This is a genomic window from Phytoactinopolyspora halotolerans (assembly GCF_010550675.1).
Classification (GTDB): Bacteria; Actinomycetota; Actinomycetes; order Jiangellales; family Jiangellaceae; genus Phytoactinopolyspora; species Phytoactinopolyspora halotolerans.
Map to the genome: position 1 here is coordinate 1 of NZ_JAAGOA010000015.1, position 57671 is coordinate 57671.

Annotated in this window: 39 protein-coding genes (1 of these 39 running past the window's edge); 14 read left to right on the forward strand and 25 right to left on the reverse strand. The window is 68.5% G+C overall.

What is annotated here, in order from left to right; genetic code table 11:
* Positions 1–941: 941 nt before the first annotated feature.
* Positions 942–3830, reverse strand: a complete 2889-nt coding sequence (locus tag G1H10_RS19980) for a helix-turn-helix transcriptional regulator (protein WP_163741051.1) — start codon at positions 3828–3830, stop codon at positions 942–944.
* A 1096-nt stretch (positions 3831–4926) separates the two neighbouring features.
* On the opposite strand from G1H10_RS19980, the gene G1H10_RS19985 reads away from it, so the two are divergent.
* Positions 4927–5313 carry a DUF234 domain-containing protein gene (locus G1H10_RS19985; protein WP_312856613.1) on the forward strand — a complete coding sequence of 129 codons (387 nt, stop codon included), beginning with the start codon at positions 4927–4929 and terminating at the stop codon, positions 5311–5313.
* Between the two features lie 382 nt (positions 5314–5695).
* On the opposite strand, the gene G1H10_RS19990 is transcribed toward G1H10_RS19985, so the two are convergent.
* Positions 5696–6148, reverse strand: coding sequence for an Hsp20/alpha crystallin family protein (locus G1H10_RS19990; RefSeq protein WP_163741053.1), 453 nt, complete (start codon positions 6146–6148; stop codon positions 5696–5698).
* Between the two features lie 178 nt (positions 6149–6326).
* Positions 6327–11207: an NAD-glutamate dehydrogenase gene (locus tag G1H10_RS19995; protein WP_163741055.1), complete on the reverse strand. Its 4881-nt coding sequence runs from the start codon at positions 11205–11207 to the stop codon at positions 6327–6329.
* 240 nt (positions 11208–11447) lie between these two features.
* Here G1H10_RS19995 and G1H10_RS20000 point away from each other — a divergent pair, with 240 nt between their 5' ends.
* Positions 11448–11942, forward strand: a complete 495-nt coding sequence (locus G1H10_RS20000) for a DUF2505 domain-containing protein (RefSeq protein WP_163741056.1) — start codon at positions 11448–11450, stop codon at positions 11940–11942.
* A gap of 74 nt (positions 11943–12016) precedes the next feature.
* Here the strand turns inward: G1H10_RS20000 and G1H10_RS20005 are convergent, their stop codons facing one another.
* The 6 genes from G1H10_RS20005 to G1H10_RS20030 all read right to left on the reverse strand — a co-directional run bounded on the left by G1H10_RS20005 (position 12017) and on the right by G1H10_RS20030 (position 18236).
* On the reverse strand, positions 12017–12616 hold the full coding sequence (locus G1H10_RS20005; protein WP_163741058.1) for a hypothetical protein: 600 nt from the start codon (positions 12614–12616) through the stop codon (positions 12017–12019).
* Between the two features lie 39 nt (positions 12617–12655).
* The gene (pruA, locus tag G1H10_RS20010) at positions 12656–14284 is read right to left on the reverse strand and encodes an L-glutamate gamma-semialdehyde dehydrogenase (protein ID WP_163741307.1); all 1629 of its coding nucleotides are present in this window, start codon (positions 14282–14284) and stop codon (positions 12656–12658) included.
* 165 nt (positions 14285–14449) lie between these two features.
* Positions 14450–15430 (reverse strand): patatin-like phospholipase family protein, encoded by a 981-nt coding sequence (locus G1H10_RS20015; RefSeq protein ID WP_163741060.1) that lies wholly within the window; start codon positions 15428–15430, stop codon positions 14450–14452.
* Positions 15431–15515: 85 nt separating this feature from the next.
* Positions 15516–16880 carry a CpaE/TadZ family protein gene (locus G1H10_RS20020; RefSeq protein WP_163741062.1) on the reverse strand — a complete coding sequence of 455 codons (1365 nt, stop codon included), beginning with the start codon at positions 16878–16880 and terminating at the stop codon, positions 15516–15518.
* A 31-nt stretch (positions 16881–16911) separates the two neighbouring features.
* Entirely contained in the window at positions 16912–17631 is a 720-nt protein-coding gene (locus G1H10_RS20025) for an SAF domain-containing protein (protein ID WP_163741064.1), read from the reverse strand.
* A gap of 59 nt (positions 17632–17690) precedes the next feature.
* Positions 17691–18236, reverse strand: coding sequence for a hypothetical protein (locus G1H10_RS20030; RefSeq protein ID WP_163741066.1), 546 nt, complete (start codon positions 18234–18236; stop codon positions 17691–17693).
* A 186-nt stretch (positions 18237–18422) separates the two neighbouring features.
* Between G1H10_RS20030 and G1H10_RS34630 the strand changes: the two genes are divergently transcribed.
* Positions 18423–19295 (forward strand): LysM peptidoglycan-binding domain-containing protein, encoded by an 873-nt coding sequence (locus G1H10_RS34630; protein ID WP_216853470.1) that lies wholly within the window; start codon positions 18423–18425, stop codon positions 19293–19295.
* A 35-nt stretch (positions 19296–19330) separates the two neighbouring features.
* Complete coding sequence (locus G1H10_RS20040) at positions 19331–19921, forward strand: Rv3235 family protein (protein WP_163741068.1); 591 nt, start codon at positions 19331–19333, stop codon at positions 19919–19921.
* A 39-nt stretch (positions 19922–19960) separates the two neighbouring features.
* Here G1H10_RS20040 and G1H10_RS20045 read toward each other — a convergent pair whose 3' ends face one another.
* Both G1H10_RS20045 and secA read right to left on the reverse strand, forming a co-directional pair.
* Positions 19961–20974 carry an SGNH/GDSL hydrolase family protein gene (locus G1H10_RS20045; RefSeq protein WP_163741069.1) on the reverse strand — a complete coding sequence of 338 codons (1014 nt, stop codon included), beginning with the start codon at positions 20972–20974 and terminating at the stop codon, positions 19961–19963.
* Between the two features lie 173 nt (positions 20975–21147).
* Positions 21148–23991: a preprotein translocase subunit SecA gene (secA, locus tag G1H10_RS20050; protein WP_163741071.1), complete on the reverse strand. Its 2844-nt coding sequence runs from the start codon at positions 23989–23991 to the stop codon at positions 21148–21150.
* A gap of 203 nt (positions 23992–24194) precedes the next feature.
* Here secA and G1H10_RS20055 point away from each other — a divergent pair, with 203 nt between their 5' ends.
* The gene (locus G1H10_RS20055) at positions 24195–25307 is read left to right on the forward strand and encodes a GNAT family N-acetyltransferase (protein ID WP_163741073.1); all 1113 of its coding nucleotides are present in this window, start codon (positions 24195–24197) and stop codon (positions 25305–25307) included.
* A gap of 64 nt (positions 25308–25371) precedes the next feature.
* Here the strand turns inward: G1H10_RS20055 and G1H10_RS20060 are convergent, their stop codons facing one another.
* The 6 genes from G1H10_RS20060 to mtrA all read right to left on the reverse strand — a co-directional run bounded on the left by G1H10_RS20060 (position 25372) and on the right by mtrA (position 33093).
* Positions 25372–26583, reverse strand: coding sequence for a winged helix-turn-helix domain-containing protein (locus G1H10_RS20060; protein ID WP_163741075.1), 1212 nt, complete (start codon positions 26581–26583; stop codon positions 25372–25374).
* A 547-nt stretch (positions 26584–27130) separates the two neighbouring features.
* Positions 27131–27811 (reverse strand): ribosome hibernation-promoting factor, HPF/YfiA family, encoded by a 681-nt coding sequence (gene hpf, locus G1H10_RS34635; protein ID WP_163741077.1) that lies wholly within the window; start codon positions 27809–27811, stop codon positions 27131–27133.
* A gap of 213 nt (positions 27812–28024) precedes the next feature.
* Positions 28025–28735, reverse strand: a complete 711-nt coding sequence (locus tag G1H10_RS20070) for a ComF family protein (RefSeq protein WP_163741079.1) — start codon at positions 28733–28735, stop codon at positions 28025–28027.
* A 123-nt stretch (positions 28736–28858) separates the two neighbouring features.
* On the reverse strand, positions 28859–30610 hold the full coding sequence (locus G1H10_RS33170; RefSeq protein WP_163741082.1) for an LpqB family beta-propeller domain-containing protein: 1752 nt from the start codon (positions 30608–30610) through the stop codon (positions 28859–28861).
* Entirely contained in the window at positions 30603–32411 is a 1809-nt protein-coding gene (gene mtrB / locus G1H10_RS20080; protein ID WP_163741084.1) for an MtrAB system histidine kinase MtrB, read from the reverse strand. The genes G1H10_RS33170 and mtrB overlap by 8 nt, the downstream gene beginning before the upstream one ends.
* A 4-nt stretch (positions 32412–32415) precedes the next feature.
* A complete protein-coding gene (mtrA, locus tag G1H10_RS20085) occupies positions 32416–33093 on the reverse strand; it encodes an MtrAB system response regulator MtrA (protein ID WP_163741085.1) in 678 nt (225 codons plus the stop codon).
* Between the two features lie 113 nt (positions 33094–33206).
* Between mtrA and G1H10_RS20090 the strand changes: the two genes are divergently transcribed.
* From G1H10_RS20090 to G1H10_RS20110, 5 genes are read left to right on the forward strand one after another with little or no spacing between them, the layout of a single operon-like run.
* Positions 33207–34628, forward strand: a complete 1422-nt coding sequence (locus G1H10_RS20090; RefSeq protein ID WP_163741086.1) for a hypothetical protein — start codon at positions 33207–33209, stop codon at positions 34626–34628.
* Positions 34625–35284 carry a DUF4129 domain-containing protein gene (locus G1H10_RS34640; protein ID WP_163741087.1) on the forward strand — a complete coding sequence of 220 codons (660 nt, stop codon included), beginning with the start codon at positions 34625–34627 and terminating at the stop codon, positions 35282–35284. The genes G1H10_RS20090 and G1H10_RS34640 overlap by 4 nt, the downstream gene beginning before the upstream one ends.
* Positions 35281–36522 carry a DUF4350 domain-containing protein gene (locus G1H10_RS20100; protein ID WP_163741088.1) on the forward strand — a complete coding sequence of 414 codons (1242 nt, stop codon included), beginning with the start codon at positions 35281–35283 and terminating at the stop codon, positions 36520–36522. Before G1H10_RS34640 ends, G1H10_RS20100 begins: the two co-directional genes overlap by 4 nt.
* The gene (locus G1H10_RS34645) at positions 36519–37511 is read left to right on the forward strand and encodes an AAA family ATPase (protein WP_163741089.1); all 993 of its coding nucleotides are present in this window, start codon (positions 36519–36521) and stop codon (positions 37509–37511) included. Before G1H10_RS20100 ends, G1H10_RS34645 begins: the two co-directional genes overlap by 4 nt.
* Before the next feature lie 58 nt (positions 37512–37569).
* Complete coding sequence (locus G1H10_RS20110; RefSeq protein WP_163741090.1) at positions 37570–38898, forward strand: DUF58 domain-containing protein; 1329 nt, start codon at positions 37570–37572, stop codon at positions 38896–38898.
* An 8-nt stretch (positions 38899–38906) separates the two neighbouring features.
* On the opposite strand, the gene G1H10_RS20115 is transcribed toward G1H10_RS20110, so the two are convergent.
* Positions 38907–39908: a stage II sporulation protein M gene (locus G1H10_RS20115; protein ID WP_163741091.1), complete on the reverse strand. Its 1002-nt coding sequence runs from the start codon at positions 39906–39908 to the stop codon at positions 38907–38909.
* A 291-nt stretch (positions 39909–40199) separates the two neighbouring features.
* On the opposite strand from G1H10_RS20115, the gene G1H10_RS20120 reads away from it, so the two are divergent.
* On the forward strand, positions 40200–41132 hold the full coding sequence (locus tag G1H10_RS20120) for an RDD family protein (protein ID WP_216853471.1): 933 nt from the start codon (positions 40200–40202) through the stop codon (positions 41130–41132).
* A gap of 55 nt (positions 41133–41187) precedes the next feature.
* Here G1H10_RS20120 and manA read toward each other — a convergent pair whose 3' ends face one another.
* Positions 41188–42384 carry a mannose-6-phosphate isomerase, class I gene (gene manA / locus G1H10_RS20125; RefSeq protein WP_163741093.1) on the reverse strand — a complete coding sequence of 399 codons (1197 nt, stop codon included), beginning with the start codon at positions 42382–42384 and terminating at the stop codon, positions 41188–41190.
* A gap of 271 nt (positions 42385–42655) precedes the next feature.
* Between manA and G1H10_RS20130 the strand changes: the two genes are divergently transcribed.
* From G1H10_RS20130 to G1H10_RS20140, 3 genes are read left to right on the forward strand one after another with little or no spacing between them, the layout of a single operon-like run.
* A complete protein-coding gene (locus G1H10_RS20130; RefSeq protein ID WP_163741094.1) occupies positions 42656–43081 on the forward strand; it encodes a YciI family protein in 426 nt (141 codons plus the stop codon).
* Between the two features lie 4 nt (positions 43082–43085).
* A complete protein-coding gene (locus G1H10_RS20135; protein WP_163741096.1) occupies positions 43086–44327 on the forward strand; it encodes an RNA polymerase sigma factor in 1242 nt (413 codons plus the stop codon).
* Positions 44328–44340: 13 nt separating this feature from the next.
* Positions 44341–47541, forward strand: a complete 3201-nt coding sequence (locus tag G1H10_RS20140) for an AfsR/SARP family transcriptional regulator (RefSeq protein ID WP_163741098.1) — start codon at positions 44341–44343, stop codon at positions 47539–47541.
* Between the two features lie 3 nt (positions 47542–47544).
* Here the strand turns inward: G1H10_RS20140 and G1H10_RS20145 are convergent, their stop codons facing one another.
* From G1H10_RS20145 to G1H10_RS20170, 6 genes are all read right to left on the reverse strand, one after another.
* On the reverse strand, positions 47545–48384 hold the full coding sequence (locus G1H10_RS20145; RefSeq protein ID WP_163741100.1) for a DUF4097 family beta strand repeat-containing protein: 840 nt from the start codon (positions 48382–48384) through the stop codon (positions 47545–47547).
* A gap of 69 nt (positions 48385–48453) precedes the next feature.
* Positions 48454–49203 (reverse strand): ABC transporter permease, encoded by a 750-nt coding sequence (locus G1H10_RS20150; protein WP_163741101.1) that lies wholly within the window; start codon positions 49201–49203, stop codon positions 48454–48456.
* A gap of 11 nt (positions 49204–49214) precedes the next feature.
* Positions 49215–50156, reverse strand: coding sequence for an ATP-binding cassette domain-containing protein (locus G1H10_RS20155; protein ID WP_163741103.1), 942 nt, complete (start codon positions 50154–50156; stop codon positions 49215–49217).
* Between the two features lie 179 nt (positions 50157–50335).
* Positions 50336–53236 (reverse strand): TIM-barrel domain-containing protein, encoded by a 2901-nt coding sequence (locus G1H10_RS20160; RefSeq protein ID WP_216853472.1) that lies wholly within the window; start codon positions 53234–53236, stop codon positions 50336–50338.
* 12 nt (positions 53237–53248) lie between these two features.
* Positions 53249–56575, reverse strand: a complete 3327-nt coding sequence (locus tag G1H10_RS20165; protein ID WP_163741105.1) for a TIM-barrel domain-containing protein — start codon at positions 56573–56575, stop codon at positions 53249–53251.
* Positions 56576–56665: 90 nt separating this feature from the next.
* Positions 56666–57671: the final stretch of a glycoside hydrolase family 31 protein gene (locus G1H10_RS20170; RefSeq protein WP_216853473.1), read on the reverse strand. It continues 1295 nt past the right edge of the window; the window shows 1006 of its 2301 coding nt (coding positions 1296–2301); its start codon lies off the right edge, out of view; the stop codon is at positions 56666–56668.

The following is a 57671-nucleotide window of genomic DNA, read 5'->3' on the forward strand; positions in this document are numbered from 1 at the left end:
GGTGACGTCGGCACGAGATGCCATCGACAACTCACTTCCCATGCCCCAGCAGCGTCGCCGTTACGCGGGCATTCCTACGTGAGGCACGGAGAGCGTGTCGCGGGCATTTTTCGTGAGTCTCGTCGTGCGGTGGACAGAACGAGCACCCACGTCATAACATGACAAGTGCCACGGACGATGGTTCGTGGAAGTGAGCCGGGCAGCTCTCCGGACGGTGAGTCGGCCCGGCTTTGCGCTGCTATTGGCGGCACTCGAGCACGGTTTTTGCCATAGGCTCTACGCGACGCTGCCACTCCCCACCCGCGCCATAGGCCCACGCAACCACATCAGCTGCCGATAGAAGCGGCTCACTGGTAGCGGGCACCATCGCGAACGTCACTCTATGCATCGCGCCAGCTTTGACCAAAGACTCACCGATCACTGCCCGGTCACGTCGATCCTGATCACAACTCTCCACCAGAATTCGCGTCACCCCTTCATCTACAAGTCTCGGCACTAGAGTGGCGAAGCAGTCATCGCGAGCTTGACGGTGACTCCGCGCGCCGACAACTGACTTGGCCAGATGCGTCACAAAGATTCCGGAATCCGCCATTCGAGAGACAATCAATCGGCGTCTCCGCGGGCTCTCCTTGGTCATGTGCACCCGCGAGCCTTCCGAGAGCTCGCGCATCAACCGCCGCCCACGATGTAAGTCCCCAGCCGCCGTTACCGCCGCCACCAAGACATAGTCACGGCGGCAAGACTCGTCAACGAACGCGTGTAGGGACATGATCACAGACTACGAACTTCCACCGTCAATGTCAGATCGCGAAAGCCTGCGAGATCGCCCGGATCGCTCCAACTTGGAATTCTATACAAATTGCGTGATCAGACTGATTAATGCGTTGCTGAATTTGCCCATATCACTGCCAGCGTTACGACGAGGGTCAATTCGGACTCTGTCACACACCGGCGGAGCCGTGGCCGCAGGGACCGGAACCGGCGCCGACCGCCATGCTCACCAGCTCCGAGCGTGACCGGACACCAAGCTTGCGGTAGATCTTCACCAGATGGCCTTCGATGGTGCGCACCGACAGGTACAGCTCACTCGCGATCTCACGGTTGCGCCGACCCAAAGCGACGAGGCCGGCGACCCGCTGCTCGGTCTCGGTGAGCCCACCGAAGCCACCGGCCGGCAGTTCCGTGATACCGGGGCCGGTGCGCACGCCCGAACCCGTGCGGACGCCCGAGGCCCCGCGGATGCCTGAGCCATTCTCCGACTCGGCCCGCTCGGCCAGACCCAAGGCGCCGCTCTCCCGGGCCAGCAACGCGGCGCGCTGCAACCACTCCGCGGCCTCGGTTCGCTGTCCCAGCCTGCGCAGCCGCTCGCCGTAACACAGCCGCGTGTGTGCCAGTTCCACCAGTGACACCGCATCGGAGCCCGGCTCCACGGCGGCGGCGAACAACTCCACGGACTCCTCTGCCTCCGCCACCAGCGCACGGCACCGGGCAAGCGCATGCCGTCCCCACACCGTCGGCACTCGCGCCACCCGCGACTCGAACGTCACCAGCGCCGAACGCGCCCGCTCGATCTCTCCGACCCGGACGCACGCCTCGATGAAGTCCGGCTCCGCCGCCAGCAGCGACGGATCGTCATACGCGAGGGCGTACGATTGCGCCCGTTCCAACGACGCCACCGCCTCCTCCGGCCGATTCAGGTACAGATGCATGGCGCCGCTCTCGGACTGCACCAGGGCCGTCGTCCACCAGTCACCGAACCGGTGCGCGATCTCCACCGCATCGGCACGCGACCGCTCGGCGGCCTCGACGTCGCCCATGAGGGTGTAAACTCTGATCATCAGAGCCGGGACCTCGCCACGCCGGGTCCTGGCCGCGCCGAGAACGCGGCGCCATGCCCGCGCCGCGTCGCGAGCGGCCAGCAGCCGTCCGGCCCGCATCTCCAAAGCGGTCGACACCGCATGGACGTGCCCGGCCACCACCGGGGAGGTGCCGAAACGACCTCTCTCGACGACCGCACGGAGCAGCTCACGTGCCTCGGTGAACCGCTCCACGCGTGTCAGCACCAACGCGTGCCGGATGGATCGCGCGGGATTCGCGAGGACGTCCACCATCCGCGAATCGACCTCGATCAATTCCCGGGCGCGGTCGAGCTCGCCGCACAACGATGCCACCCACGCCGCCGTTCGCCGATACAGGCCCTGGGTCTCCTCGGACAGCGCGGCCTCGTTCTGCTCCACCAGGTGCAGGTATCGCCGCGCCTGCAGCGGCTCGAACCGGTCCGCGAACCCGGCCGCACCGACCAGCCAGAACTGAGCCGCAGCGTCGGGATCCGTCCGCGCCAGCAGGTCCGCCTGGCTGTCCACCAGATCGGCGGGCACCTGCCGCTCACCCAGCACACGCGCCCGCGCCTCGAGCAGCGCCAGCCGTGCACTCTGCCGCGCCGGCATCTCCACCTGGACGCGTTCGCGGGCGATGGCAATCGCCTCGTCGGTGCGTCCGGTCTGCAAGGCCAGCGTCGCGCTCAGCACGAGCCGTTCGCATCGCCGTTCCGGGTCGGATGTGAGCCGGAACGCCTCCCGCGCGAAAGCCACCGACCGCTCGTACTCACCGCGCGACACCAAGTCGGCCGACCGTCGCTGCAGGTCGGCGGCGAGCACGTCGTCGTACTCCAGTTCCGCCAGCGCGCGATGCCACAGCACCTGGTCCGCGTCGCGCTCGTCGTACGCCTTCGCCAGGAGTTGATGTGCCCGGACCCGGTCCTGCATGCCGGAGGCGTGCCACACGATCGATGCCAGCGCGGGCTCGCGCAGCCGGAACGTGCCGTCTGACACGGTCAGATGCTCCCGAATCATCCAGTCCGTCGCCGCCTGCGACGCGCCGGCCAGAGCCGACAGCACCGGCGCGAGCCGCCCGTCGGCGCTGACCGCCGCCACCAGCAGGGCGAGACGACGCTCGTCGTCGATCTTGTCGAACTCCGGGCACACGATCTCCCGGACGACGGGCGACGACGGCAGGAACCGGTCGAGCATGGCCTGACCGGTCCGCTGCTCGGTCCGCAGCCGTCCCGCCACGTCGAGCAGCGCTCGCGGGTTGCCGCCCGTGCGCTCGTAGAGTACGGCGGCGACACTCTCCGCCATGTCGTCGTAGGCCGAGAGCAGCACGTCGATGGCGCTGTCCCGGGTCAGGCCGCCCAGATGGAGCGTCGGCAGGCCGTCGAGCAGCGAGACCGAACCCGTCCGGTGCGGGTCGGCCGCCAGCACCAGCGCGACCGGTACCGACCGCAGCCGCCTGGCCACAAAGCCCAGGGCTTCCTGCGACCCGGAGTCGAGCAGGTGCGCGTCGTCCACCGCGATCAGCACCGGCACCTGGATCGATCTCAGCAACGCCAGCAGCCCCATGGCAGCCTGATACGTGCTCGCCGCCTGGTCGTCGAGGCGCTCGAGGAATTGTGCCGCTTCGGACTCGAACGTCGTCCCGCCGTCGTCGGCACGCAGACGCTCGCCCGCCAAGGAGCCGAAGAGGCCGGACAGGATCAGGTGCAGGCCGGAGTACGGCCACCCGCGTTCCGCCTCGACCGCGGTGACGCGTGAGACCACAGGCTGAGCCGCGCCTCGGGATTTGTCTCCGGCACCGGGCGGATCGTGAACGCCGGGTGCGTCGCGAACCATGTCGGCGACGGCTCGCAGGAGCGCGGTTTTGCCGACGCCGGCAGGGCCGACGACGATGCTTGCGCCACCATGCCCGCTGTGTAGCCCGTCGACGACAACGCGCAGCTTATCGAGTTCCCGTTCTCGTCCGAGAACGATTCCAGCCGTGCTGTGACCCCTCATCAGCGTCCCCTCTGCCCACCATCCCGGGAACGAACCCGGTTTCTGAGGGTACCGGTTTCTAGTTGCAACGCAAAAGGCCCAGTTGTCGGGACATGTTCGGCAATCGACCCATGAATCGTGCATGTGACGCATATTGCGCTCTGGCGCAGGTTTGCTCACGCATTAGTGACGAACACGGTGGACGCTGCGCTGTTCCGGCAGTAGCCGATCAGCCACTCCCAGCGGCGTCCGCGTGTCTCCGCCGGCGGGACGGACGAATTCGTCGGCGACGGTTCGGCTGCGTCCGGTTGGACGTTTGCAGCAAGTCCGCAGCGTCATCGCGTTCGGGCTCGCCCAGCGTCAGAGCCGGCAGTGTATCCACGGCAAGCACCGGGCTCTGAGCCCTGCCGAACAATGACAGCAGATCGACGGCCACGTCCTGCGGCGGCGGTACAGCGTCGAGACCGCGGACCACGGCGCCGATCCGCATCTCCGTCTCCGGCCGGGCGGCTTGCGGCCGGGCGCCGGGAAACCGCCCGCGCCGACGGCCGGGCACATCGACAGGCGGGTATGTCCAGCCGGCACGACGATGTCAGCGAGGCCCAGGCCCAACGTACGACGGCCGCCGAACGGCCGCTCTTGTGAACCGGATGGACGACACGCGACGGTGACCGTCGGTTGATCCGTCGGCCGGGAAACCGGCGACTCGCCCGAGCCCGTGTCCCGGCGGTGATACTCCGCTCCCATGGTTTGGGGGGCGCGGAGCGGAGCATCACCTTCCCTGGAGACAGGTGAGACACGCCAGCCTTCTGCGACGGATCACCCTTGCCTATCAGGAGACGGCGGGGAGACGAATCAGCACGCGGGTCCCCGAGAAATTCTGTCGATCCGGCCCGCGCGGGATCCACGTGAGACTTCAGCTGGGTGAACTTCACTTGACTGAACTACAGTGAACTGAACTTAGACGGAGCGCGTCATCGCCGTCGATCGCCCGCTTTCGACCCGATCTCAAGAGAAAGACCGCGTGGCCGACCCATATCTCCGCTTCTACCTGGCATTTCTTCAGACGGGCCTTCCCGCCGTCGAACGTAGCTGACCGGATCTGCTAATACGAAGGATTCAACGCAGCTGGGAGTCTTGGAGGGGGCGGGCGATCGAGCCCGTCGTCCGGGACGCGGTTCTGCGTATCGCCCCTGAATTGGGCTGGCCCGACGTCGAACAGGTCGGTGGCTGGTGGAACCGCCAGAACAATCCGGAGGTCGACCTCATTGGGGCAGATCGTCCGGAGGTTGCCCGCCGAGTCGTTTTTGCCGGGAGCATCAAGTGGCACGAGACGAAGCGATTCGACGATCACGACCACCATATGCTCGTCCGCGAGGCCACAGCCGTCCCCGGTTTCGACGAGAACACCGACCTCGTGGCAGTAAGCCGCGGCGGATTCGCACCCAGCTTGCCGGTGCGGCAGATCGGCCCGACGGACCTCGTCGAAGCATGGCAACAATGATCAGCGAAGATTCGCGCTGCGCTGTCCACGGTGGACGCTCCGCTCCCGAGAATGGGGGGCAGGGAACGGAGCGTCATCCCCCGTGGATAGGCGGGTGAAGACTGCGTGGACACCGCGACCGTCACCCTTGCCATAGAAGAGGCGTCTGCGCAGCGAATCAGCACGCGGGGTTCTGACTATTCTCGGCTCGCGTCAGCTGGGCGTCCGAGGGAGGGCGCGGCGCCGCATTCGATCGACGCGGACCCATGCTCGGTAGCACTCACTGCGGACGCGGCGAGGTACCCGTCGCAGCCACTCTTCGCGCGAACGAATGACCATCCAGCGTCACCTCCATTGGTGAGTCGGCGGGGGGCCGGGCCACCGGCCCCCGCCTGAGCCAGAACTAGGACTGGATCTCCTGTGCCGACGAACTATGCGTCTCGACAGCCTGACCGACATCGGCTCGTGTGACCTCGATACGGCGCGGCTTCGCCTGTTCAGCCACGGGAATGGTCAGGGTCAGCACACCGTCGGCGTAGGTTGCATCGATCTTGTCGAGCGACAGGCCGTCGCCCAGGTTCAACTGCCGCGCGTAGGTGCCGACGGCACGTTCCCGCGCCAGCCACTGCACGTTCTCCCGCGAGCGGCCGGTCCGCTCGGCGCGGACGGTCAGCGTGCTGTTCTCGACGCTCACGTCGATCGAACCGGGATCGATGCCCGGGAGATCGAAGTGAAGGACGTAGTGATCCTCGGTCCGGTAGAGATCCATCGGCATGGTCGCCGCATTGCGGGCCGCGCCCAGCAGGTGCTCGGCGAGACGGTCCATCTCGCGGAACGGATCGAAACGAGTTACCACACCAACCACCTCCTGACTCTCACTGCTTCGCCCAAGTGCGGAGCATTCACTGGTGTGATGCCGCCGTCTAACCCTGGGCATCCCGGATGAACCCAGGATGACAGGCGGTTGCAGTACATAATTTAGCACTCTCCACCCCAGAGTGCTAGTCCGCTGCGGCGACTTTCACGTACGGCGGTCAGCCCGGCGCCGCATGCAACAGGGACCGGACCACGCGCACGCCGACCGAGAGCCGGGCGAGGTCGAACGATTCCCCCTCGATGATCTCGGCGAGCGTGCGGCGCGCGCGGGCGACCACGGCCTCTTCTTCGTCGGACCAGGTCTGCACCCGTTCTTCTGGCTCGGCGTTCTCATCCGTGTGCTGCAGCACCTGCATGGTCAACGACGCGTGGACGCCATGCAGGTCGTCCCGCAACGCGGCACGCGCCATCGTCTTCCAGCGATCGGTACGCGGGAGGGCGATGATCCGCTCCAGCAGCCGGCCGAGACCCAGATGCTCGCCCAGAGCGAAGTGCACCTTGGCCACTTGAACCAGGTCCGTCCCGGTCGCCAGCGAGTTCTCCACCATGCCGAGCCCGGAGTACGCCGGCGGCAAGACCGCCACGCGCACCGCCAGGTCATCCGGAACGCCCGCCTTGAGTAGATCGTCCCGCCGCGCCGTGTACAGATCCAACTCGCGACCGGCCAGCACGTCCGGCAGCGCGTCCAGCAACCGGGCGATCGGCGACTCGAAAAAGCCGATCTGCCAGGCGATGTCGATGGGTGGACGGCGGTTGACCACCAACCAGCGGGTGACCCGCTCGCTGATCGTCCGGCCCGCCAGCCTCATCCGGGTCTGCACGTCCGCGGAGACCACATTGTCCAAGGCGGAGACCGCGGCGTAGAGCTCGGGCATCTGGAAGACCGTCCCGGCCACCGTGTGCGCCCGTGCCAGATCCTCCAGCGAGCCCCCGGTCTCCATCGCCAACCGGAACGCGAACGTGGTCCCCGCCTGATTGACCAACTCGTTGACGAGCGTGTTGGTGATGATCTCTCGCCGCAGCGGATGCGCGTCGATCCGGTCCGGGTAACGCTCCCGGAGCGCACTCGGGAAGTACGCGTGCAACAGCTCGCCGAGGTGCGGGTCGTCCGGCAGCTTCGTCTCGAGAAGCTCGGAGTACATCGTATTCTTCGTGTACGCGAGCAGAACCGCCATCTCCGGGGAGGTCAAGCCACGGTTGGCGTTCATCCGCTCGTTCATCTGCCGCTCCGTGGGCAACGCCTCGATCGCCCGGTCCAGCTGCCCGTCCGCCTCCAGTTTGCTCATGTACGCGCGATGCACGTGGGCCAGGTTGTGCGAGTTGCGCACGGCCATCGCCAGCGCCACGTTCTGCCCGTAGTTGGTCGCCAGCACCAGTTCCGCGACCTCGTCCGTCATCTCGGTCAACAAGCTGTTGCGCTGCTTCTCCGTCAGGTCGCCGGAACGCACCACGCCGTCCAGGAGGATCTTGATGTTGACCTCGTGGTCCGAGGCGTCGACGCCGGCCGAGTTGTCGATCGCGTCGGTGTTGATGTAGTGCGGCCGTTCTTCGGTGGAGCGCAGCGCGTACTCGACCCGGCCACGCTGAGTGAACCCCAGGTTCCCGCCCTCGCCGACGCATGCGCAGCGCAGCTCGGTCGCATCGATGCGGATCGCGTCGTTCGCCTTGTCGCCGACGTCCGCATGAGTCTCGGTACTGGCCTTCACGTACGTCCCGATGCCGCCGTTCCACAGCAGGTCGACGGGTGCGGCGAGGATGGCCCGCATCAGCTCCGCGGGCGTCAGCGCCGACACTGACGATCCGAGGTCGAGCCGCTCGGCCACCTGCGCGGAGATCGGGATGCTCTTGGCCGAGCGCGGATACACGCCGCCGCCCTCGCTGATCAAGTCGGCCGAGTAATCGTTCCACGTCGAGCGCGGGAGCTCGAAGAGGCGTCGGCGCTCCTGGTAGGACGTTGCGGCGTCCGGGTTCGGGTCGAGGAAGATGTGCCGATGGTCGAACGCGGCCACCAGCCGGATGTGCCGGGAGAGCAGCATGCCGTTGCCGAACACGTCACCGGACATGTCACCGATGCCCACCACGGTGAAGTCCTCGTTCTGGCAGTCCCGGCCCATCTCGCGGAAGTAGCGCTTCACCGATTCCCACGCACCGCGCGCCGTGATGCCCATCGCCTTGTGGTCGTACCCGGCCGATCCGCCGGAGGCGAACGCGTCGCCGAGCCAGAAGTCGTACTCCTTGGACACCTCGTTCGCGATGTCCGAGAACGCCGCGGTGCCCTTGTCCGCGGCCACCACCAGGTACGGGTCGTCGCTGTCATGCCGGACGACGCGCGACGGCGGCAGCACCGTGCCGTCGTCGGCGCGATTATCCGTGATGTCCAACATGCCGCGGATGAACGTCTTGTAGCACTCGATACCCTCGGTCAGCCACGCCTCCCGGTCCGCCGACGGATCCGGTAGCCGTTTGCCCACGAAGCCGCCCTTGGCCCCGACCGGAACGATGACCGAGTTCTTCACGGCCTGGGCCTTGACCAGGCCGAGAATCTCCGTCCGGAAGTCTTCCCGACGGTCCGACCAGCGCAGACCGCCCCGAGCGACGGCGCCGAAACGCAGGTGGACACCCTCCATCCGGGGCGAATAGACCCAGATCTCGAACTTCGGACGGGGTTGCGGCAACTCCTGGATCGCCTGTGAATCCAACTTGAAGCTGATCGCCGTCGAGCTGCCGTTCGACCGGAAGAAGCTGGTCCGCAGCGTCGCCTGGATCAGCCTGAGGAACGAGCGCAGGATGCGGTCCTGGTCGAGGCTGGCCACCTGATCCAGCGCGTCCTCGATGCGTTCGGCGACCCGTCCGATCGCCGCCTCCCGGGCCTCCGGTCCTCCGGTCCGGTCCGGATCGAAACGGACCTCGAACAGCTCGACCAGCATCCGGGAGATGTCGACATGCGCCGAGAGGCTCTCCTCCAGATAGGTCTGGCTGAATGTCGAACCGGCCTGCCGCAGGTATTTAGCGTAAGCGCGGAGCACCGACGCCTGGCGCCACGACAACCCGGCCAGAGCCACCAGCGCGTTGAAGCCGTCGCTCTCCGCGTCACCCCGCCAGGCGGCGACGAACGCATCCTGGAAGAGGCTCTTCAGCCGATCCCCGTCGCCGCTGTGCAGACTGGTGAATCGCAGACCGAAGTCGTAGATGTACACCGGCGCTTCCGCTTCCCGGCGCACGATCTCGTAGGGACGCTCGTCGACGACCTCGACGCCCATCCGGGACAGCAGCGGCAACATCCGCGTCAGGGAGATCGGCGTCCCGGTACGGTAGACCTTCAGCCGCCGGTCGGTGGACGAGGCCCCCACCGGCCGGTACAGGTTGAGGCTCAGCCCGTCGGCCTCTGGCAGCTCCTCGAGCCGTCGCACGTCGGCCGCCGCCGTCCGCGCCGGGAAGTCCTCCTTGTACCCCTCGGGGAACCCGTCCTTGTACCGCCGTAGCAGGCGCGCGGCCGACTCTTCGCCCAGCTGCTCGGCGAGCGCGTCGGAGAAATCGTCCGTCCACGCCCGCGTCGCCGCGGTCAGCTGCCTCTCCAGCTCTTCGGCGTCGATGTCGGGCAACGGGCGGTCCGGTACCCGTCGTACCACGAAGTGCAGCCGCGCCAGCATCGACTCGCCCAGCCGCGCAGTGAAGTCGATCGACTCCCCGCCGGTTGCGGCAAGCAGCAACCGCTGAATGCGTTCCCGCACGTCCGTGTTGTAACGGTCGCGCGGCAGATAGACCAGGAAGGAGAGGTACCGGCCGTAGTCGTCGCGGCGGACGAACATCCTCAGCTGCCGACGCTCGTGCAGGTTGACGACCGCCAGCGCGATCGGCAGCAGTTGGTCGACCGGGGTCTGGAACAGCTCGTCGCGAGGGTAGGTCTCCAGTACCTGGAGCAGATCCTTGCCGGAGTGACTACCAGGCGCGAACCCGCTGCGCTCGAGGACCTCGCGCACCCGGCGCCGCACCACCGGTATGCGCTGGACACTCTCGATGTAGGCGGCGGAGCTCAGCAAACCGAGGAAACGTCGTTCGCCGATGACCTCGCCGTCGTCGTCGAAGATCTTGACCCCGATGTAGTCCAGGTACGCGTCCCGGTGCACGGTCGCCTTGGAATTGGCCTTGGTGAGCACCAGCAGCCGCTTCTCCCGGGCCTTGGCACGGACCTCCGGCGGCAGCTTGGCGAACGAACCGGACAGGTCTTGGTCCGCGCGGAGAATGCCGAGACCGGAACCGGTTGCGGCCCGCAGCGCGTCGTCGCCGTCGATCTCTTCCAACAGATACTCGCGGTAACCGAGGAAGGTGAAGTGATCGTCGGCGAGCCACCGAAGCAGCTCACGCGATTCCTCGACCTCCTCCTCCGGCACTGGCAGCGTGTCCGGCGTGAGCGACTCGGCCAGGTCGATGGCTCGCTGTCGCATGCGCTGCCAATCCTCGACCGCGTCCCGCACGTCACGCAGCGCGTGGCGCAGCAACTCCTCGATGCGCTGCTGCTCCTCCGGGTCGTCGCGCCGGTCGATCTCCACGTGCATCCACGATTCGACCACCGCGTCCGGGATCTCGCCCAGCCGGGCGTCGTTGTCGTCCAGGTCGATGATCTCCAGCAGGTTGCCCGCGACGTCGCGGCGGACGATGATCTGCGGGTGCACGATCAGCCGGATGAGGCTGTCGTTGTTGTGCAGCGCCATGGTGATCGAGTCGACCAGGAACGGCATGTCGTCGATGACGATCTCGACCACGGTGTGCCCGGTCGACCATCCGTGCTCGTCGACGGTCGGCGTGAAGACGTCCACCACGGCGGTGCCCTGCGGCCGGTATTCGGCCGCGCGCCGGTGCGATGCCGCGGCGCCGAAGATGTCGACGGGATCCCGGTCGACCAGGTCTTCCGAGGCCACGTGCCGGTAGTAACGGCGGAGGAACCACTCGTCGGCGTGCCGGTCGTGACGGTCGCGTTCGGCGACCGCTGCCGCCTTCGCGAGTAGCTCCGACTTGGCCTCTTCCAGCCTGTTACGCATGGTGGTCTACCCCCGCGACGTTCGCGCCATGGACCTCGTTGTCCACGGTCACTACCACCCTAATGCCCATCCATGCGTCCCGCCCGCGGACCCTAAATGATCATGTGAAGTGGGTCTTCTCGTGCCGTACCAGGTCTGCAGGCATGGTAGTGCTGGAGAAAACCCACTTCACATGATCATTTAGGTGGGGTGGTGGGGGCGTGCGGAAAATGTGGGGGGTATACGTCAGGATTAGGTGTCATGGAACTGCACAGCGAACTCCGGTTCGACGCCGATCCCTACGCCGTGTTCGGCATGCTGACCGACGAGGCCTACATCGCCAAGAAGACCGTCGCCGCCAAGGCGCTACGGCATCAGGTGTCGGTCAGCCGGGACGGGGACCGCGTCACCATCGAACTGGTCCGGATCATGCCACCCGATGTACCTGATTTCGTCCGCCGATTCGTCGGCGAAACGATCGACATCAAGCAGACCGACGTCTGGGAACCGGCCGCACCGGACGGGTCCCGGAACGGCAGGATCACCCTGGAGATGGTCGGCATGCCGGTCACGTGCAACGGAACCATGCAACTGCAAGGATCGGGTACGACGACGACGGTCACCATCCGCGGAGACATCAAGGCCGCGGTACCGCTCTTCGGCGGCAAGATCGAGGGTGCCGTGCATCAAGGCCTGACCGAAGCCGCCAAGATCGAGGAGCAGGTCGGGCGCGCTTGGCTGGCCGGCGAGCGGTAGCCCAGCCTTCGGGCGCGCCTGGGGCGGCGTCGCCCGCGACCCGTCCGGCCCCGGCGGACGCCGGCCCCGACCGCTCAGCGTCCGGGGATACCGCCGTCGACCGCCCGTAACGGCACGCTGCGTTCCTGCGGGCTCGGCCGTCGCGCACCCTGCCGTGGCGTGGACGGCGCGCTCGGCATCGAGGAATCCGTGTGTTGCCCAGCGCTCGTCGTCTCGCCACTGTCTCGATCGACGAGCGCCTGAGCCAGCTCGGCCGGCCCGGCCACCATCATGGCCAGGGCCCGGCCGAGGTCGTCCCGGTCGAGAGGCTCTTCAGCGGTCCGGCGCAGCCTGTCGGACAGGTCTATCACCTTGTCCGCAGAGCCCAGCGCCGAACGCGCCGCCGTGAGGTGACCACGCTGCAGCGGCCGTCCGGCGATCATCTGCGCGAGCGCATCCGCCGTGTCGCTCCAGTCCGACTCCGGAACTTGCTCGCCGACCAGACCGGCGACGCCCGAGATGACCCGGTCCGCGGCGGCGATCAGCTTCTCCGCCGTCTCACTGTCGCTGTCCAGCGCCGCGAGACGAAGCGCGACTGCAGTGACCAGAGCACTGTCGGCCGGGCTGCGCCGAGGCTGCGAAAGGAGCCGGACGGCTCGTGCAACATACGGCCGGGTCGGCAGCCGATCATCCATCACGGTGACACCTCAAGTTCGTCAGTCGTTACCGGGTTTTCAACCCATGTGCGGATATTCGTGCCCACGCGGAGGAACGAACGTCTCCTTAATAGCACGTGTGCTGGTCCATCGCAGGAGATTCTGCACTGAGCCCGCTTTATCATTCGTTCCACTGGCCCTGCTTCCCCCGAATGGCTGTTGCCCCACGATGGATCCGGTCGGCTTGTCATTGATATAGAAGTTGCCTGCAGCAAACCTTAGGGCATCGGTGGCGGCCGCGATAGCCGCGCGATCCTGAGCGATGATCGCTCCGGTCAGTGCGTAGGCAGCCACCCCCTCCATCTGGTTCAACACCCGATCATAGTCAGCGTCGTCGTAGACGTGGACACCGAGAATAGGCCCGAAGTACTCCGTGGTGAAGATCTCGTTCTCCGGATCGCTGCTCTCCAGCACCGTCGGCTGGACGAACCAGCCTTCCGAGTCGTCCACTCGGCCACCCGCGACTACCTGCACCGACGGGTCTTCCTTTGCCCGATCCAGGGCGGCCGAGTGCTTGGCGAACGCGCGCTCGTCGATGACGGCGCCCAAGAAGTTCCGGAAATCGGTCACCGGCCCCATCGGCAATGACTCCGCCAACGACAGGAAGTCGTCCCGCATCCGGTTCCACATGCTGCGCGGGATGTAGGCCCGCGAAGCCGCCGAGCATTTCTGCCCCTGGTACTCGTAGGCGCCTCTGACCAGGGCAGTCTGCAGCACCTCCGGATCGGCGCTGGGGTGTGCGACGACGAAGTCCTTGCCTCCGGTCTCGCCGACGATGCGCGGGTAGCTGCGGTAGCCGGAGATGTTCTCTCCGACCGTGCGCCAGAGCGTCTGGAACGTCGCCGGGGAGCCGGTGAAGTGGACCCCCGCAAGATTCGGGTCTGCCAGAGCGACCTCGGATACGGCCAAACCGTCCCCGGTCAGCATGTTGATCACGCCCGGTGGCAGGCCGGCGTCCTCGAGCACCCGCATCGTGATCTCCGCGGCCAGCTGCTGGGTGGGGCTGGGTTTCCAGATCACCGTGTTGCCCATCAGCGCCGGCGCGCTGGGCAGGTTGCCGGCGATCGCGGTGAAGTTGAACGGCGTGATCGCGTAGACGAATCCGTCCAGCGGGCGATGGTCGACCCGGTTCCAGACCCCGCGCGCCTGCGCGACCGGTTGCTCGGCGAGGACCTCGCGACCGAACGCCACATTGAACCGCCAGAAGTCGACCAGCTCACACACCGCGTCGATCTCAGCCTGCTGGATGGTCTTCGACTGACCGAGCATGGTCGCGGCGTTCAGCTGCGCGCGGTAGGGGCCGGATGCCAGCTCCGCGGCCTTGAGGAAGATGGCCGCCCGGTCGTCAAACGATAACGCCTGCCAGGCCGGGGCCGCTTCCTGCGCCGCGGCGATCGCCGCCCGTGCGTCCTCGGCCGTGGCGTTCCGCATCGTACCCAGGACATGGTGCCGAGCGTGCGGTTGGACGACGTCGATCTCCTCACCGCCGGCCAGCTTGCGGTCACCACCGATGGCACAGGTCAGCTCGGTCCGCCGGGAGGACAGCTGGGTCAGGGCCGTTTGGACGTCGTCGCGTTCTTCGGAACCGGGAGCGTAGGAGAGAACCGGCTCATTGGCGGGCGGGGGTACCTTCGTCACCGCGTCCAGACCACGCGGGGCGAACGTGGCACACATAGCGCACCATCCCGTTTCTTCATCGAGCTTTTGCGGTCCTTGGCCAGTATCCACCTTCGTGACCGCGGCTCGCGATACTGGGTGATAAACACATCAGTGTCATTCGGCGGGCGACGGCCGAAGAGACCGGCTACCTGCTCAGGCAGCCGACTCCGAATAGCTCGCCAAAAGCTCCGCCGACGTGCGCACCGACGTCTCCAGGACGCGCAGCCGCCGGGTCGTGTCCATGACATTCCCACCGATCTCGGCCAGATCATCCGGCCCGGGACACAGAATCGTCACCTTCGTCCCCTCGGCGCGCAATTTGTCCGTCTCACGCAGGCACCGCCGGGTCACCCGAACTCGCCATTTCCGTTCCACCCGGGACAGCAGAGCGCGCGGCCGATCACTGGAGAACGAGACCGCCGGCGCCACGACGAACACCTCGTCCAAGCCCAGTCCGGCGAGAAGATCGACGGACGTCGCCGAGCAGGCGCCACCGTCCACATACCGGCGCCCGTCGATCACGACGGGCGCGAACCAGCCTGGAATGGCACAGGACGCCATCACTGCTTCGGACAGCGGCGCCTCGGGCGTGCCCTCCCTGCCGAACGGGACCCGCCGCCCGGACTCGTAATCCATCGCGACGATCCACAGACCCGGGTGCGGTGACCATGCGCCATCCGGCGACACCGCAGCCACCAGGTCACCGATGCTGCGCAGATCGCCCCGGCCCTCCGGCAGGAACGCCGCCAGCACCGCCGTCGGGGGCAACTTCCGCAGTCGCGTGATGTTCCGGGTGACCAGCCGGGGCGAGCCGACGCCCAGCCGCGGACGCATCGGACGCGACCCGCCCGTGGCATGGTCGTAATCCCACAGATAGCCGGCGAGCGGACCATCGACCGGCCGGCCGAGTTGGTGCCCGTACAGCTGCCGCACGCTGACACCCGCGCCCAGCATGGCCGCGGTCACGGCTCCGGCCGACGTTCCCAGGATGTGATCCACGGTGCGCATGTCGACGCCGGTGGCGTCCTCGATGGCGGTCAGCGCGCCGACTGTCCATGCCGCACCCAGCAAGCCGCCCCCGCCGAGGACCAATCCTCTACGGGGGCCTTCACCCACGTTACGCAGAGGTTTCATCTCTTCATTGTGCATGACGATCTCGTGGCGTGCATGGGTCACCGATTCCGGCTCGAGCCACCGCTGATGTCGGCGTTCGCGGATGTCACGACCGGCGCGTCGGAAGAAGCGTCGGACGCCGCCGAGGCGGTGGCGGCTGCAGGCCTGCCAGTCGCCGGCTCAAGGCCAGGATCGCGTGCCGCGCCGCGGAACGGGGAGCGATCTCGGCCAGCGTCCGTCCCGACACCAGCGCAAGGTCCAGAGCGGCCGGGTCATCAGGGACGAAGGCGGCCGGCTGCACGCCGACGAAACGCTCCAGGGCCGCTCCGATCTGTTTCTCCGGGCCGGCGCCGGCGACGGATCGCCGCACCTTGTTCACCACCACGTGCGTCGCGGAAAGATCAGACACGATCTCACGCAGATCAGCCAGGCCCCGCACGAACCGTCCCAGGCTGATCGGATCCGCCGCGCCGACGGCCAGCACCACGTCGGCAGAGGCCAGGGTCGTCACGGTGGCACCGTTCCTGCGCGGTGCATCCGTGTCGAAGACCATGGCCTCGTCCTCCTCCAGGCAGAACCCGCAGTCCACGACGGTGGCCGTGGCCACCGAACGGGTCTGCGACCAGACCGCCTCCAATGCGGCCGGGCGTAGCTCCGTCCACCGCGCGGGCCGGGTCACTCCGGTCAGCACGTGCAACTCCGGGGTGACCTTGCGCGCGTATCGGGCCAGCGCGATGGCGTCGAGCTGGCCCTGGTTGGCCATCCGGGCGGCGCCCGCGAGTCCCGGGGCGTCGTCGAGCAGGCCCAACGTCTCCGCGATCGACGCTCCGTACGTGTCGGCGTCCACCAGCATCGTGGACGTGCCGAGCATGGCCAGCTCCATGGCGACATTGGTCGCGATCGTCGTCCGCCCCGGCGCTCCGTACGGACCCCAGACCGCGATCAGTTGCCCGCGCTGTCCGCCTCGTTCGACGAATTCGAGCGGGTCGGCGTCGTCCTCCGCGCTGCGCTGCCGAATCTCCGGATGGAACGCGCTCCGGCCGCCGTCCGGCACGACGCGGTGGCTGCCGCGGCCATCCCCGGGCGCAGAGGATTGCGCCGCCGTGATCGCGTCCAGCACCGCGGCGGCGAGCTCCGACGGCTCGGCGTCGACCGGGATGCAATGGTCCACGCCGAGCGCGGCCAGCCGTTCCCGGCCTGCCGCATCACCGGCGGATACCACTCCGATCACGCCCACCCGGGCGCGTCGCATGGCGTCCACGGCATCCCGGTCGAGGCGACGCAGGCCGGACGAAACCAGTGCCACCTGGCCGAGCCCCGCACCGACTGCGCCCAACAGATCCGCGAGGTCGACGCACCGTCGCACCACGGCGAATCGTCCCGGCGCCGACCGCAGCGCCGTGATCAGATGCGTGTCCCGGCCCGCCTCGGTCACCGCGGTCAGCACCTGGACCTGCTCTGCCGTCTCCAACTCGCTGCGTTCCTTCCTCTACCGATCTCCGCTACGGCAGCTGCGACAGGTAGATCCGCTCCGCACGGCTCGCGGCGATCAACTCACCGACCAGTTCGTCGACGCTTCGGCTCGACTCCTCGTCGCCCTCATCGCCGTTCTCGCCACCGTCGCCACGGACGGCCAGGGTCACGGTCGCCGAGCTTCCGCTCACTCCGAGCGCCCCACCGGTGTCCGCCTCCGTCACGGTGACCCCGGCTGCCAGCCGTTCGGCCGCGCCGTCGGCGGCGGGAGTCAACCAGACGTCGACCATGTCGCCAGAGGACAGCCGTGCCGGCATCTCGGTCGCCGGAAGCGACACGGTGACGAAGCGCACCGCGGCACCGCCGGACGCGACCTCGTCCGCGTCCATGACGGCCGACGCGGGCACCAACTCGCCGGCGCGCACCTCCCGCGCCACGACGTGCCCCGCACCGAGGTCACCGGTGAAGTACCGTCCGTCGTCGCCGTCGAGCGCAACGTGCCGCGTCTGGACCAGTTCGGCCGAGAGCGGCTGGCCAGGGGCGAGGTCCTCGGCGGCGGCGAGCACCGGCACCGTGTCCCCGGCAGCCGAGACGACACGCGCACCTACCACGGTGGACACCAGCACCAGCAGCACACCGATGATGAGCTGCGGGTTACGCCACCTCATCTGACGCACTCGGTGGGCAGCCGGTGCGTCAAGTCCCACGGAGCCGTGCGTGGGCGAATCGACGTCGCTGTTGATCTTCACCCGCGAAAGCGTAGCGGCGTCGCGGGCCGCATGCCGGGTGAAATCCTAGATTCTTCCTCTCAAGTGCGCCGCAGCGTCGCCAGGGCGCTGAAGGGAACCGCCACCCGGGGATCGGCAGTGGCCCTGACCTCGCCCGGCAGCCTGCCGACCACGTCGAAGAAGTCGCCGCCGACGCGGTCGACCGTGCCGGTCATCATGGAGCCGTCGACCAATGTCGCGACCACCGACGCCCGATCCTGCGAGACGGCACTGAGCGCCTGGCCAAGCAACGGCTCGACGACCGGTGCGTCCGTTCCGTGCAACGCTGCACGCATCCCGGCACCGGACACGGTCAGAACGGCGGCTCGGGGCACCAGAATCTCGCTTCCGGCCGGGTCGTCGATCAGTAGCCAGGACGGCACGACGGAGGCAAGCCTGCCCCGGACGATGCCGGCTCCACGCACCCGCACCTCGATCCCCCGGCCACGCGCCGAGCGTAGCCGGTCCACCAGGTAGATCTCCTTGCGCACGGAACGAGTGCGCACCGCTATCTCGTCGTCCAGCTCGAGACGCTCACTCTCATCCAGTTGCGCTTCGATGTCGGAGAAGAGACGTTCCCACCGCATCGGACGACGGTAACCGGGGGCCGCGGCACCGCAGGGCCCAGGGTGGAAGACCGGACGATCAGTACGGGTTCGCGCAACGCGATATGCGAATGACGCGCTAACCCTTGACGCAGTACTCATTCAAGGGATTGCATAGATCATCGCCGTCGAACAGAGGCAAACGATGAGTAAAGGGCGGAGTCACAGGTGGATACTCGCAAAAATACCATTTCCGGACATCCTGCGACGGGCGCGGAAACGGCCGGCGCGAGCAGGCTCAGCCTGCTTCGCGCCCTGGTCTCCGCTGCTGGGTTCGGGGCGCTCGTGGCCGCACTGTGGTGGGGCACCGCTGACCCACTGACCGAGGTGGTGGCAGGCACGGCCGGCTTTGATCAGCTCATATCGGCCGCCGCGGCGCTGGTCGCGTGGGCGCTGCTGGCCTGGCTCTTCCTGGTCGCGGTGGCGACCGCCCTGACCACCGTGCCGGGCCGTGTCGGCCGTGCGGCCGTACGGTGCGCGCACCGGATGGCGCCGCTGGCCGCCCGGCACCTGGTCCGGGCCACCCTCGGCATGGCAGTGGCCACCGTCCCGCTCACCGGTGCCGCGGCGTATGGGGCCGGGCCGCATCCCGCACCTGCCGTGTCGGCAGCCGCGGCGGCCGGTTCTCTCACGGTCGATGTCGACTCGCTTCCGGAGATCGGCCGGCCGCCGGTGGCGGAACCGGAGCTCGGTGATCGGCAAGCCATGGACCCCAGCCCTGAAGACCACCGCACGGACGGCCGGCCGCCGGAGGCCGAGCCGCCCGATGCCGAGCACCCACCGGCTCATGAAGGGCCGAACCGAGACGGAGCGGCCCGAAACGAGGCGGACCGCGACGAAGCACAGACCACTGGCACGGTCACCGTGAAGCCCGGCGACACGCTGTGGAGTCTCGCCGCCGAGCACCTCGGCCCAGGCGCGACGTCCGCCGACGTCGCCGCCGAATGGCCCCGCTGGTACGAGGCGAATCGGAGCGTGATCGGCCCCGATCCCGACATCATTCAGCCGGGCACCCGGCTGAACGTTCCGATGCGTCCCTGATCTGGCAGGTCGACAGCGCTCCAATCGAGGATGAGATGACGCCACGCACCCCTACCGGACACGCCCGCCCCCGCGCCCGGCCACTACCGGTTCCGGTGACCGATCCGCCATTCGACGACGAGCTCGGCACCATCGCCACGCCCCGGCCGCGCAAGCGCCGCGTCTCCCGTACCGCGTCAGCGACCGCGGTCCAGGGCACACTGGCGCTCTCGGTCGCGACATCCAGCAGCAGTCCGTCCAACCTTCTCGCCGACCGTCCACCACGCCGCCTCGGCGAATCGCCGCGGACGCCGGAACGGCCGGCAGAGCTACCGGATCCGCGCCGATGGTCGGCGCGGCTGGCCCAGGCTGCGGTGGAATCGATCCAAGGCAGGCGACCGTTTCAACAGCTCCTCCGGTGGACCAACGATGAGGTCTACGAATGGCTCGGCAGCCAGGTCGCCGCGCGCCGGGGCCGGCCACCCGGACCCCGGCCCTCGGTGCGCTCGGTACGGGTCAGCGAGATCGACGACAGCACCTTCGAGGCCGCCGCCGTCTTGCAGATCGGTGACCGGGTCCGGGCACTGGCGATGCGTTGCGAAGCCCACCGGGGTCGCTGGGTCTGCACCGTGTTCGACGTGATCTGAGGCTCGCCGCACGATGCGCACCCATACCGCGGGCCGGCCTCAGGACGACATCCACATGTGCTCGAACGCGTCAGCGTATCCAGTCTGCCCGGACGCGTTCGGGTGGAAGGAGTCCCGGACGAAACTGCTGATGATGTCCCACTGCGGGCCCAGTTCCGGGTCATCCGGCTCGGGCGTCGCGGCGGTCTGCGCGCCCGCCGGCTCCGGTACCGCCGTCGCATCCGCGGTCCGACCGAATTTGAGCCCGTTCAACCAGTCATCCGGGCCGTTGGCACAGGCTTCGTGCCCGTCGAAGGTCTCCTCGAGCCGCGTCCCGGCGGAACGCACCCCGGCCTCGTCGGCGGCACGCTCGATGACGCTGTTCAACGCTCCGCCGAGCCGTCGAATCATCTGCCTCTCTGCCGCTGACAACAACGGTGTGAGCGCGATGCAGTTGTCGCGCACCTCCGGATCAGGGACCAGCAGCGGATAACCACCGACGATCAACTCGTCGTCGGGTGCGGCCGCCTGGACGGCCCGGTACAACTCGGTGAGCGGGTCGACCAGCGCGTCGATCTCCGCCCTGATCGCGTCTTCGCGCCTGGTGCAACTGACGAAGGAGACGTAACAGTTGACCAGTTCGTCGGCGAACCCGACGTCGTTGCCGCCGACGGTCAGCGTGATCAGGCGGCCACCGGCACCCTGCAGAGCCTCCAGCTCGTCGATCTGCTCGTAGACATCATCGATGACCGCGCCCGAGCAGGCCAGCAATGTCCGCTCGGTGGCCGGCACCTCGTCACTAAAGATCAGCCACGCCCACGCCTGCTGGGTGCGGTCGCAGTCGTCCTCGTAGTCGTCCGTGCCGAGCCCGGACGAGTACGAGTCGCCCATGGCGACGACACCCGCCGGAACCGCACGCGAGACCACCGCGGTCGGCCGCTCACTCACATTCCCGTACGCTGCCGGCGACGCCACCGCGGGCGCTACCGAGACAGCAGCAGTGGCCGCCGCGATACCCACGACGGCCACTGCCTTTCCCTGACGACGTACCCGGCCGAACGTTCCTGCTGCCACGTTGGATCCCTCCGCCTGGACCTTCTCCTCGCCGCTGACTTGACAACGAAGGTAACGGAGAACCGTGACTGGAGGGAACACTTCGAGTGAACGGATCGGTGCCAACCCGGAGTTGAGCCAGCACGGCTCGGCACGGGACCGAGCCGGCTACCGCATCGGCACGCCGCTCGTTCTCACGCCTCCATGGCGGCGCGCTGCTTCGGATCGCCGTGGCAACGCTTGAACTTCTTCCCGGAGCCACACGGACACAACGCATTCCGGGCCACGCCCTCGAAATCGGGCTCCTCGCCGTCCGACGAGGCGGCATGCGAGCCTCGCGCGCCGCCGGCACCGGAGGCCACTGCAGCGCCGCCACCGGAGGCGGAGGCGCGCTCGACACGTCGCTGCACCTGCGCGTCGCCGTCGACCGACGGAGCCGTGTACTGAAGCTGTGCCGGACGACGAGCGGGGGTGAGGCCCTGCGCCTCCACCACCGGCGCCGCCTTCTCCCCGGCGCCCTCCGCCTCGTCCGGTTCCTGCTGCTTGACCTGGACCTCGAGGTTGAACACCAACCTGACCGACTCTTCCTTGATCCCGTCCATCATGGCGGCGAACAGATCGAAGCCTTCACGCTGATACTCGACGAGCGGCTGCTTCTGGGCGAACGCCCGCAACCCGATGCCTTCGCGGAGGTAGTCCATCTCGTACAGGTGCTCGCGCCACTTGCGGTCGATCACCGTCAGCAGGACACGCCGCTCCAGCTCGCGCATCACCTCGCTACCCAGCGTCTCCTCGCGCTCGGCGTAGGCCCGGCGGGCGTCCTCGGTGAGTTTCTCGGCGAGGAGGCCAGCCGACAACCGTTCCCGACCGCCGGCCTGCTCGACCACCTCTTCCGGCTCCACCGATACCGGGTAGAGCGACCGGAGCGCCGTCCACAGCTCGTCCAGGTCCCACGTCTCCGGGTAGCCCCCGCTGGTGGCGCCGTGCACGTAGCCGCTCACGGCGTCGTCGATCATGCTCAGGACCTGCCCGTGCAGGTCCTCACCGCCGAGCACTCGCCGCCGCTCGTCGTAGATGACCTTGCGCTGGTTGTTCAGGACGTCGTCGTACTTCAGCACGTCCTTGCGCATTTCGAAGCTCTGCGCCTCGCGCTGTGCCTGGGCGCCCTTGACGGCGTTGCTCACCCGCTTGTGCTCGATCGGCACGTCATCCGGCTGGTTGAGCGTCCGCATGATCATTTCGACCCAGTCGGCCTTGAACAGCCGCATCAGGTCGTCCTGGAGCGACAGGTAGAACCGCGACTCACCGGGGTCGCCCTGCCGTCCCGACCGGCCGCGCAGCTGGTTGTCGATCCGCCGGGACTCGTGTCGTTCGGTGCCCAGCACGTACAGGCCGCCCAGCTCGCGCACCTCCTCGCGCTCGGACGCCACCTGCGCCTCGTACTTCTCCAGCGCCGCGGGCTCCGCCGCCGCGTACTCCTCCGGGTTCTCCACCGGATCGAGACCACGCTGTTTCAGCTCCGCGGCGGCCATGAACTCGTGGTTGCCGCCGAGCATGATGTCGGTTCCGCGACCGGCCATGTTCGTGGCGACGGTGACCGCACCGCGACGCCCTGCCTGCGCGATGATCGCGGCCTCGCGGTCGTGCTGCTTGGCGTTGAGTACCTCGTGCGGGATGCCTCGCTTACGCAACAGCTGAGACAGCCGCTCGGACTTCTCGACGCTGGTCGTGCCGACCAGCACCGGCTGGCCCTTCTTGTGCCGCTCGGCGATGTCCTCGACGACGGCGGAGTTCTTGGCCTCCTCCGTCCGGTAGATCTGGTCGTCCCGATCCATCCGGGCCAGTGGCCGGTTCGGCGGGATCGGCACCACGCCGAGGCCGTAGATCTTGTCGAACTCGCTGGCCTCCGTCATGGCGGTACCGGTCATGCCGGCGAGCTTGTCGTAGAGGCGGAAGTAGTTCTGCAAGGTCACCGACGCGAGCGTCTGGTTCTCCTGCTTGATCTCCACGCCTTCCTTCGCCTCGATCGCCTGGTGCATGCCCTCGTTGTAGCGGCGACCACCGAGAACACGCCCGGTGTGCTCGTCGACGATGAGGACACTGCCGTCCACGACGACGTATTCCTTGTCCCGCCGGTACAGTTCCTTGGCCTTGATCGCGTTGTTGAGGTACTGGATCAGCGGCGTATTGGCGCTCTCGTAGAGGTTCTCGATCCCCAGCCAGTCCTCGACACGCTCGATGCCCGGCTCGAGGACGCCGACGGTGCGCTTCTTCTCGTCGACCTCGTAATCGGTGTCGCGGCGCAGCCGCTCGGCCAGCTTGGCGAACTCGCCGTACCACTTGGTCGGCTGATCTGCCGGCCCGGAGATGATCAACGGGGTACGGGCCTCGTCGATCAGGATGGAGTCCACCTCGTCGACGATGGCGAAGTTGTGTCCGCGCTGGACCATGTCCTCGACCCGCTGCGCCATGTTGTCGCGGAGGTAGTCGAAGCCGACCTCGTTGTTGGTGCCGTAGGTGATGTCCGCGGCGTAGGCCGCACGGCGCTGGCTCGAGTTGAGCCCGTTGACGATGATGCCGACCTCGAGGCCGAGGAACCGGTGCACGCGCCCCATCCACTCCGCGTCACGACGCACCAGATAGTCGTTGACCGTGACGATGTGGACGCCCTTGCCGCTGAGCGCATTGAGATACGCGGGCAGCGTCGCCACCAGCGTCTTACCTTCACCGGTCTTCATCTCGGCGATGTTGCCCAGATGCATCGCGGCGCCACCCATGATCTGGACGTCGAAGTGACGCTGTCCGAGTGTCCGCTTCGCCGCCTCACGCACGGTGGCGAACGCCTCCGGCAGCAGATCATCGAGGGTTTCGCCCTCTTCGAGCCGCTTGCGGAACTCATCGGTCATACCGCGCAGCTCGTCGTCCGACAGGGCGGAGAACTCGTCTTCGATGCTGTTGACCTGTTTGACGATCCCCTCCAGGCGCTTGAGGACTTTGCCCTCTCCAGCGCGGAGGATTCTGTCGAGCAATACGGGCACGCGGGTCAACTCCTAGCCAACGTTGTCTGCAAAGCGGCGCCAGCCTCATGGGCTTCGACATTCCATGGTACGTCGCGGCCACGGAAGGGTAACGGCTCGATGACGCAGGACTGTGCCCACACCCGAACCCCTCGTCGTGCGCGCCGAGCTGTCATGGAATACCGATTGCCGTACGACTACCGCACCTGGGCAGGATACCCCGTATGGAACCGTTCGAGCTTCGGGGCGATCGCGTCCTGTTGTCCGCACCGACCACTGCCGACGTCGACCGCATCACCGAGCTGTGCCAGGATCCCGACATCCGGGACTGGACGACGGTTCCGTCGCCGTATACCCGCATGCACGGTGAAGAGTTCATCGCCCAGGTCGCCGAGGCGTGGGCGGCCGGAACAGCGTTGAACTGGGCGCTGCGCGACCCGCGGGATCAGCGGCCGCTCGGCATGGTCGGGCTCAACCTGGACGGTCATGGAGCGGCTGAGATCGGCTTCTGGATGGCGCCCGAATACCGGGGGCAAGGCCTGGTGGCCGCAGCGATCCGCCTGGTGATCGAGCGCGCCTTCGCACCCGAAGGGCTCGGCCTGCAGAGCATGGTGTGGCGGGCGTATGTGGGCAACTGGTCGTCGCGCAGGGTCGTGTGGCGGCTGGGGTTCGCGTTCGAGGGGACCATCCGTTCACATCTGGTCCAGCGCGGGCGCCGACGCGACGCGTGGGTGGCGACCCTGCTGCCGGGCGATCCGTTGCAGCCCAGAACGCCCTGGCTGGACATACCGACCATTCACGGTTCCCGCCTGCGGCTGCGGCCGTTCGTCGACTCCGATGCCGCTGCGGTCAAGGAGGCATGCGAAGATCCGATGACGCGGCGTTGGCTCACACTTCCGACGCCTTACACGCTCGCCGACGCGCGCGGCTACATCGACCGTCACGCACACGATGCGGCGTCCGGGCGAGGCGTGACCTGGGCCGCCGCGCACCCGGCCGGCGGGCCGGCGCTCGGCGCCTTCACGCTGACCTTGGCGGGCGTCCGGCACGACCAAGCGTCGCTCGGGTACTGGGTCCATCCGACGGCTCGCGGAGTCGGCATCGCGACCGAGGCTGTGCGGTTGCTGACCCGGCACGCGTTCATCGCCGCCGACGATGGAGGGCTCGGGCTACGCCGCGTTCAAGTGACGCACACCGAAGGCAACGACGCCTCCCGCGCCGTGATCGAACGAACCGGATTCCGGTACAGCGGCCGTCAACGCTCGGCCGTCCGGCTTCCCGACGGAACCCTCGCCGACCAGCACTGGTACGACCTCCTTCCGGAGGACCTCATCTAAGCGTGCCGGTGAACCGAACGACATCGCGGTCGTCGGGACAACCGCGATGTCGTTCGAATGGTGACTACACATGCCGAAGAGCTCGGTCCAGCTCGGGAGCGAGGTCGCCCGCTCCTGCGACGAGGACCTCGTCGAGCCCCAACCACCCGGCAACCGACCTCAACTCCGCCGCCAGCTCCTCGGCCGTCTCATCGGGAGCATCCGCTTCACGCCACGCCGCCTGCACCCGCAGCACGCCGTGCTGCCGATCCGACTTGAGGTCGACTCGCGCGACGAGCCGCTCCCCCAGCAAGAACGGGAGCACGTAGTACCCGTACACCCGTTTCTCCTTAGGGACGTAGATCTCCAACCGGTAGGCGAAGTCGAACAGCGCCTCGGTGCGCGCCCGCTCCCACACCAGCGAGTCGAACGGGCTCAGCAGGGCACGCGCCTGCACCCGCCGCGGCACCCGGGCATCCCGGTACAGGTACGCCTGCCGGCTCCATCCCTCGACATTGACCGGAAGCAACTCGCCGCTCTCCACCAGCTCCGCGATCGCCTGCCGCGCGTTCGCCACCGGCAGACGGAAGTAGTCCCGCAAACACTGCTCGCTCCCGACACCGTGCGACCGAGCCGCGATCCGGATCAGTTCTCTGCCGGCCTCCTCCACTGATGGCGTCGGGGCGTCGAAGACCTCCTTCGGAAGCACACGCTCCGGCAGGTCATAGAGGCGCGCGAACGAGCCGTTACGTCCGGCGGATGTCACCTCGCCTGCCCAGAACAGGTACTCCAGCGCCGCTTTCACGTCCGACCAGTTCCAGCCCCAGTTGTCCTTCCGTCGCGGAGCGTCGTGCTCGATCTCACCGGCCGTCACCGGTCCCAGCCGTTTGACCTCGTCGAGCACCCAACTCATGAACTCCGGCTGCTCCTGGGCAACGCGTCGCATACCGCCCCACGCCGCCTCGTCCGCCGTGTCCATCCGATGCCGGAACAACGGCTGCATATGCACCGGAACCAGCGACGCCTCGTGCGCCCAGTACTCGAACAACATCCTGGGCGCCTTCCCGGACGCCTTGTCCAGCAGCTCCCGCGGATACGCGCCGATCCTGCTGTACACAGGCATGTACTGGGAACGCGAGAACACGTTGACCGAGTCGATCTGGATGACGCCGACGCGATCGAACACCCGCCGCAACGCCCGCCGGTCCGGCCGAGCGGGGCGCGGATCCGCGAAACCCTGCGCGGCCAACGCGACCCGCCGGGCGGCAGCCCGCGACAGCCTCTCTCGTTTCCCCATGTCGCGGACGCTACCAACCCCCACCGACAACCCTCGACCGGTGCCGTGATGCCGCCGACCGTCGCCCGGTGGACTTGACCACCACCGGCCCGCCCACCGACCCTGATCGGCTCCGCGACGCACAGAGCCGATCGCCAGACGACGCGCCCGGTGCCGCCCGACAACACGCGGCAGGCAAGGCAGCCGGCCACGCCGCCCGGCCGCTGGATCGCTGGATCGCTGGGCCGCTGGATCGCTGGATCGCTGGGCCGCTGGATCGCTGGGCCGCTGGATCGCTTGGGGCGCCGGGCGCCAGGGCGCACACCATCAGCGACGCAGCCCCGAGACCAGGCCGAACGCCGGGAAGGCCGGGGAATTCTTCGACCGATGTTCGGGCGGCGGCAGATCCGCGCAACCAGCACGCACCATCACTCCGCCGCCCGCGTCAGAGGGAGAAGAACTTCCCCGGCCTCACCAAGGCGACCACAGCTTGATCTCGGCGCACACCGTGATCGCCGTCAGCATGAACGCAGTCAGCCCCGGGCGTCCACCGCCCTCACCACCGCCATCACACGTCGAGCCGGATCACGCCGTAGTCGTAGCCCTGCCGCCGGTACACAACGCTCGGCATCTTCGTGTCGGAGTCAACGAACAGATAGAAGTCGTGGCCGACAAGCTCCATCTCGTAGAGAGCCTGATCGCGCGTCATCGGAGCTGCCTTGTGGGTCTTCTCGCGTACCACCATCGGCCCGTTCCGCTCGATGTACACGTCGGGGTCCTCCGTCTCCACTGCCAACGGCGCACCGGGAACCATCTCCGGCTCCGGCGCGGGCGAACTCATGGGTGCGGCGGGTTGCTGCGGCACGGCCGCGTCCAAGCCGGCGCCGGCGCTCGAACCGAGCGGCGCCGTCGCGGCCGCGACCGACATCGGTGTCCGGTTGCCGTGATGGACCCGGCGACGGTCGGCCGCTTTGCGCATTCTGGCGATGAGTTTGTCCATCGCGAGATCCAGGGCGGCACGCTTGTCCGCCGCGGCGGCCTCGGCCCGGATCACCGGACCCTTGGAGTGCACGGTCAACTCCACGCGTTCCGACTCGTCGGAGCGCCTGGGATTGCGCTCTTTCGCAACCTCGACCTCGACCCGGATGACCTTGTGATCGAACTTCGACAGCTTGGTGAGCTTCTCGGCTACGTGTTCGCGGAACCGCTCCGGCACGTCCGTACGACGGCCCTTGACGACAATATCCACTCGTAACCTCCCGGTTGGGCTAGACGGTCGAGATCACACCCGAATACCAGGGGAGCACCCCTGGTCCTGGCGACGGCCCGCGATACCGGATGGACCGCGGTGCTATCGAACGGACAACGGGTGCCATGCACAAACGTTAGCTGTTCGTCGCTCGCTGTACACGTTGATCTCGGATGTTCGCAAACTTCTTACTCTTTTCACAGCCGCGCATCCCTACCCGCCGGCGACGGCCACCACCGCTGCCCCGCACGGCCGGTACCCGCCCGCTTCGAGCGCACGAGCCGCCTCTCGCAAGGTGGCGCCGGTGGTCACCACGTCGTCGACGAGGACGGTACATCGCGGCCTCAGCAGCCGACCGGCCGCACGCCGCAACACCATCGAACCGCGCAGGTTCTCCGCACGCGCCGTCCTGCCGAGACCGGCCTGATCCGCGACCTTGCGAGCATGCCGCAGGGCGGGTACCACCGTCGTCCGCTCACCCGCACGTCGTAACACCGACGCCGCTCTGAAGGTGATACGCAGCACGGGGTCGTGACCGCGCGACCGGACGGTGGAACGGCGAGAGGGAACGGGTACGAGCGCCGTGGGTCGCCGCCCGCATTCACCGCATCCCGCGTCGAACGGGGACAACGCCGTGACCGCCACGGCCAGGGCGTCCCCGAGCGGTCGGCTCAGGCCCAGTCGGCCGTGCTCCTTGTGGTCGACGATCACGGCTCCCGCGACGCCGGCGTAGGCCGCCGCGCCGGCCACCCTGAGCTCCGTCGCACCCGGAAGGTCGTACACCGGCGCCGCCGGCCCGATCAGCTCCTCGCGACAGCCGGCACAGAGCAGGCCGGGTTCCTGGCCACATCCGCTGCAGACGCTGCCGAACACCAGATCCTCTCCGGCGACGACCAGCTCCGACAGCCGTTCATGTATCCGCATACCCGCACTCCACCCGGTACGCAGCGCCTACCTGGCTGGCAGGCTTCCGATAACTCCACCCTACGCCGAACCCGAGTGCCGGCAACCTGTCTCCGACCGGATTTCGTCGTCGTCTCCGCCAGGTCAGGACACCGTTTCGCGGACGAACACCGGCGCGGTGCCCTCGCCCGCATCCGCCCACCGGTTCCGTGTCTCGTGCTCGAGGAGCAGCCCTTCCTCGGTCGCCACCACGGTCCCACCGGTGGCGTCCGCCGCTACCGAGGTCGCGTCCAACACCGAACCCCGGTTCGCCACCACGGAGCCGAAGATATCCAGGAGGTATACGTCGACCTCGCGGTGCTCGGCCTCTTCCGCGTCCGGCTCGTCGCTCTTCTCCTCCGACAGCAGCGCGATGTGCTCGGCGCCGCTGAAGTCCACATCGACGGCCGTACCGGCTGGTCCGATGCGCCGCGGGCGCTCGACCGATACGCGCTCCCGGTTCTCGGTATCGTGCACCACCAGCGCCAGGTATGCGGCGCCGTCGGCCACTACAACCATCCGGACGCCGTCCGGCGAGACCGAGACGTTGCTGACGTCGGCATCCTTCAGCCATTCCGAGCGGACCTCGAGCTCGGTGCCGTCCGGTCGCAGCGCCACCAGATCACCTTCGTCATCGATCCGGTCGACCGCCCAGATCACATCGTTGCGGTCCCACGACGGAGACGTCAGTCCGGCGCCCTCGTAGATCACATCCGGCTGCGCCCCATCACTCAGCGTTCCCACCCGGACCGTGAATCCGCCGTCGCCGATCACTGCCACGTCGTCGCCGACCGGGCGAACCGCGATATCGAGGACGTCGGCGGGGTCACCGAGAGCACCGGGCACCGGCTCATACTCGTTGTCCTGCCGCTGGACGACGGCACCGTCCTGCACCGCTGTCAGCACGCTGACCGTACCGGGTCGCTGCAGGTCGTAACGTTCGTCGATGGTGGCGGGGATGGTGGGCTGGTCCTGGCTGAGCAACGGCACGCCATCCGAATCGAGGGCGATGTTGGTCACCTCGGGCAAACCGGACAGCGTGCACGCCAGCTGGGCCGCCATCCACTCCCGCTGCGCCGGCTCGGCATCTTGAGCTGCCACCGACAGGTCGACCGTCGCCACCCCGGCTTCGACCGGCACGCTGGAGACGCCGAGCGCGACGCGCTCCGGAAACGCCGTGTGCACCGCCGGATCCAGCCACTCCGAGGGGCCGTCGAGCAGCATCTGCGTCAGCAGGGTCGCGGTCTGCGCATTGATCGGCACATACACCGGGTCGAGGACGAACACCTCCAAATCCGGCGAGAAGAAGCACAGATTGTGCGACTCGAACTCGCGGGCGAAGATGTCCTCCGAGATGAGCGTGCCCTCAGGTGGGTTGGCGATGCGCCATTCACCGTCGATCTGCGCCATCTGCAGGTCGATCTCACGCGTCGTACCAGGCTCGGCAACCTCGAATGAACCGTTCTCGTCAACGGTGCCCGCCACCGCGATCGTCATCCGGATGACGTTGTCGTCCAACTCCTCGATGCTCGGCCGGGCGCCACGGTGCACCGTGATCCCGGCCATGGGTTCCCATGACGCCTGAGCGTCCGGGGTCAGGAACATGGTGGCCGTCTCATAACCGGGCTGGTACGCGCGCATCGCGTCGAGGAAGCCGTCCACGATGCCCGCCGGCTCGTCCCCGGGGCTCGGTGATGCGGCGGCGAACGCCACATACGGCGGCGGTCCCGGATCGCGGACCGGGTTGCCCGCCACCACCGGCCCGGACGTCGGTACGTCCGCGCACGCGGCGAGCATCAGCACCGCGATGGCGAGGACCGCCGTCGCGCGTCCGTGCTTCCGGTTGCCATCAACCACCCCGTGTCACCTCCGCATCCGCCGAACCCGAACCCTGGGGATCCGTCGCACCCGTCGCGTGGGGTGCATCCGTCGTGCCCGTGGTGCCCGCTCCATCCGACGCGCCTGTCCTGCCCGTTCCCTCCGGCGCACCGGGACCGGGAGTCTCGGCTTCGGTGCGCGTCACGGACTGGTACGGACCTCCCACGCCAAGCCGGCCATTCCCCAGGTCGTTGGCGTCCGCCGGCACGAGCGTGAGTGGTGACGTCGTGATGTCCTCCCCGGCCCGCCGCGGCAGCGTCAGTCGGAACTGCGAGCCGGCGCCCGGCTCCCCCCAGGCCTGCAACCAGCCACCATGCAACCGCGCGTCCTCAAGAGAGATCGACAGACCCAGTCCGGTCCCGCCGGTCGTACGCGCTCGCGCCCGGTCCGCGCGCCAGAACCGATGGAACACCAACGACGACTCGCCCGGCTTGAGGCCGACGCCGTAATCCCGGACGGAGACCGCGACGGCGTTGTCGTCCGCCGCCACCCGGACTATCACGTCGTTGCCTTCCCCGTGCTCCACCGCGTTGACCACCAGGTTACGCAGCACCCGCTCGATGCGACGAGAGTCGATCTCGGCCACGCATTGATGGTTCGGCATCTCCTGGACGATCTGGCTGCCCTTCCGCTCCGCCAGCGGCTCCGCGGCGTCGATCACGGACTGCACCAGATCGCGCAGGTCGTGTCGCTCCGCGTTGAGCACTGCGGCGCCCGCGTCGAACCGGCTGATCTCCAGCAGATCGTTGAGCAGCGCCTCGAACCGGTCCAGCTGCGCCTGCAGCAGCTCCGCGGAACGGTGCACCACCGGGTCGAAGGTCTCCCGCGACTCGTGCAGGACGTCGGCTGCCATCCGCACCGTGGTCAGCGGCGTGCGAAGCTCGTGTGAAACGTCCGAGACGAACTGCTGCTGCATCCGCGACAGCTCTTCGAGCTGGCCGATCTGATGCTGCAGGCTGGCGGCCATCTGGTTGAAGCTCGCGGCCAGCCGGGCCAGGTCGTCGCGTCCGCGCACCGCCATCCGCTCGGACAGGTTTCCTGCGGAGAACCGCTCCGCGATCCGCGCGGCGAGCCGCACCGGGGTGACCACCTGCCGTGTGACCAGCCATGCCAGCGCACCGAGCAGCAACAACAGCAGCAGTCCCGCGGTCACCAGGGCCGTGCGTACCAGATCGATGGCAGCCTGCTGCTCGGTCAACGGAAACAGGTAGTAGAGCTCGTATTCGTCGCCGGTGGGCGCCGTCACCTGACCACCCACCGCAAGCGCCGGAATCTCTCCCGTGGGAGCCCCGCTGCTCGTGTCCGGGATCGCGGTGTAGGTGTGGAAGACCCGCTCCTCGCCGCGGACGTGCTCGCGCAGCGTCTCCGGAATGACGCCGGGCACCCACTCCAGCGGTATGCCCGGCGAGGCCAGCTGCACCGCGTTGTCCTCGGACCCCAGCATGACCACCTCGTACAGGGCGTCCGAGCCGGGCTGGTTCCCGCGGTTGGTCAAGCTCTGGGTGATGTCGGACAGCAACGGGCTCCAGGACCCCGACGCCGTGTCCGCCGCGGCGTCGAGGTTGCGCTGGGCGTAGTCGACACCGGCCGAGGCGTCCGCGACGGCCGAGTCGGCCTTGGTCTCCAGCAGTCCGTCGCTGATCTGTCGCATGAGCGTGGTGCCCAACAGGATCACCACGATCAGCGACAGCGCCAGCGTCGCTGTGATGACTCGGACCTGAATGGAACGCTGCCACGCTCCACGCACCGCATGCCATGGACGCGTGAGCGCCTGGGCCATGCGCCTACCCTGCCCCTGCCCGGTATCCGACTCCGCGCACCGTCACCACGATCTCCGGCCGCTCCGGATCGTGTTCGATCTTCGATCGCAGCCGCTGCACGTGGACGTTCACCAGCCGGGTATCGGTTGCGTGCCGGTACCCCCAGACCTTCTCCAGCAGCTCCTCCCGGGTGAACACCTGCCACGGACGCCGCGCGAGGCACGCCAGCAGATCGAACTCCAGCGGAGTCAGGGAGATGGTCTTGCCATCGCGCTTGACCGAGTGCCCGGCGACGTCGATGGTGACGTCCCCGACCTGCAGCGTCTCGGGCTTCGGCTCTTCGGTGCGGCGCAGCCTGGCGCGCACCCGAGCCACCAGTTCTTTGGGCTTGAACGGCTTGACGACGTAGTCGTCCGCACCGGATTCCAAACCCACGACGACGTCGACGGTGTCCGTCTTGGCGGTGAGCATGACGATCGGCACACCAGACTCCGCACGGATCTCCTTGCAGATCTCGATGCCGTCGCGGCCAGGGAGCATCACGTCGAGCAGAACGAGGTCGGGCCGGAACTCCCAGAAGGTGGGCATGACGTCGTCGCCATTGGTGACGATGGCGTGCTCATATCCCTCCCCGCGCAGCACTATCCCTAGCATCTCCGCCAACGCGGTGTCGTCGTCGACGATGAGCACACGTCCTTTCATAGTCCATATGGTGACACTCCCAGCGCCCAACTGCTAATAAGCCAGGCCCGAAATGCCATGATGGCCACTGCCGGGCTGTAAATTCTCACCCTGATCGAGGGAGAAGAGCGACGATGTCGGGAACCGACAATCCCCACGGTTGGGGGCCACCGGACGGCGGCGAGTCTCGTGACGAGGCCGATGGTCAGCCCGCCCATGGTGACCAACCGGAGCCAGGCGGCCAGTCGGAACCAGAACGCCGGAACGGCTGGGACCAGTCCAGCGGTCAAGGCGGCTGGCAACAACCAGGCGGCCCGAGCCAGCCCGGCGGCGGCGAAGCCGGCTGGAGCCAGCCAGGTGCCCAAGGCGGCTGGAACCAGCCGGGCGGTCAAGGCGGCTGGAACCAGCCGGGCGGCCAAGCCGGCTGGCAACAACCCGGCGGCTACCAACCCCCTCCGGGCGGCATGCCCGGCCAACCGGGCGGTTGGGCCACGCCCCCTGGATGGACCTGGCGTCCGCCGGATGTGAAGCCAGGTGTGGTCCCGTTGCGACCGCTCGGCGTAGGCGAGATCCTGGACGGAGCGGTCACCACCATCCGGCGCAACCCGCGGGTCATGCTCGGACTCTCCGCCGCGGTGGCGATCGTGACCCAGCTGATCGGCATGCTGGTCACATGGATCATGCTGGATGACGTCGCCACCCTCGAGGAACTCGACGAGACCCAGGTCACCACGGACGAGGTGCTGGAGGTGCTGGCCAGCACACTCGGCGGTCTCGGCGTGCTGCTCTTCGTCACCTGGATCGGCACCGTCTTCCTCACGGGCATGCTGACCGTGGTGGTCGGCCGTGCCGTCATCGGCGAACATCTCACGCTCGGCGAGACCTGGGCGCACGCCAGGCCGCGGCTGCCGCGGCTGTTCGGCCTGACCCTGCTCTACACCCTGATCTGGAGCGGTGCGCTCTGGGCCGTGGTGATCCTCACCATCGTGCTGGCCGCGGACAGTCCGGAGGCGGCGCTCGCCATGCTCTTCCTGGGCGGCCTCGTCGCCGTTCTGCTGAGCATCTGGCTCTACGTGCGCTACTCGCTCGCCGCACCGGCGCTCATGCTGGAGACGCAGACCAGCGGGCACGGCCCGGCCACGCCCATCGGTATCCGCAAGGCGCTGAGCCGGTCCAGCCAGCTGGTGTCGCGCTCGTGGTGGCGCGTCTTCGGGATCCTGCTGCTGGTGTTCCTCATCATCGCGCTCATCACCCAAGTCGTCAGCATCCCGTTCAGCATCCCCGCGCTGCTCGGTGACGGCGACATGTTCACCGTCGTCGGCATGTCCTTCGGCGCACTCGTGCTGAGCACACTCGGCTCGGTCATCAGCGCCATGATCACGGCGCCGTTCAATGCCGGCGCCACCGCCTTGCTCTACGTGGATCTGCGCATCCGGCGCGAGGCCCTGGACCTGGAACTCGCCCGAGCGGCGAACGTGGAGCTGCCCGGGCGCCCGGGTCACGATCCGGGTCCAGGTCAGGGCCTGGGCCCCGGGGGGATGTCGCCAGGGCAGTGATCACCGTTCTCTTCGGCGTCCCGATCGATCTCGATCGCGACGAGGCACGCGACCTGGCCCGGGAGGAGCTCTCGCGGCCGGGATACGAGCGTGACGTCTCGCTGCCGGCGCGCGTTCTGGAATGGCTTCTGGAGCAGTTCAACCGCCTGGTGAGCGGTGCCGCCGGCGCGATCCCCGGCGGCCTCGGAACCGCCCTGATCCTCGCCGCCGCCGTGGCGGTCGCCATCGTCGTCGTGCTGCGCACCGGCCCACTGGCCCGTCGTCGGCGGGAACGGGCCGGCGCCGTCTTCACCGAGGCACGGCGCACCTCAGCTGAGCACCGGGCCGCTGCCGACGAAGCGGCAGCGACACAGGAGTGGTCGACGGCCGTGCTGGAACGGTTCCGGGCTGTGGTGACCGGACTGGAGGAACGCGGCGTCGTCGATCGCCGCTCCGGCTGGACCGCCTCGGAGCTGGCCCGGCACGCCGGTGAGCGGCTCCCGGACACCGCGCGGCAGCTCGCGACGGGGGCGCATCTGTTCGACCACGTCCGCTACGGCGGGCGCATCGCCACCGCCGACGACGACACGACCATGCGCTCCTTGGACGACGCCGCCCGCAACGCCCGTCCACGGACCACGGCGGAGACGAGTCCGCAGATGGCGGTGCCGCGATGACCGCGCCGACGCCGACAGAGACCCGTGCCGCAGCAGATACCGGCAGGCCCGGCCCGGGAACGCGCGGGGCCGACCAGGGCGTCGGCACGTCCGGCGAGGAAACGTCCAGCGCCGTCCTCACCCCGACCGCCACTCAGCGGTGGCGGCGCTGGCGGTTCCCGCTCGGCATGACCGCCGCCGTGCTCCTGTTCGCCGTCCTGCTGACCATCCTGCAAGACCAGACCAGCCGCGGTTACCTCGATCCCGACGGTGTGAACGCGAGCGGCGCCCGAGCGCTGGTCCGGCTGCTCGAAGACCAAGGCGTCACGGTGACCGACGTCCGCACCACGGACGAGGCGGTCAACGCCACCACCGCCGGCGACACCCTGCTGGTCACCGAGCCGGATCGGCTCCTCGACCAGCAGATCGAGCGGCTGACCGCGATCGGGGCCGACATCGTCCTGGTCGGATCCAGCAACGTCGGACCATTCGCTCCGGATGTCTCGGCCGCGGGAAGCACACCCGACGAGGTCGTCGATCCACAGTGCGAGCTGCCCACCGCGGGTCGCGCCGGAGCCGTTCGGCTCGGCGGATACCAGTACCACGGCCCAGACGGGGCCGCCCTGTGTTATCCGGCGGGCGGCGCCGCCACGCTCGTGGTTCTGGACGCCGACGACGCGGAGCATCGATTGGTGCTGATCGGCACCGGCGCACCGTTGACCAACCGCTACCTGGACCAGGACGGCAATGCCGCGCTGGCGACGGGCCTGCTCGGCCAGAACGAGCGGCTCACCTGGTACCGGCCCAGCCACGAGACGCCGCCCGAGGACCAGCGGAGCATGGCCGACCTGATGCCGGACTGGGTGGTCCCCGCACTGGCGCAGCTCGCGATCGCCGCCGTCGTCGCCGCCTGGTGGCGCTCGCGGCGGTTGGGCCCGGTCGTCACCGAGCCGTTGCCCGTCGTCGTCCGCGCGGCCGAGGCGACCGAGGGCCGGGCGCGGCTGTACCGGCGAGGCCGGGCGCGGGCACACGCGGCGGCGATGTTGCGTGATGCCGCGGTGCGCCGGCTGCGCCGACGGCTCGGCCTGCCTGCGGGGGCTCCTGTCTCAACCGTCGTCGACGCGGTCTCCACCCGCTCCGCCCTGTCCACCGATGCGCTCACCGAAATCCTCAACGGCTCCGCACCCACCGACGACGCCGGCCTGGTCCGCCTTGCGGACTCGCTCGACGCACTCGAAAAGGAGGTCCACACGTCGTGACCGACGCCCCCACCGCCCCGCGAGACTCCCCGGACCCTTCCGAACAGGCCAGGGCATCGCTCAGCGCCCTCCGCGAGGAGGTGGCGAAGGCCGTCGTCGGACAGGATTCCGTGGTGAGCGGCCTGGTGATCGCGCTGCTCTGCCGCGGTCACGTGCTGCTCGAGGGAGTCCCCGGTGTCGCGAAGACGCTGCTGATCCGCGCGTTCGCCGCGGCCTTGGAGGTGGACACCAAACGGGTGCAGTTCACCCCAGATCTGATGCCGGGGGATATCACCGGATCGCTGGTCTACGACGCGCGGACGGCGCAGTTCTCGTTCTCCGCCGGCCCGGTGTTCACCAATCTGCTGCTCGCCGACGAGATCAACCGCACACCACCGAAGACCCAGTCGGCACTGCTGGAGGCGATGGAGGAACGTCAGGTATCCGTCGACGGTGCGCCACGGGCGCTGCCGGATCCGTTCGTCGTCGCCGCGACGCAGAACCCGATCGAGTACGAGGGGACATACCCGCTGCCCGAGGCGCAGCTGGATCGCTTCCTGCTGAAGCTGACGGTGTCGCTGCCCGGCCGGGACGACGAGGTGTCCATTCTGCGGCGGCACGCCGAGGGCTTCGACCCGCGCGACCTCGCATCCGCCGGCGTGCGTACCGTCGCGTCGCCGGCCGATCTCGAGGCCGGTCGAGCCGCGGTGAAGTCGGTCCGGTTGGCCCCAGAGGTGCTCGGATACATCGTCGATGTGTGCCAGGCGACCCGCACGTCGCCGTCGGTGCAGCTCGGCGTCTCCCCGCGTGGCGCGACCGCGCTGATGAACACCGCCCGCACCTGGGCATGGTTGTCCGGCCGGGACTACGTGACGCCGGATGACGTCAAAGCGCTGGCCGGCCCGACGCTGCGGCACCGTATGCGGCTACGTCCGGAAGCGGAGATGGAGGGCGTCGGCACCGATTCGGTGCTGGAGTCCATCCTCTCGACCGTCGCGGTACCGCGCTGATGATCGGCGGTACCGCGAGCTCGGCGCCCGGGCAGGTGCGGACGGGGGCGAATGTCTGATGGTGGTGACCGGGCGGCTGGCACTGCTCGCCCTGCTGGCCGTGGTGGTGGTCGGCGTGGCTGCGCCTTCGGCGGCCGGTGTGCTCGCGGCCACCGGCGTGCTGCTGATGCTCGCCGCTGCGGACACGGTGCTGGCCGGGGCGGTCCGGCCGCTCGCGTTCGCCCGGGGCGGCGACACCATGGTCCGGCTCGGCGAGGAGGCCGCTCTCACGCTCACCGTGCAGAACGACGGATCGCGCCGGGTGCGGGGTGTGCTCCGGGACGCGTGGCCGCCGTCGGCCGGTATGGCCACCGACAGGTTCGACGTCGACATCCCGGCCGGCGAACGCCGCACCCTGCAGGTGCGCATGCGTCCGACGCGGCGCGGCGACCGGTCGGCCGACCGCGTGGTGGTACGTTCCTTCGGCCCGCTGGGGCTGGCCGGACGCCAGGGGGCCCATCGTGTGGACTGGTCTCTGCGTGTGCTGCCTCCGTTCCACGCGCGGCGGCATCTGCCCTCCCGGCTGGCCCGGTTACGCGAGCTGGACGGTCGCTCCGCGGTGCTGACCCGGGGCGCGGGGACCGAGTTCGATTCGCTTCGCGAGTACGTGGTCGGTGACGACACCCGGTCGATCGACTGGCGGGCCACGGCGCGGCGCGGGGACGTCGTCGTCCGCACCTGGCGGCCGGAACGTGACCGCCATGTCCTGATCGTGCTGGACACCGGACGGACCTCCGCGGGACGGGTCGGCGGGCTCGGCCAGGCGGCAGACGCGTCGGCGGAGCACGCGCCCCGCATCGATGCGGCCATGGACGCCGCCCTCCTGCTGGCCACCCTGGCGGCGCGCGCAGGCGACCGGGTCGACCTGCTCGCATATGACCGCCGGGTACGTGCCTCGGTCGAACGCCCTCCGGCGACCGAGGTGCTGCCGAGGATGGTCAACGCGTTGTCCACCGTCGAACCGGAGCTGCTGGAGACGGATTACCGGGGACTCGCCGCCCAGGTGCGCTCACGCGCCGGGCAACACGCGTTGGTGGTGATCATCACCAGCATCGATTCGGGGACCGTGGAGCATGGGCTGTTGCCCGTCGTGGCCGCGCTGACCGACCGGCACACCGTGCTCGTCGCTTCCGTCGCGGACCCGAGGATCGAGGAGATGGCACGGTCGCGAGGCGATGCGGCCACCGTCTACGCCGCGGCCGCTGCCGAGTACGACCGGCGCGGCCGAGACCAGGTCACCGAGCTGCTCCAGCGGCGCGGGGCACACGTCGTCGATGCCACACCGGATGATCTCCCGCCGGCCGTCGCAGACGCCTATCTGGATCTCAAGCTCGCGGGCCGGCTCTAGGCCGGGGGCTAGGCGGACACCGGCAGCGCGTCCCCGCGGACCGTCTCGTCCAGGTCCCCCACCTCGCCGGCGGCCACCGCTCGCCGACCGAACACCCAGATATAGGCGAGGAACGCGAGTTCAGCGACGACTCCGATGCCCACCCTGGCCCACGTCGGCAGCCCGGACGGGGTCACGAACCCCTCGATGATCCCGGAGATCAGCAGCACACCGGCCAGACCGACCGCCAGCCCGACGGCCGCACGGCCGCGTTGCGCCAGCGCGTCGGTCCGTCTCATCGGTCCCGGGTCGATCACCGTCCAGCCCAGGCGCAGGCCTGCTCCCGCGGCGACGAAGACCGCCGTGAGCTCGAGCAGCCCGTGCGGCGTGATCAACCCGAAGAAGACGTCCAGCCGGCCCGCGGATGCCATCAGCCCCGCCGAGACCGCCACATTCAAGACGTTCATCCAGAGGATGTAGATCACCGGTAGGCCGAGGAACACACCGAAGATGAGCGCGCCCGCCGCGACCCAGGCATTGTTGATCCACACCTGTGTGGCGAACGAGCCGGCCGGATTGGCCGAGTAGTAGTTCTCGAAGTCACGCTCGACGAGCTGCCGGATCTCCTCCGGGGCGGCGATGGTCGCCTGGACATCCGGGTTTGCCGCCACCCACCACGCGATCACGGTTCCGATCAGAACCGAGACAGCCGCGGCGGTGACCCACCAGTACCGGTTCAGATACACGGCCGCCGGGAAACGCACGGTCAGGAATCGGACGACGTCGTTCCACCCCGGGTCCCGGGAGCCGGCCACCGCTGCGCGCGCCCGGGCCACAAGGCTGGACAGCTTGCCGAGCAGGACCGGATCGGGAGCGGCGGAACGGACCATCGCCAGATGCGTCGACACGGTTCGATACAGCTGGACGAGCTCGTCGGCCTCCGGCCCGGACAGCCGTCCACGCCGCCGCACCAGATCGGCGAGCCGATCCCACTCCTTCTGGTGCGCGGCCACAAACGCGTCGACGTCCACGCGGCTCCCTTCCGGGTCGAGCAGATCGAACCCGCCTCGAGCCTAAACCGCGACTTCGATCCCGACAGGTGCGGGATTGCAGGCTGGAATGCGCTTCCGGGCGACTGACGGCGTCGCGTCGTCGCGAAGTGTCGCGCCGTCGCGAAGTGTCGCGCCGTCGGGAAGTGTCGCGCCGTCGGGAACCGTCACGTCGTCGCGACGTCAGGACGCGTGCGGCCGTATCACACCTACTGCCGCCGACGAGAGGTAGTGAGCGGCAGGACACAGGGACCGTGCGGCAGACTGGGCGGTATGAGCGACGTCGTGACCGGAGAGGCCGTCCCGCTGGAGCTGCGGCTGGCCAAGTTCCCGTCTCGCACCATCGCGATCGTGATCGATCTCGCGGTGTACTTCCTGTGCGGGCTGGCACTGTTCGGCCTCGTCAGCGCGGTGATTCCGGACGTGGATCAAGCCCTGGCCACGGCTCTGGGCCTGCTGGCCGTGATTGTGCTGCTGGTCGCATTGCCGACGACGATCGAGTCGCTCAGCCGGGGCAAGTCGCTCGGCAAGCTGGCGCTCGGGCTCCGCGTCGTCCGCGACGACGGCGGCCCGATCCGCACGCGCCATGCCCTTGTCCGGGCATTGAGCGGTGTGTTCGCCGACTTCGTCATCACATCCGGTGTCGGCGCCGTCTTCTGTTCGCTACTGAACGAGCGCGGCAAGCGCATCGGCGACGTCCTGGCCGGCACCGTCGTCATCCGAGAGCGCATCCCCGCTCCCTCTGGCATTCCTGCCACGCCGCCGCAGCTGGCAGAGTGGGCCGCGGGCCTGGAGTTGTCCCGGCTGCCGAACGAGTTGGCGCTGTCTGCCCGCAGCTATCTCAGTCGCTATCATCAGTTGGCGCCGGGCGTCCGCGACCCTCTCGGGGCACAGCTGGCCGATCAGGTGGCCGCTGTGGTCTCGCCACCGCCGCCGGACGGGGTGCCGGCGTGGGCGTACCTCGCTGCCGTGCTCAACGAACGCGGGCGGCGCGAATCCGTCCGGCTCGCGGCGCAGCATCCGGCCCAGCAACAGGACGCACCCGGCCAACCCCAGCAGCGTCCGCCTGCGCCGCCGGCACCGCCTACGCAGGAAGCCGCCCCGTCCCCCCGTGGAACCGCGGCTGCCGACGGCACCGCTGGCGACGAGCACCGGGACCAGGCAGAACAGCGCCGCAACGGCAGCGGCTTCGCCCCGCCCGCCTAACCTCGACCATGATCATGAGCATTTACCGTGCCATATGAACGGTTACTGTTCATGATCATGGGAGGGCGGGGGTGACGGTGAAGGCTGTACCGCGGCCGGTGATCACCGCCGACGGCTCGGAGCTCGGGATGAACGCGGCGCGACCCTGCTCCAGCCGCATCGGCTCCGCCTGACCGCTGTGAACGATGTTCGCGCCGGTGCGCAGTTCCGCCTCCCCGTCGACGACGAGCACCACGCGCGGGCCGTACCCGCTCGGGCGAATCTCCTCGCCGCTGAGTTCGAGCCGGCAGATCCGGAATTCGTCGAGGTCCATGATCGGGTAGACGTGTTCCTGCGGTCCGCACTCGCGTGGCAGGATCCGCTGGCCGCCGTGCGGCTCGTAGCGCAAGATCCGCTCCACCTCGGTGGTGTCGACATGTTTGGGCGTGAGGCCGGCCCGCAGCGTGTTGTCCGAGCTTGCCTGCGGCTCCACGGCGACGCCGGACAGGTACGCGTGCGGTACTCCGGCGCCGACGAACGCCGCATCGCCGGGCCGCAGCGGCACGCGGATCATCAGCGAGGCCAGCAGAATGCCACGGTCGCCGGGGTACACGTCGGCCAACCGGGCAACGATGCGCAGCGCCTCCCGGTCCTGACGCGCGGCAGCGATCTCCGTCAGCACCCGGACGAGGCGGCCCGCCTCCGTCTCGGGGAGGTTGAGCCACGCCGTGACCAGGTCGCGGAGCCCGTCGTGGCGTTTGAGCATCGCGATGGCGTCCGCGAACTCATCGGGGGCGATCTCCTCGAACAGCCACACCAGTTCGCGCGGCTCGCGGAAGCCCATCAGTGCCTCGAAGTCGGTGAGCGCGACCACCATCTCGGGCTTGTGGTTGCGGTCCCGGTAGGAGCGCTTCGGCGAATCGAGAGGGATCCCGGCGGCGTCGTCGGCCGCGTATCCCTGCTGGGCCTGCTCGATGGTCGGATGCACCTGGATGGACAGGGGGCGCTCGATGGCGAGGATCTTCAGCAGGTACGGGAGCACGCCGCCGAACCGCTCCGCCACGCCGGCTCCGAGTGTGGTCTCCGGGTCGTCGGCGATGTAGCGGTCCAGCGTGCGCCCGTCGCCCGCGACCGTCGACGGCGAGCCTGGATGAGCGCCCACCCAGAGCTCCGCCTGCGGCTCGCCCGTGGGCTCCTGTCCAAGCAATGCGGGGATCACGGTAGGCGACCCCCACGCGTACGAACGCACCGGATTCTCGAGAAGTACGGCCACGGTCAGAACACTAACGCAGCCGACTTCGAACAACATAGTTCGAAAACGGTGAGATTCGGCGGACCGGGCGTCCGTGGTGCGCTGAGTGCATCTGCGTGGTGCGCTCAATACACGTTGGAACGGGGCGGAATGCGCTTCCCAACGGTCACTCAGCGCACCATGACGGTTTCGCGCCGATGGCAGAAGCGGACAATGTCCGGAACGGACGAACGGCACCGACGTCACCAATGAGAGGCACCGACCGGGTGCCGGCCGGCCAGGGAGGCCAGAGATGAAGTACATGATCATGCTGTACGCGTCGCAACGCGAGTACGACCTGATGACGGGCAAGCCGACCGACCAGCCCGCCTGGACTCAGGAGGACGTCGCGGCGATGCACGAGTTCATGGCGAAGTGGAATCAGGAGCTGGTGGAGTCCGGCGAGTTCGTGGAGGCTCGCGGCCTGACCGCACCCGTGCACACCCGCCGGATCCACGGCGTCAAGGACGGCGTTCCCGTCGTCACCGACGGACCGTACGCGGAGACCGAGGAGGTCCTGGCCGGGTACACGATCGTCGAATGCGACAGCTTCGATCGGGCCACCGAGATCGCCGCAAGGATCACCAACAGCCCGCACCCGGCCGGCGAACCGACCGGAAGCGAGTACATCGACGTTCGTCCGATCGTCGAGGGCTTCGAGGACTTCGACGTCCAGTGATCTCATGACCGGCCACGCCGTCGAGGACCTGTTGCGCGAGCTCGCGCCGCAGGTCCTCGGTGCGCTCGTGCGCAGGTACGGGAACTTCGACGCCGCCGAGGACGCCACGCAGGAAGCGCTGCTCGCCGCCGCCACCCAATGGCCGGACGAGGGCCTCCCCGATAGGCCGAAGGCGTGGCTGATCACCGTCGCGGCACGCCGGCTCACCGATCTGCTCCGCAGCGAACAGGCGCGGCGCCGGCGCGAGGACTCGATCGCGCAATGGAGACTCCCCGACGAGTGGCTGGCGCCGGCCGCTGATCGGCCGCCGCACGAGGCCGACGACACCCTCGTCCTGTTGTTCATGTGCTGCCACCCCGCGCTGCGGCCGCCGTCGCAGATAGCGCTGACCCTGCGCGCCGTCGGCGGCCTGACCACGACGGAGATCGCTCGCGCGTTCCTGGTCCCGGAGGCGACCATGACGCGACGCATCACCCGGGCCAAGCAGAGCATCAAGGACAGCGGCATCCCGTTCGCCTTGCCTCGGGACAGCGAACGCGGGGAACGGCTGAGCGCCGTGCTGCACGTGCTCTACCTGATCTTCACCGAGGGGTACGCGACGACGTCCGGACCGGAACTCACACGGGCCGACCTGTCGGCCGAGGCCATCCGGCTCACCCGGCTGCTGCATCGCACGCTTCCCGACGCGGGCGAGGTGGCCGGGCTGCTGGCGCTGATGCTGCTCACCGACGCACGGCGGGCCTCCCGGACCGGCCCGGGAGGCGAGCTGATCCCGATGGCCGAGCAGGATCGGAGCCGGTGGAACTCCGCATACATCGCCGAAGGTGTGGAGCTCATCAGCCGGACGTTGCCCCGTGGCGAGGCGGGACCGTACCAGCTTCAGGCGGCCATCGCCGCGCTGCACGATGAGGCCCCGACGGCCGACGCCACCGACTGGCCACAGATCCTCGCCCTCTACCAGGTGCTCATGGGGCTGTCCGACAACCCCGTCGTCGCACTGAACCATGCCGTGGCGGTGGCGATGGTCCACGGCGCACCCGCGGGCCTGCGCCTGCTCGAACGGCTCCGGCCCGACCGGCGGATCTCCGACGACCACCGGTTCCACGCCGTCCGCGCACACCTGCTGGAGATGCGAGGCGACGACGGCGAGGCGTGCAAGGCCTACCTGGAGGCGGCCGAGCGCACCACCAGCCCGCCCAGGCAGCGCTACCTGCACGGCCGGGCCGCCCGCCTGAGGGAGAACTGACAGAATCGGCGATGTGCAGATCGGGATGCTTGGCCCCTTCGAGGTTCGCACCGACGACGGCGCTCTCGCCGACGTGCCGGGCGCCCGGCTGCGCGCGCTGTTGATCGCGCTCGCGCTCCAACCAGGACGTAGCGTCGGAAAGTCCATGCTCGTCGACTGGATCTGGGGGGAGAACCCGCCCGCCGACGCCGCCAATGCTCTGCAACGCCTGGTGTCCCGGCTGCGCAAGGCACTGCCGGCAGGCGTGATCGACGGGCAGGCGGGCGGTTACCGCTTGACGGTCGAACCGGACGACGTCGACGCGTGTGCGTTCGAACGCCTCGTCGCTCTGAGCCGGCAGGCGGAGGGCCCCAGTCGGATACAGCTCCTGCGCGACGCCATGGCCCTCTGGCGCGGTGCGGCGATGCAGGACGTCGGGTTGGAGGGCAGCGAGGCGTTCGACGCAGCGGCGACGCGGCTCGAAGGGCTCCGCCTGACGACGATGGAGGACCGGTTCGACGCGGAGGTCGGCCTCGGACACGGTGCCGAGGTGATCACGGAGCTGACCGACGCGGTGGCCGCATATCCGCTGCGCGAACGGCTGGCCGCCGCGCTGATGCGTGCCCTGGTGGCCGCCGGCCGGAGCTCGGAGGCCCTGCTGGCCTACGAGCGCACCAAGGAGGCCCTGGCTGACACGCTGGGCGTCGACCCATCGCCGGAGTTATCCGCTTTGCACCTCGCGTTGCTGCGAGGAGAGGTGGGCGAGCGAGAACAGGGCCGGAAGACCAACGTCCGTGCCGAGCTCACGAGTTTCATCGGTAGGGACGGCGATGTCGCCGCGGTCCGCGGGCTCATCGCCAAGCACCGGCTGACCACCCTGATCGGCCCGGGCGGCGCGGGCAAGACCAGGCTGGCCACGGAGACCGCGCGCACGCTCAGCGGCGACCTGCCGGACGGGGTCTGGATGGTCGAGTTCGCCCCCATCGACGCCGCCGGTGATACGGGGGGTGGGCCCGAAGGGCAGGGGGGCGGGAAGAAGGTCGCGCAGACGGCGCTCGCCGGGCTGGGACTCCGCGATGCCCTGCTCGGTGCGACGCCCAGCGCGGACCCGGTGGACGGCCTGGTCGCCGCGCTCCGCGATCGCGAGATGCTGCTGATCCTCGACAACTGCGAGCACGTCATCGACTCGGTCGCGGCGCTGGCCGAACAGGTGCTCGGGGAATGCCGCAGGCTGCGGATCCTCGCGACCAGCCGGGAACCGCTCGGCATCACCGGTGAGGCGCTGTGGCAGGTCGAACCACTGGCAGTGGAAACCGACGGAGCCGGGCTCGAGGAGATCGCGGCCTCGCCGGCGGTCCGGCTCCTGCGTGACCGGGCCGACGCGCTACGCAAGGATCTCGGATTCGACGAACACACCACGGCGTTGATGGTGCGGATCTGCCGGGCTCTGGACGGTATGCCGTTGGCGATCGAACTCGCCGCCGCCCGGCTGCGCACCATGACCATCGAGCAGCTCGCCAACCGTCTCGACGACCGATTCCGGCTGCTCACCAGCGGGAGCCGTACGGCGTTGCCCCGGCACAAGACGTTGCGCGCGGTGGTCGACTGGAGCTGGGAATTGCTCACCGACGCCGAGCGGATGGTGCTGCGCCGGCTGTCGGTCTTCTCCGGTGGCGCGAGCCTGGACGCGGCCGAGCGGGTCTGTGCCGGCCCGTACCTTGAGCACCAGCCCGGCCAGGCCGTCACGCACGATCAGGTGTTGGAGTTGCTCACCTCGTTGGTCGAGAAGTCGCTGGTGATCGCCGAGGGAGACGACACCCCGCGCTACCGGATGCTTACCACCATCAAGGAGTATGCCGCGGAACGGCTCGCCGAAGCGGGAGAGGCGGCCCAGGCCCGGCAGGCGCATCTCGCCTACTTCACCGAGCTGGCCGAGACCGCGGAGCCACATCTGCGCCGGGCCGAACAGCTGCAGTGGCTCGCCACACTCGAAGCCGACCATCACAACATCAGTGCCGCATTGCGCGGGGTGATCGCGGACGGCGACGCACAGGCCGCGACGCGGCTCGCCGCCGCCACCGGGTGGTACTGGTGGCTCGGTGGGCGGCGGGCCGAGGGCCTTGAACTGCTGATCGCGGCCGCCGACCTTCCCGGCGAGGCCACCGACGACGTCCGGGCGGTGGCGTACGGGATGGTCGTGCTCTTCGTGACCTCAGGGCAAGGCGACGAACGCCTGGGCGCGGAATGGATCCACAAGGCGCATCGGTTCAGCCGGCGAAGCCACAGCACCAACCCGCTGCTGGAATTCGCGCAACCGCTGGAACGGCTGTTACAGGCACCCGAGGAAGCCGTGTCCGCGTTCGAGTCGTTGCTGGAGAGCGCCGATCCCTGGGTGCGCGCGATGGGTCGATGGCAGGCCGCCAAGATGCGCACCATGTTCGGCCAGGGCGGCCGGGAGGTCGAGGCACAGCTGGAGCAGGCACTCGCGGAGTTCCGAGCGCTGGGCGAACGGTTCGGCATGTATGTGGCCCTGTCCACGCTGGCGACGCAGCTCGCGCAGCGGGGCGAGTACGCCGGTGCGTGCGACTATTACGAGCAGGCGATCACGGTCCTGACCGAACTCGGCGCCGTCGAGGACGTCATCGAGGTACGGACCCAGCAAGCCCCGCTGTACTGGCTCAACGGCGATCACGACGCCAGTGCCGCGGCCCTGGCCGAGGCCGAGCGCTGTGCTGAGGGTGTCACCTGGCCGTACGCCCTGGCCTCCCTGGCGCTCGCCAAGGCGGGCATCGCACGACGACGCGGCGACGCCGGCGCGGCCCGCCACGAACTCGGCGTCGCGACCACTCTCTTGGGCGATGTCGCGGAGCAGCCTAACGTCCGCGCACAGGTCCATGACCTGCTCGGCTACCTGGCTGATGATCTCCGCGAGTCCCGCACCCATCGCGTGGCAGCCTGGCAGGCGGCGTCCGAGACGGGAGCCCCACCGATCATCGCCAACACACTCATCGGGATCGCGGACCTGGCGATCCGCCTGGACGAGTACGAACAGGCGGCCCGGCTGCTGGGCGCCAGCGTCGTCGTACGCGGATCGCCGGACCGCTCCCACCCGGATGCGGCCAGGATCGAGCAGGACGCGCGACGTCACCTCGGCGAGACACGGTTCGCCGAGGTGACGCGGGAGGGAACTCAACAGGACTGGTCCGAGCTGGTCGAGGCCACGCTCGCTTCCTGAGGCTCAGCTTGCCGCACGCTGGATCGTGATGTCGCCGTGCCGGCTGCGGGCGTGCACCGAGACCTTGGCGTCGGACGGGCGGCCCGGTTCTCCCGCCGAAGAGACGAAGTTGTGCACCGCCCCACGCTCGCTGTCGACGTCGAGGGAAGCAGCGACGCCCTCGCCGATGCCCACCTCGATGTCGCCGGAGGCGTTCTTCAGCCTCGCCCGGCCGCTGGTCATCCGGCCGATCCGGATGGCGCCCCCGGCCGTCTCGACGGTGACGTCGCCATCGGCACGATCGATGTCGAAGTCGGCGTTGGCACCGCCGAGCGTCAGGTCGGCGGCGGCGTGGCCGATCCAGGTGTGGCCTCCCGCGCTGGAGAAGTCAACCGGGCCGGTGGCCTCACCGATCCGCATCGTGAACGATGCGCCCTCGACGTCGGCGCGCCCGCCGATCTGACCGATCGTGACATCACCGGAGGCGATGTTCGCCGTCAGCGCGCCGATCTGGTCCAGCTTGACCTGCCCGGAGGCCACATGCAGTTCGCTCGCGCCGAATACGCCGTCGGCCTGAACGGTCGAGTACGCCACGTATGCGGCCAGGCTGGAGCCGGCGGGAAGGTCGATGCTGATGGCGACCGAGCCCTTCTTGTCCCCGGCGGTCTTGGTCTTGATCGATAGCCGGCCGTCGGCGAAGTCGACCTTGGTGTTCTCGGCGACCTTGAGGTCCTTGCGGCTCGCGGGGTCGATGGGTTCGACCCGCACCACCGTGTCGGTGCGGTCGCCGGCGTTGATCTGTACCTGGGCGCCGGCGACTTCCAGGGTGGCGGCGATGGACTCCGGCGTGGTGAATGTCGTCATGACAGCTCCTCGTAGCGTGGTGGTGGTCGATCTGTGGGGGTGGGGCGACCCTCGCCGCCCCATGCAGGGTCAGGCTCGCTTCTGGAAGGTCGAGAGTGACCACACATAGCCGACCAGGGCGATACCGACGCACCAGGCGACGGCGACGATCGCGTCGCCGGAGTCCGGCGCGCCCTCCAGCAACCCGCGCATCGTCTCGATGATCGGTGTGAACGGCTGGTACTCGGCGAACTGCCGCAGGCCCTGGCCCATCATCTCGGCCGGCACGATCGCACTGCTGAAGAACGGCAACATGACCAGCGGCACCGCGGCCATACCCGCGGTCTCCGGCGACTTCGCCGCCAACCCCAGCGCGACGGTGAGCCATCCGGCCGCGAAGCCGAGCAGCACCACCATGCCGACCACGCCGAGCCAATCGAGCAGACTCGCCGACGGATCGAATCCCAGCAGGAGCGCCACGCCGATCAGCGCCGCGATGGCTACCAGGTTGGTCACCAGACTGGCGATGACGTGACCGGTCAACACCGCGCCCCGAGAGACGTCCATGACCTTGAACCGGTTGATGATGCCCTTGGTCATGTCGGAGTTCACCGCGACCGCGGCGCCGCTCAACCCGTAACAGACGGCCAGCAGCAGCAGTCCCGGTGTGACGTAGTCGATGTAGTCGACCCCCACGTCGAAGGCGTCTCCGAACATGTACACGAACATCAGCAGGATGATGATCGGCATCAGAACCGCGTTGAAGACGGAGGTGGGATTACGGGTGATGTGCTTGGAGTTGCGACGCAACATCACCAACGCGTGGGACTTGGTCCTCATTCTCTGGGTGTTCACTGCGCGACCGCCTCTGTGGTGTGGCCCGTCAGGGCGAGGAAAACGTCATCAAGGTCAGGTGTGTGCACGGAGAACTCTTCAGCGGCGAGTGAGTGCTCATCGAGCTTGTCCAGCAGAGCCCGCAACGAATCCGAGCTGCCGTCGCCGGGCACCCGCAGGGCGAGCGCCTCGTCGTCCCGGGTGGAGTCGGTGAAGACCCGCGCGGCCGCGTCGAGTTCCGCGGCGGTGGCGAACCGAAGCCGGACGTGAGTTCCGGGAATCAGGCGCTTGAGCTCGTCAGGTGTGCCCTGGGCGACTATGTGGCCCTGGTCGAGCACCGCGACCTGGTCGGCGAGCTGATCCGCCTCCTCGAGGTATTGGGTGGTGAGGAAGATGGTCACACCATCGGCCACCAGCTCCCGGATGATTCCCCACATCGTGCGACGGCTGCGCGGGTCCAGGCCCGTCGTCGGTTCATCCAGGAAGATGATCCGCGGATCACCGACGAGCGTCATCGCCAGGTCGAGCTTCCGGCGCATGCCCCCGGAGTACGTCGACGCCGGCTTCTGGGCCGACTCGACCAGGTCGAACCGTTCCAGCAGCTCGGTGACGATCCGTGTGCCGTCGGCGGCGCGGATCGGGCTGAGGTCCACCATCAGCTGCAGGTTCTCTTGACCGGTCAGCAGCTCGTCCACGGCCGCGAACTGACCGGTGACTCCGATCGACGCACGCACCGCCTTGGCCTCGGTCGCGACGTCGTGGCCGGCGACGCGCACGGTCCCGCCGTCGGCCTTCATCAACGTGGTCAGCACGTTCACCGTCGTCGTCTTGCCCGCCCCGTTCGGGCCGAGCAGGGAGAAGACCGTGCCCGCACGGACATCCAGATCGATGCCATCGAGCACGACCTTGTCCCCGAATGTCTTCCGCAGTCCTGTGACTGCAATCGCCGAATTCCTCATGTGACCACCATCGGCGCCGGGCCTGACACGGACCCGCCACCGAGCTGACACGCCCGCTGACACGGCGTTCGGCCTCGTGGCCACAAGGTCGTGGCCTCACGTCACGCGGATCGGCAGCCAGCGGCTTCTCCACGTTACGCAAGGCCACGACCCCCGGGGAGGTGACCGGAATCCTCAGCTCAGAACTCGCCTGTGGTCACTCCACCGCTGCCGGACGACGGCGTGGTCACGGTGTTATTCGAGCCTGGCTCCCATGCATCGGCCGAGTCCGGATAGCCGGCCTCCTGGCGTTTGATGCATTTCCATTCGATGCTCGTGCTGGGCGGCAGGTTGCCGATGGTCCCCGTCCAGGTCGGGTAGCCGGCCGGATCCAGCTTCACCGCGCTCGCCGGGGACCACTCGCCCAGCTGAGGCACGTTTCCGACCGCGTACACCGACTGTCCCGGCACGGTGGTGCCGTTCTCGCAGACGAAGTCCAGCGTCACCGGGGCCTGCCCGAGCGTGAACTGGAACGTCTTCGCACTTCCGACGCCGATGTCGCCGGACTTCGCGACGACGAGGTTGCCGCCGGCGTTGTACCAGCCGCTGCCGGCCGCGTCGAACGCCGCCTCGGTGGCGTGCTGAGTCAGCGGCGCCCCATTCAACGTCACGGCCGACGCCTGGGTGTCGTCGACAACCAGCTCGACGACGTTGTCCCGACTTGATGCAGCGCCGTCATACGTGCCGTTGGCGGCGCCGATGGTGACCGTCGCCGTCGACCCCACCAGCTGCTGGCTCAGCTCGGTGGTGCGCACAGCGCCGCTCCGGTAGTCGACCGTCGTGCCGTCGTCCTCGTACAACGTGAAGCCGCTCGCCGCGTCGTCGGCGTAGACCCGGGCGATCAGTTCGTCGTGCACGCTGGAGTCCAGCCGCCGCCCGGTGACGTTCATCGTCTCCTCGTCGACGTGCATCTTCGGGATGATCGCACCCGCCCGGGCGAAGGCCGGCAGCCGGAACGTCCCGTTCACCCACAGCGGCACGTCGTCGAGCCACTGCCCGCTGCTGGAGACTCGCTCATTGGTGTGGAAGTTGATCCAGTCGCCTTCCGGCAGGTACATGTCCCGTTGCCGCTCGCCCTCGCCGGCGACGATGCCCACCAGCAGGTCACGGCCGACCAGCTTCTGGTGGCCCATCTCGCGGACCTCGGGATCGTCCTGGTAGTGGTACACCAGCGGCGGCACCACCGGCTCGCCCTCCTGGTACGCGCGGTGCGCCAGCGAGTAGTAGTACGGCGTCAGTTCGTAGCGTTGCCGGATGTTCGCCAGGTTGCTCGCCGCGTCTCCGACGTCCACCGGCGATGTCGGGTTGCATTCGCACAGGTCCTCGGTGTGCGGCCGGACCGGCACGTCGAACCACGCTCCGTTGGCGAACCACTGCGTATACAGCTCGTCCAGGTCCGAGTCGAGCATCTCGCGCCGGAACCCGCCGATGTCCGAACCGTAATAGTCGATGCCGGACATGGACATGTGCATCTGGGCGTTCTGCTGCGCCGCCAGCGCGGTCAGCTTCGAGCCGATGTCCGCGGACCACATCGCCGTGCCATGCCGCTGGATGCCCGCCGCCCCGGACCGGGCGAGCAGGAACGGGCGCTGGTCCTCGTTCGCGTCGTCGTACCCGCGCGCAATGCTGTCCGCCCAGGTCAGGTTGTACATGTTGTGGTAGTCGGCGTGTGCGTGCTTGCCGGGCAGCACCCCGGCCGTCCAGTCCGACGGGCTGTACATCTCCGGCTCACCCAGATCCAGCCAATGCCCGATGATGCCGTCGTCGATCAGCGGCTCGCGCTTGGTCTGATGCCAGTAGTCGCCGGCGGCGTCCTGGGTCCAGTCGATCATGCCGCCGCGGCCCCACCAGTCGTTCTGGGTCAGGTACACCGGCGAACACGTCGAGCAGCCTTCCCGCACGAGATACCCCCGACCGGCCATGTCGGTGTGCTCCGGCAGCGCCGCCCCGATGTAGGACTCCTCGATGGTCATCAGCCCGACGCCGTCGTCGTTCTCGTACGACGCGATCCTGCTCGCCGGACTCGGGAACGCACTGGTGTCCCAGGTCAGCGACCCCATCGCCGTGCTGTCGGAGCCGGCCGTGACGCCGCCGAACCAGTCCAGGTCCAGCATGAAGCCGTCGACGGGGAAGTCCGCCGAGCGCAGTCCGGCCAGGGTGGTGTCGATCTCGCCCCAGTTGTCGTAGCCGAACTCGGACATCCACATCCCGAACGCCTTCTTCGGCGGTACCGGCGGGCGGCCGGTCAGCTCCATGTAGTCCTGCCGCAGGTCGGGCAGGTCCGGGCCGCTCATCGTGTACCAGCGGATCTCGTCGCCCCAGGTCCGCATCGTCCACGGGTCGCCGGTCAGGTTCCACTCCGTCTTGTAGACGTGGTCCAGGAAGAAGCCGTACCCGGTGGTGTCCGGGCCGACGGCGAACATCACCGGGATCTGGGTGTTCCCCACCGGACCGTTGTCCGCGTCGTACACCATGGCGTTGCCGTAGTTCCCGCCCGGCGAGCGGACCCGGCCGACCCAATCGCCGTCCGAGCTGCCACCGGTGAAGAACTGCTGGCCCAGCCCGTAGGCGTGCTGCACGGACTCCTGGGTGATGTCCAGGCCCTTCCACCCCTGGGTCAGGTCCTGCGGGCACACGGTGTGCAGCAGCACCTCCGGCGTGCGCGTGGTGTCGTACACCGTGGAGCACAACGAGCTGCTGTTCACCTCCACTCGCAGGTCCCCTGTGGTGAGTGTGCTCCCGTTCTGCTGGAACGTGTCCGGCCCCGGGTAGTCGGTCTTCGCCACCTGATCCGTCGTGAACAGCGGCGCTCCGGTCCCCGGGCTGGAACTCACCGCGGACACCTCGAAGTGCACGAGGTCGTCGTCGAGCACCTCCACGATCAGGTAGCCGCCCGACGACGTGAACTCCACCCGCTGCACGCCCAGCGACGCCTCAGCCTCCGGCCCCGCCGACGAGACCAGGATCGCCGCCATCAATCCACCGGCCGCAGCCGCCGCGGGCAGGACGGGCCAGCGCAACCTTCGCAGCACAGTTCGCATCTCAGCCACCCCCTACGGCCGCGCGACGACGAGACGGTCCAGGTTGACGGCGCCGGTGTCGGAACCGTCATAGGCGATCCGCACCGTATGGGCGCCGCCGCTGAGGCCGACGCTGATCGAGGCCTCACCCCAGTCGTCCCAGCCGGACCGGCTCGGCATCGAGACCGTGCCGACCGGGCTGCCGTCCACATAGACCGTCCGGGTGGCGGTGCTCCCGGTGGCGTTGGCGTACCGGAACCGCAGCTCGTGTGTGCCCGACGAGCCGGCGCCGACGCCGAACTCCACCGCATCGCCGGACGACGCGAACTGGTCGACGAAGCCGGTACCCGTGTACCCGGCGTGATCGGTGTTGGTGGACACGTTGGTGTGCTGACCGAACTCCGCCTCGTAGCCGGCCTTGTCCACCCCGGAGAGCAGGACGGCGCGAGCACCCGCGGCGCTGGGCAGCTTGACGTAGGTCAGGTGCTGCACGGGATCCCAGTACCAGCCCTGGGTGGCCGCCTTCAGCCCGGCCAGATCCGCGTACCCCGTCAGCGGCGAACCACCCACCGTCACCGAACTCGGCTCCGTCGATGCCACCTGCAGGGTCGACGTCTCGCCCAGCGCCGGCACCTCCACACTGACCTCGTGGTCCGCCCAGTCCTCGGACGCGCTCACGGTGCGATGGGTGTCGGTCGCGTCGTCGTAGTAGTCATACGACGACGCGCCGTCCGGATAGACACGGAAGACCAGGTTGGTGTGCGCGTCGACGTCGTTGCCGATGCTGCCGCCCAGTTCGTAGTCGGCGTTGAGGTTGAGCGGGACGATCGCACCCGGGCGCGCATACACCGGGATGCTGTCCAGGCCGGCGCCGTAGGTCTTGGTGCCGCCGCCGACGAACCGGCCGCCGTTGAAGAAGTCGTACCACTCCCCATCCGGGATGTAGACGTCCGTGCTGGTGGCGCCCTGTTCCATGATCGGCGCGACGAGCAACTGCTCGCCGAACATGTACTGCTCGTCCAGCCCTGCGGCGTCCGGATCGTCCGGGAACTCGTGGCTCATCGCGCGCATCATGGCTACGCCCGTGTCGGCGCTGTCCACCGCCTCGGTGTAGACGTACGGCAGCAGGTTCATCCGCACGTTGGCGAACTTGCGGAAGGTCGGCACCACCGAGTTGTCCCCGGTGCGGGCCTGCACGTTCCACGGTGTGCGCGCCTCCGACGGGCTTGGGCTCGCCTTCTCCGAGTGGTACTGCATGATCGGCGAGAACGTCGCCTGGGCGGCGGAGCGCAAGTACAGCTCGGCACTGGGGAAACCGCCGGTGAATCCGGCCATGTCCCACGCCCAGAACGGCACGCCGGACTGGCCCGCGCTGATGCCGGCCCGCACGGCCTCGCGGAACGAGGTGAACGTGGACGACTGGTCGCCGGCCCAGAAGATCGAGTTCGACTGGGCCCCAGCCGTGCCGGCCCGGCTGAAGATCGTGCCGTCGCCACCGGTCTTGGTCTCGACGTAGTCGTCGTAGGCGCCGGTGTAGGAGTTCGGGTAGGCGTTGTGCATCTCGGCGCCGTCCCGGCCGTCGGCGAACGCGACATCCCGGCCGAAGATCAGTTCGCCGCCGTCGGTCTTGAAGCCGTCGATGCCGACGTCGTCCAGCAGATAGTCCCGCTTGCTCATCCACCAGTCCGTGGCGGTGCTGTCGGTGAAGTCCGGCACCAGGCTGTCCCCGAACCACTGCCCGCTCGGCACCCGGTAGTCGCCGCCGTCGCCGTCCTCGACGACGTAGCCCTGGCTCTGCGCGTGGCTCTTGTCGTTGAGGTGCTGCTGCGGGGGTGACGACGGGTTGGTGTCGAAGTTCTCCTTCAGCACCGGGATCTGCCAGAGCAGGACCTTGATGCCCTGCGCGTGCGCGTCGTCCACCATGGCGGCCGGGTCGCTCCACGCCGTGCCGGGCGGGAAGGTCAGGTCGGAGTAGCTGAGACTGCCGGCTCCGCTCGTCGGCGTGTAGGTGGCGCCGTGCCAGACGTAGAACGTGGCCTCGTCGCTCCACTGCTCCAGCACCATCGCGGTGTGCGGGATGTCGTGGATGTCGACGTTGTCGAGCTCAGCCTCCACCTCGGCCTGGGTGTTCCACTCGTTGGCGGACATCCACAACCCGAACGCCCACTTGGGCGGCAGTTCCGGCCTCCCGGACACGGACGTGTAGTCGTCGACGATCTCGTCCGGCGAGCCGGTGAACATGTAGTACTCCAGCGTGGAATCCAGCGCGCCGCCCGTGTCCAGCGTGAACCCGGCCATATCGCTGAGGTGCGTGCCGAGGTTGAACACGGAGTACCGCGTACTCGGGAGGTAGACGCCGTAGCCGGCGGAGTTGGTGAAGAACGGCACCGACAGGTACGTGCGGCCGGTGCTGCCCTGGTCCTGGTACTGGTTGTAGACGTAGGTGTGCACGTCGTGGCCGCGCTGGTCGAGCCGGTCGTAGCGCTCGCCGAAGCCCTCGAACCGTTCCCCGGCCGGAGTCAGGTAGTGGTCCTCGATCTTGGTGATCGTGGTGCTGCCGTCGCTCGCCCAGCCGATGTTGCGGAACGTCGCCGGGTCGTACTGCCGGGTGATCAGCGTCGTCCCGTCGCCGTCGTACACCGACAGGCGATACGGGCTCTTCTGGATGCTCAGCACCAACTCACTGGTGGAGATACGCAGCTCGTTCGCCGAGTCGGCGACCGTGTAGCCGCTCTGCCCGGAGATGTTCAGGCCGTTGCCGGTCGGTGAGATCTGGGTCCGGACGTCGTCGTCGCTGGGAAAGGCGAACCGGATGGCAGGCGTGAAGTCGCCCGCGCTGTCGCCGGCATGCACATCCACCGACGTGCCGTTGTCGGTGTAGCCAATGACGTCGGTGACGGTGCTCCACGAGGTCACGGTGAACGAGAACGGGCCGGTGCTCTTCTGGCCGGAGCCGTTGACGTCCGCATGCACCGTGTAGGTGATGTCGTCGCCGCGGGCGAAGCTGCCGAGGTCCACCTGCCAGTAGCTGTTGTTGCCGCTGTTGTACTCCCAGCTCGCCCCGACCGGCGTCTGGTCGACGCCGTTCTTGGTCCATGTGACCCATACGCTCTGGCCCGGTTCGACGGGCCAGGTCGTGGCGTTGATGAGCACGTTGTCCCCGGCCATGGGGTCGCGCGGGGAGCGCTCGGTGGATTCGACCGAGTACAGCTCGTCGATCCCGGTCGGGTGGTGGTAGATGCCGTCCAGCGCATGCGCCGACGTCGCCGGGACAAACAAGGCGGCCGCGGCCAGCAGTGTGGAGACGAGCACTAGGCGGACGAGATCGAGGACGGTACGGCGGGACCTTCTTCGGTTCACAACGCTGCCCCTTTCGGCGTCGTTACTCGGATCTCCCCCGTGAGACTCGATGTGCCGTCGACCGGGTCACTCCGGACTCAGGCGGCCGGGTCACTCCGGCGCGAAGACCTCCTTCAGTGCGGGCCAGTGCTCGGCGCGGCACAGCACCGGCGGCTGATCGATCGGCGCCGGCAGCGTGACCTCCGCGGCGCCCGTATGACGGACGTCGCGCCACACGTCGACCCACTCCCCTTCCGGCAGGTACGCGACGACGTCCTCGACGCCCGGCTCGACCACGGGCACCACCAGCAGGGAGTCACCGAGCTGGAACTGCAGCGGGTACCGCCAGACCGCCGGATCACGCGGATGGTCGACGAACAGACCGCGCATCAGCGGGCGCCCGTCGTCGATCGCGATGCGCGCCTGCTCGGCCAGGTAGTCCACCATCCGCTCGCGCAGGTGGGCGAAACGCCGGAAGACCGGCACGACCCGCTGGTCGCCGGTGCGCTCGGCGACGTTCCACGGTGTGCGGTCGCGCAGCGGCGGCTCGTGATGGTGGAACTCGGAGTGGTACTGCATGATCGGCATGAAGCACGCCGCGCCGGCCGCCCGCAGGTACAGCTCGGGGTCCGGCACGTCGCCGGAGAAGCCCGCGAGGTCCCAGCCCCAGTAGACGATGCCGCACGCGGACGCGGTGATCCCGGCGATCACGGACGATCGGAACGCCTCCCAGGTGGAGTCCTCGTCGCCGGCCCAGAACACCCCGTGCGCCTGCGACCCGGTGAAGCCGGCGCGGGAGAACGTCACCGGCGCCTTCCCTTCGGAGCGCAGCAGGTCACCGTAGGCCCGGGCGTAGTGCACCGGGTACAGGTTGTTGCCTTCGTCGCCGCGGCGCCCGTCGGCGTAGCGCAGGTCGTGTCCCCAGGCGTGCTCCCCGCCGTCGGTCTTGAATCCGTCGACGCCCAGGTCGCGCACCAGGTAGCGGCGCTTATCCGTCCACCAGTCCCGGGTGCGCTGTACGGAGAGGTCCGGCATGAGCGACTGCGGGAACCACCAGCCCCGGTTGTGGTACGGCGTGCCGTCCGCTTCGAGGACGGCGTGCCCGTCGCGCACGAGC

Coding starts and splice junctions, on each gene's coding strand:
- mtrA (WP_163741085.1), bottom strand. CDS start 33,093: ATGAAAGGACGTGTGCTCATCGTCGACGACGACACCGCGTTGGCGGAG.
- G1H10_RS20090 (WP_163741086.1), top strand. CDS start 33,207: ATGTCGGGAACCGACAATCCCCACGGTTGGGGGCCACCGGACGGCGGC.
- G1H10_RS20005 (WP_163741058.1), bottom strand. CDS start 12,616: ATGGATGATCGGCTGCCGACCCGGCCGTATGTTGCACGAGCCGTCCGG.
- G1H10_RS19980 (WP_163741051.1), bottom strand. CDS start 3,830: ATGAGGGGTCACAGCACGGCTGGAATCGTTCTCGGACGAGAACGGGAA.
- G1H10_RS20150 (WP_163741101.1), bottom strand. CDS start 49,203: ATGAGGACCAAGTCCCACGCGTTGGTGATGTTGCGTCGCAACTCCAAG.
- G1H10_RS20135 (WP_163741096.1), top strand. CDS start 43,086: ATGACCGGCCACGCCGTCGAGGACCTGTTGCGCGAGCTCGCGCCGCAG.
- G1H10_RS19995 (WP_163741055.1), bottom strand. CDS start 11,207: ATGCGTAACAGGCTGGAAGAGGCCAAGTCGGAGCTACTCGCGAAGGCG.
- G1H10_RS20070 (WP_163741079.1), bottom strand. CDS start 28,735: ATGCGGATACATGAACGGCTGTCGGAGCTGGTCGTCGCCGGAGAGGAT.
- G1H10_RS20160 (WP_216853472.1), bottom strand. CDS start 53,236: ATGCGAACTGTGCTGCGAAGGTTGCGCTGGCCCGTCCTGCCCGCGGCG.
- G1H10_RS20155 (WP_163741103.1), bottom strand. CDS start 50,156: ATGAGGAATTCGGCGATTGCAGTCACAGGACTGCGGAAGACATTCGGG.
- G1H10_RS20000 (WP_163741056.1), top strand. CDS start 11,448: ATGGAACTGCACAGCGAACTCCGGTTCGACGCCGATCCCTACGCCGTG.
- G1H10_RS20130 (WP_163741094.1), top strand. CDS start 42,656: ATGAAGTACATGATCATGCTGTACGCGTCGCAACGCGAGTACGACCTG.
- G1H10_RS20055 (WP_163741073.1), top strand. CDS start 24,195: ATGGAACCGTTCGAGCTTCGGGGCGATCGCGTCCTGTTGTCCGCACCG.
- G1H10_RS20110 (WP_163741090.1), top strand. CDS start 37,570: ATGGTGGTGACCGGGCGGCTGGCACTGCTCGCCCTGCTGGCCGTGGTG.
- G1H10_RS20030 (WP_163741066.1), bottom strand. CDS start 18,236: ATGCGGTGGGAACGTCTCTTCTCCGACATCGAAGCGCAACTGGATGAG.
- G1H10_RS20015 (WP_163741060.1), bottom strand. CDS start 15,430: ATGAAACCTCTGCGTAACGTGGGTGAAGGCCCCCGTAGAGGATTGGTC.
- G1H10_RS20145 (WP_163741100.1), bottom strand. CDS start 48,384: ATGACGACATTCACCACGCCGGAGTCCATCGCCGCCACCCTGGAAGTC.
- mtrB (WP_163741084.1), bottom strand. CDS start 32,411: ATGGCCCAGGCGCTCACGCGTCCATGGCATGCGGTGCGTGGAGCGTGG.
- G1H10_RS20040 (WP_163741068.1), top strand. CDS start 19,331: ATGACGCCACGCACCCCTACCGGACACGCCCGCCCCCGCGCCCGGCCA.
- G1H10_RS20100 (WP_163741088.1), top strand. CDS start 35,281: ATGACCGCGCCGACGCCGACAGAGACCCGTGCCGCAGCAGATACCGGC.
- G1H10_RS20120 (WP_216853471.1), top strand. CDS start 40,200: ATGAGCGACGTCGTGACCGGAGAGGCCGTCCCGCTGGAGCTGCGGCTG.
- G1H10_RS20060 (WP_163741075.1), bottom strand. CDS start 26,583: ATGGGGAAACGAGAGAGGCTGTCGCGGGCTGCCGCCCGGCGGGTCGCG.